At 45.7% G+C, this 57671-nt stretch carries 13 protein-coding genes and 1 pseudogene (2 of these 14 running past the window's edge); all 14 read left to right on the top strand.

Annotated elements, in window-relative coordinates; translation table 11 throughout:
* Nucleotides 1-296, top strand: partial view of an MBL fold metallo-hydrolase gene (locus AC0DBE_RS06090; RefSeq protein ID WP_242733250.1) — the 3' portion only. It extends 382 nt beyond the left edge of the window; 296 of the gene's 678 nt are visible here — the last part of the coding sequence; its start codon lies off the left edge, out of view; its stop codon occupies nucleotides 294-296.
* Between the two features lie 81 nt (nucleotides 297-377).
* A pseudogene (locus AC0DBE_RS06085) lies at nucleotides 378-678 on the top strand (hypothetical protein).
* Nucleotides 675-1541, top strand: a complete 867-nt coding sequence (gene fabD / locus AC0DBE_RS06080) for an ACP S-malonyltransferase (protein ID WP_072566295.1) — start codon at nucleotides 675-677, stop codon at nucleotides 1539-1541. Before AC0DBE_RS06085 ends, fabD (AC0DBE_RS06080) begins: the two are co-directional and overlap by 4 nt.
* A gap of 505 nt (nucleotides 1542-2046) precedes the next feature.
* Nucleotides 2047-3021, top strand: a complete 975-nt coding sequence (locus AC0DBE_RS06075) for an acyltransferase domain-containing protein (protein WP_472961464.1) — start codon at nucleotides 2047-2049, stop codon at nucleotides 3019-3021.
* On the top strand, nucleotides 3018-5300 hold the full coding sequence (gene fabD, locus AC0DBE_RS06070) for an ACP S-malonyltransferase (protein ID WP_087987073.1): 2283 nt from the start codon (nucleotides 3018-3020) through the stop codon (nucleotides 5298-5300). The genes AC0DBE_RS06075 and fabD (AC0DBE_RS06070) overlap by 4 nt, the downstream gene beginning before the upstream one ends.
* An 88-nt stretch (nucleotides 5301-5388) precedes the next feature.
* A complete protein-coding gene (locus tag AC0DBE_RS06065; protein WP_326198505.1) occupies nucleotides 5389-5637 on the top strand; it encodes an acyl carrier protein in 249 nt (82 codons plus the stop codon).
* Entirely contained in the window at nucleotides 5615-6862 is a 1248-nt protein-coding gene (locus AC0DBE_RS06060) for a beta-ketoacyl synthase N-terminal-like domain-containing protein (RefSeq protein ID WP_014113853.1), read from the top strand. The genes AC0DBE_RS06065 and AC0DBE_RS06060 overlap by 23 nt, the downstream gene beginning before the upstream one ends.
* On the top strand, nucleotides 6863-8125 hold the full coding sequence (pksG, locus tag AC0DBE_RS06055; RefSeq protein WP_014113854.1) for a polyketide biosynthesis 3-hydroxy-3-methylglutaryl-ACP synthase PksG: 1263 nt from the start codon (nucleotides 6863-6865) through the stop codon (nucleotides 8123-8125).
* A complete protein-coding gene (locus tag AC0DBE_RS06050) occupies nucleotides 8113-8892 on the top strand; it encodes an enoyl-CoA hydratase/isomerase (protein ID WP_114150534.1) in 780 nt (259 codons plus the stop codon). Before pksG ends, AC0DBE_RS06050 begins: the two co-directional genes overlap by 13 nt.
* A gap of 41 nt (nucleotides 8893-8933) precedes the next feature.
* On the top strand, nucleotides 8934-9683 hold the full coding sequence (locus AC0DBE_RS06045; RefSeq protein ID WP_014113856.1) for a polyketide synthase: 750 nt from the start codon (nucleotides 8934-8936) through the stop codon (nucleotides 9681-9683).
* A 45-nt stretch (nucleotides 9684-9728) separates the two neighbouring features.
* On the top strand, nucleotides 9729-24872 hold the full coding sequence (locus AC0DBE_RS06040) for an amino acid adenylation domain-containing protein (protein WP_472961459.1): 15144 nt from the start codon (nucleotides 9729-9731) through the stop codon (nucleotides 24870-24872).
* Complete coding sequence (locus AC0DBE_RS06035; protein ID WP_472961457.1) at nucleotides 24856-38565, top strand: type I polyketide synthase; 13710 nt, start codon at nucleotides 24856-24858, stop codon at nucleotides 38563-38565. Before AC0DBE_RS06040 ends, AC0DBE_RS06035 begins: the two co-directional genes overlap by 17 nt.
* A gap of 15 nt (nucleotides 38566-38580) precedes the next feature.
* Complete coding sequence (locus AC0DBE_RS06030) at nucleotides 38581-51363, top strand: SDR family NAD(P)-dependent oxidoreductase (RefSeq protein WP_472961455.1); 12783 nt, start codon at nucleotides 38581-38583, stop codon at nucleotides 51361-51363.
* 118 nt (nucleotides 51364-51481) lie between these two features.
* Nucleotides 51482-57671: the start of an amino acid adenylation domain-containing protein gene (locus AC0DBE_RS06025; protein WP_472961946.1), read on the top strand. The gene runs 10214 nt beyond the window's last position; 6190 of the gene's 16404 nt are visible here — the first part of the coding sequence; the start codon lies at nucleotides 51482-51484; the stop codon falls past the right edge of the window.

Raw genomic sequence — 57671 nt, 5'->3', positions numbered from 1 at the left:
TGTGTTATTTGTTTTCTGAAAGTATGTTTACCGGAGATACGGTATTTACAGAAGGGTGCGGCATATGTGAGGATGATGGAAGTTCTGCAGAAGAGATGTTCAGAAGCATTCAAAGGATTAAGTCGGAGGTTTCTCCCTATGTACGGGTTTATCCTGGTCACTCATTTGGCAAAACACCCGGCCATACGATAGAGGATCTTTTTCAGTATAATATTTACTTTCAAATTGATAAAAAAGAATATTTTGTGAAATTTCGCACTCGTAAAAACCAAAAAGGTATTTTTGATTTTAAATAAGCCTTCTGAATCTATTATCCTATTTTCCTTCGAATATCTAAATGATTGGTCATTTTTAAAATGATTATATAGAACGATTTTATTTATTTCGAACAAGGCTCAGGAGATAAGCAAAGCGTATTCTCATCATATCCGCGCCCTATACGTGATACAGGTCATTTTTCTTATGTTCTGCTATATCCCCTGATCCTTTATGCCTCAATTGAAAAAATCAGGAAAACAATCAAGTAAACTGTAGGAAAAATTAACTTGACGGATAATATTTACAGAGGTTACCATCAACATGAACATGCTACTATTTATCCGGTCATCACTATTTTTTATAAAATGATACAGAAGTGAAACACATCTACTAATTGGAAAGGTGGCTTTGAGAGAATGATCACATATGTTTTTCCGGGCCAGGGTTCACAGAAACAGGGAATGGGCAGCGATCTATTTGATGAATTTAAAGAACTGACGGCTCAGGCAGATGAGATCTTAGGATATTCAATCAAACGTCTTTGCATGGAAAATCCTTATTCCAATTTAAACAAAACGCAATTTACCCAGCCGGCATTATATGTGGTAAACGCATTAAGCTATCTGAAAAAAATCAGGGAAGAAGAAGCTAAGCCTGACTTTGTCGCCGGGCACAGCTTGGGTGAGTACAATGCGTTATTTGCAGCTGGAGCCTTTGATTTTGAGACAGGTTTAAAGCTTGTCAGAAAAAGAGGCGAGCTGATGAGTATGGTGAGCAACGGCGGTATGGCCGCTATTATGGGATTAAATGAAGAGCAGGTTGCAAAGGCTCTGAAAGAATATCATTTACACGATGTTGATATCGCCAATGTGAACGCCCCATATCAAATTGTGATTTCAGGAAAAAAAGATGAGATTGAAAAAGCCGCATCTCTTTTTGAAACGATGACTGAAGTTACAATGGTACTCCCCTTAAACGTAAGCGGCGCGTTTCATTCCAGATACATGAATAAAGCAAAAGAAGAATTCGAACAGTTCCTTCAAACCTTTCATTTTTCACCTCTGTCTATCCCGGTTATTTCGAATGTGTATGCCAAACCGTATACATACGAATTAATGAAGCAAACGCTGGCTGATCAAATCAATCATTCAGTGAAATGGACTGAGAGCATAAGCTACTTAATGAAAAAAGGCCAAATGGAGTTTGAGGAAATAGGACCTGGAAATGTTTTAACAGGGTTAATTCATCGCATAAAAAAAGATGCGGAGCCAATGCCCCGCTAAAACGAATTATTCCTGAGACCCATGCACCGTATGAACAGGCTAAGGACAGATTTTCTTTTATTAAGGTATAAAGTTTTGGAGATGTAATCGTTCTAAAGACACTGTTTCTGAATGAATAAGTTTATATACTGTTACATAAAGAGGCTGATAAAACATATCCGCACGATATTTGAACTATGTCCAGTCAGCCGGCATATCATGACAGACCATCGCTCTCACATCAAGATGGCCTTCTATTTAACCGCACCCAAATCATAGAGTCGATGTTCTTTGCTGATCCTGTCATTATGTTATATCAATTTTGAGATATCAACATACACCTAGACCACTTCATAATAGAGCCGCATCCAGAGCACCAAAAGCAATCCTCCTAAAAGTTGATTCTTCTTATTTTTTACATTATGTCTTTTCAATTAAATATTACATTTCACTCGCTGCTGTGTATTGTATACATTGAGAGAAATCTAAATAGCCGTCATAAATATAAAAAAAGTAGGTTATGCATATGAATGAACCGCTCGTTTTTATGTTTTCCGGACAAGGTTCCCAGTACTATCATATGGGGAAGGAATTATTTAAGGAAAATATCGTGTTTCGTCAATCTATGCTTGAAATGGATGCCATTGCAGCGCGGCGAATCGGAACGTCCATTGTTGAAGAAATTTATCATCCGGCTAAACGTGTGGCGGAACCGTTTGACAGCCTTCTTTTTTCCCACCCTGCAATCTTTATGGTTGAGTATTCTTTATACAAAGTTTTAGAAGATAGGGGAATCTATCCTGATTACGTATTGGGATCAAGTCTGGGAGAATTCACATCGGCCGCTGTTTCAGGTGTGTCAGACGCAGAGAATATACTGGATTGCATACTTGAACAGGCTATAGTTATCCAAAAATCTTGCGATAAAGGGAAAATGCTTGCCATTCTTGATAAACCGCAATTACTGAATGATTATCCGCAGCTGTTTGGAAATAGTGAACTCATTTCTATCAATTATGATTCGCACTTCGTCATTTCTGGTGAAGAAGAAAACATAAAGCAGATCATGGAGGCTTTAAAAGAGAAACAGATTCTTTGCCAGCTGTTGCCTGTGTCTTATGCCTTTCATTCTTCGCTTATTGATCCGGCAGAAAGCGCCTATGCAGAATTTTTGAGATCAATCTCTTTTAAAAACCCGTCAATACCGGTTATATCGAGTTTAACGGGAAGCTGCCTTTACGAAATGGACAAGCATTTCTTTTGGAATGCGGTCAGAGAGCCAATGAAATTTCGCGAAGCGATTCGATATTTGGAAAGCCAGCATACATGCCGGTTTATCGATTTAGGTCCGTCCGGCACCTTAACTGCTTTTGTGAAACAGCTGATCCCGGGAGATTCAACTAACCGCTGCTGCTCGATTATGACACCATTTCATCAGGAGCTGAAAAATCTGAATACGGTTGAGTGTTTCCGTAAACCAGAAAGGAAGTTTACAAGATGATTACATATGTTTTTCCAGGGCAAGGCTCCCAGCAAAAGGGGATGGGACAAGGGCTATTTGAACACTATCAGGATTTGACTGACCAAGCAGATCAAATATTGGGCTATTCAATAGAAAAGCTCTGTACCGAAAAATCCTATTTGGATTTAAACCATACCCAGTACACGCAGCCGGCTTTGTACGTCGTCAATGCACTCAATTATTTGAAGAGAGTAGAGGAGACCGGCAGAAAACCTGATTTTGCGGCCGGACATAGCTTAGGAGAATACAATGCGCTGTTTGCAGCGGGTGCATTTGATTTTGAAACAGGATTAAGACTTGTCAAAAAAAGAGGCGAACTGATGGGACGAATTACAGGAGGCGGAATGGCTGCTGTGATCGGCTTGAATAGGGAACAAGTTACAGCCGTTTTAGAAGAGCACCGTCTCCATGACATTGATGTGGCAAATGAAAATACGCTCCGGCAAATTGTGATTTCCGGCCAAAAAAAAGAGGTTGAAAAAGCCCGAACGGTTTTTGAAAACACCAAGGATGTAAAGCTGTTTCATCCTTTAAACGTAAGCGGAGCTTTTCATTCCAGATATATGAATGAAGCAAAACAGGAATTTAAGCAATTTATTGACTCATTCCATTTTGGGTCTTTGGCTATCCCGGTTATCTCGAATGTCTATGCAGAGCCGTATCGTCAGGACAGGTTAAAAGAGACGTTATCTGAACAAATGGACAGCACAGTGAAATGGACGGACAGCATACGTTTTCTGATGGGAAGAGGAGAAATGGAGTTTGAAGAGATCGGGCCTGGAACTGTTTTGACCGGCCTCATCCATCGGATTAAAAATGAAGCAGAACCGTTAACACATGCACCCGAAAAGAAACATGCTTCAAGTCATCCAGAAGCTGCTGACCATCGACCTAATGTTCAAGCTGGGATTACGGCAGAGTCATTAGGAAGTGATGAGTTTAAACGGGATTATCATCTTACATATGCTTATCTTGCAGGAGGAATGTACCGCGGCATTGCTTCGAAAGAAATGGTAGTAAAGCTGTCAAGAGCGGGAATGATGGGGTTCTTTGGCACAGGCGGCCTGAGCCTGAATGAGGTTGAAGATGCCATCCTCACCATTCAAGGGGAGTTAGGGGAAGGACAAGCCTATGGCATCAATCTCGTCCACAATATGAAACATACTGAATCAGAAGAAAAAATGATCGATCTATTATTAAAGCATCAAGTGAGAAATGTAGAAGCTTCAGCATTTTTAAGTGTCACTCCCGCATTGATAAGGTATCGCGCAAAAGGAGTGAAACGAAACCACAATGGTGAAATTATATGCTCAAATCGTATCATTGCGAAAATATCACGGCCGGAAGTTGCAGAATCATTTCTGAGTCCTGCGCCTGAGAATATGCTGCAAAAGCTTTTAGGAGAAAATAAAATCACAGTGAATGAAGCTGAATTATTGCGGTGCATTCCGATGGCTGACGATATTTGTGTGGAAGCTGATTCAGGCGGTCATACAGATGGCGGTGTAGCATACAGCCTGATGCCGGCGATGACATCATTAAGAGATGAAATGATGAAAAAATATCAATATCCGAAAAAAATAAGAGTTGGTGCAGCTGGAGGAATTGGAACGCCTGATGCAGCGGTGGCAGCTTTTATGCTTGGTGCGGATTTTATTGTTACAGGCTCAATCAATCAATGTACGGTTGAGGCGGCAACAAGTGATAAAGTAAAGGATTTGCTTCAGCAGATGAATGTACAAGATACAGCCTATGCGCCTGCAGGCGATATGTTTGAATCGGGCAGCAAAGTGCAAGTGCTGAAGAAAGGCGTGTTCTTTCCGGCGCGGGCAAGCAAATTATATGAACTGTACCAGCGATATGGGTCAATACGTGAGCTGGATGCAAAGACGTTGACTCAGCTTGAGGAGAAATACTTCAAACGCAGTATAGAAGATATATATGAAGATATTACATTACATTATCCCGCAGCAGAAATTGAGAAGGCTGAACGAAATCCGAAACATAAAATGGCTCTGATTTTCAGGTGGTACTTCAGATACAGCTCCAACTTGGCAATCAGCGGAAGCGAACATTCGAAGGTCGATTATCAAATTCACTGTGGTCCGGCTTTAGGAGCTTTTAATCAATGGGTCAAAGGATCGGAATTAGAAAACTGGCGCAATCGCCATGTGGATGAGATCGGAAAAACATTAATGACAGAAACGGCAGCATTGCTTCATGAACGGATGCAATCAATGTATCAACCTTCGTATTAATCAGATAGCAGAAGATTAATATTTAGAATATTGTGAAAATATACCCATGAAAAGGGCTAAAATGATCCCTTGAAGGAGAGAGTGCGTTATGGATAAACAGAGAATCTTTGAAGTGTTAGTCACCAATATTTGCGAGGTACTTCCTGAATTAGACGGACACAGTTTTGTGCCTGAAGATCAGTTAGTTCAGTTAGGAGCTGACTCTGTAGACAGAGCAGAGATTATCACAATGGTGCTCGAGGATCTATCATTAAAAATTCCCCGTATTGAGCTGTCCGGGGTGAAAAACATTGGCGAATTAGCTGAGGTGCTTTATGACAAAGTGCAATCTGTCTGAGGTGGTGGTGACCGGTGTAGGCGTCACTGCCGCCATTGGTCAAGGGAAAGAGGACTTTGCTTCCTCGCTGCTGTCTGGCAGGCATGCCTTTGATGTCATGAAGCGTCCAGGCAGACAAAAAGACAGCCAGTTTATCGGAGCTGAAATTGCGTCATTGTCCTATCCCGACCGACTCTCTAAAAAATTGTTGCGAAAAGCGTCATTTTCCAGCCGTGCTGCATTGGTAACTCTCTCAGAGGCTTGGGAGGAGGCTAAATTAGACGATACCGATTCTGCACGTATCGGACTTGTAGTCGGTGGATCAAATTTTCAGCAGAGAGAAACCTTACAGCTTTATGAAAGTTATCAAGATCGCCCTGGCTTTATTTCGCCGTCGTATGGCCTGTCTTTTATGGATAGCGACCTTTGCGGGCTATGCACAGATCAGTTTGGCATCACGGGCTTAGCTTATACGGTGGGAGGAGCCTCCGCCAGCGGCCAATTAGCAGTCATTCATGCGATTCAGCAAGTCTTATCAGGTGAGGTTGATGTTTGCATAGCACTGGGTGCATTAATGGATCTTTCTTACATGGAATGCGAAGCGCTCAGGGCTTTAGGCGCTATGGGAACGGACAAATATGCTGATGAGCCTGAAAAAGCGTGCCGCCCCTTCGATCAGAACAGAGACGGGTTTATTTATGGAGAATCATGCGGCGCATTGGTGATAGAACGAAAGGAGACGGCTGTACGCCGAGGTGTTAAACCTTATGCAGCATTGTCTGGATGGTCAATCAAACTAGACGGGAACCGGAATCCCGATCCTTCTTTAGAAGGAGAGATTCATGTCATCCAGGAGGCGCTGGAGCGTGCAGGTCTTTCACCAGAAGAGATTGATTATATTAATCCCCATGGAACAGGTTCTTTTATTGGAGATGAAATTGAATTAAAGGCACTGCATGCATGCCGGCTTTCCCATGCTTATATAAATGCAACTAAATCGATAACCGGGCACGGCCTTAGTGCTGCGGGCATTGTAGAGATTATTTCTGTTCTGCTGCAAATGAGAGAATTTGCCCTGCACCCGAGCCGGAATTTGGATCATCCGATCGATGATTCCTTTCATTGGGTAAATGAGAAATCGATTTCATACCGCATCAAAAATGCGCTGAGCTTAAGTATGGGGTTTGGCGGAATGAACACCGCGGTTTGTATACAAAACATTGAGAAATGTGGAGGCGAATCATAAATGGTTTCAGCCGGAATAGAAGCGATGAATGTCTTTGGCGGAACGGCATACCTTGATGTCATGGAACTGGCCAAATACAGACACTTAGATACTGCCAGATTTGAAAATTTATTAATGAAAGAAAAAGCGGTAGCACTGCCTTATGAAGATCCAGTAACCTTTGGAGTCAATGCAGCTAAGCCGATTATTGATGCTTTATCCGAAGCAGAAAAAGAACGGATTGAATTGCTGATCACTTGCTCTGAATCCGGGATCGACTTTGGGAAATCGTTAAGTACATATATCCATGAATATTTAGGACTTAACCGCAACTGCCGTTTGTTTGAGATTAAACAAGCATGTTATTCAGGAACCGCGGGATTTCAGATGGCGGTGAATTTTATATTATCCCAGACTTCTCCGGGTGCCAAAGCACTGGTTATCGCCAGTGATATTTCACGTTTTTTAATCGCTGAGGGCGGAGACGCTTTAAGTGAAGACTGGTCTTATGCCGAACCGAGCGCCGGAGCGGGAGCGGTGGCTGTTTTAGTAGGCGAAAATCCCGAGGTGTTTCAAATAGATCCAGGAGCAAATGGCTATTACGGCTATGAAGTGATGGATACCTGCCGTCCCATTCCCGACAGTGAAGCGGGAGATTCTGACCTGTCTTTAATGTCATATCTGGATTGCTGCGAACAAACCTTTCTGGAATACCAAAAACGTGTACCCGGTGCGAGTTATCAGGACACGTTTCAATACCTTGCTTACCATACACCATTTGGCGGGATGGTGAAAGGTGCGCACCGAACAATGATGCGCAAGGTGGCGAAGATGAAAACAGCTGAGATTGAAACGGATTTTTTAAATCGGGTTATGCCAGGTTTAAACTACTGCCAACGGGTTGGAAATATTATGGGAGCTGCCTTGTTTCTGGCATTGGCAAGCACGATAGACCAAGGGCGGTTTGATTCGCCTAAACGAATCGGCTGTTTTTCCTACGGATCAGGCTGCTGTTCTGAATTTTACAGCGGAATTACAACTCCGCAAGGCCAGGAGCGCCAGCGCTCATTTGGCATTGAGAATCATTTAGATCGCCGGTATCAGCTCTCTATGGATGAGTATGAGCTGCTGTTTAAGGGGAGCGGGATGGTGCGGTTCGGGACACGCAATGTAAAGCTGGATTTTGAGATGATACCGGGCATCATGCAGTTTACAAAAAAGAAGCCGCGCTTGTTTTTAGAAGAAATTTCTGAGTTTCATCGGAAATACAGGTGGATCTCGTGACCTATCAAACGATAAAGGTCCGCATTCAAGAGTCGGTTTGTTATATCACATTTCACCGTCCTGAAGCGAATAATACGATTAATGACACACTTATTGAAGAATGTTTACAAGTGTTAAACCAATGTGAAACATCATCAGTTACGGTTGTTGTTTTAGAAGGGCTTCCCGAGGTATTTTGCTTCGGCGCGGATTTTCAAGAAATCTATCAGGAAATGAAAAGTGGCAGAAAACAGGCAAGGTCCCAAGAGCCTCTCTATGATTTGTGGCTGAAATTACAGACCGGCCCTTATATCACGATTTCGCATGTCAGGGGAAAAGTGAATGCCGGCGGCCTTGGATTCGTATCGGCTACAGATATTGCCATTGCTGATGAAACGGCGTCATTCAGTCTCTCTGAGCTGTTGTTCGGTCTGTATCCGGCTTGTGTTTTACCGTTTCTGATCCGCCGGATCGGCAGACAGAAAGCACATTATATGACCCTGATGACAAAGCCGGTTTCCGTTCAGGAAGCCAGTGAATGGGGATTAATAGATGCCTTTGATACTCAAAGTGAGGTTCTGCTGAGAAAGCATTTATTGCGTTTGCGGAGGCTGAATAAAAAGGGAATCGCGCGTTATAAACAGTATATGAGCTCACTTGATCATCAGGTCAGCAATTCGAAACCCCTCGCTTTAACTGCAAATCAAGACATGTTTTCTGATCCTCAAAACCAAATGGGACTCATCAGGTATGTTGAAACAGGGCAATTTCCATGGGAGGATCAGTAATCATTTGAAACGTTGACAATCAGAACCGTTAGGAGGACATCATGACGCATTCTGTTGTAGAGCTCATCGAAATCGAGCCCGCCATTATTCAGGTAAAGATGCATGACCGCACTCATAAAAACGCGTTTTCACAAGAACTTACAGATGGTTTAATTCAAGCGTTTGAATTCATTCGTCAGCAACCCAATTATAAAGCGGTCATTTTGACAGGATATGATAATTATTTTGCTTCAGGAGGAACGCAAGAAGGTCTGCTTCGAATTCAGCAAGGATTAACCAAGTTCACGGATGACAATCTTTATTCTCTGGCGCTGGATTGCGAGATTCCGGTCATTGCGGCCATGCAGGGCCACGGAATTGGAGGCGGCTTTGTCATGGGGCTCTTTGCTGACATTGTCATTTTAAGCAGAGAGAGTGTGTATACGGCTAATTTTATGAAATACGGATTTACGCCTGGAATGGGCGCTACCTTTATCGTGCCTGAAAAACTGGGATTCAGCCTGGCCCAGGAAATATTAATGAATGCGGGCAGCTATCGCGGAGCTGATCTTGAAAAAAGAGGGGTTCCTTTTAAAGTTCTGCCCCGGGCGGAAGTAGTAGATTATGCGGTGGAGCTGGCGCATGAACTGGCGGAAAAGCCGAGAAATTCATTGATTACATTAAAAGATCATTTGGTGGCCCCGCTTCGTGAGCAGCTGCCGCGCGTCATAGAACAGGAAGTGATAATGCATGAGAAAACATTTCATCATGACGAAGTCAAAACGAGAATCAAAGGTTTGTATGGAAATTAACTGAGAATCTACATAAAAATTCGCAGGTGAAATGGAGGCAGCGCGATGAGAAATAATGATAATACCCGCAATTTAGCTAATCCTTCTGTCAGCTATGGTGAGACTTTACATATATCTGAAGAGCAGCCGGCAACAATACCTGAGGTTTTATACAGAACGGCTGCGGAGCTGGGGGATACAAAGGGAATCATTTATTTGCAGCCGGATGGAACTGAAGTGTACCAATCATATGGACGATTGTGGAATGATGCGTTGCGTATCGTGAAGGGTCTCCGCCAATCAGGCCTGAAAGCAAAACAAAATGTGATTTTGCAGCTTGGCGACAATTCACAGCTTCTCCCTGCATTCTGGGGGTGTGTTTTAGCAGGAATTGTTCCGGCTCCGTTAGCCGTTCCGCCAACATATGCTGAATCGAGCAGCGGGACTCAAAAGCTGAAAGACGCATGGACGCTTCTTGATAAGCCGGTGGTGCTTACGGATCGGGACATGCACCAGGAAATGCTCAATTGGGCAAAAGAGCAAGACCTTGAAGAATTCCGTGCAATTGCTGTAGAGGATCTGCTCAGTGCTGAAGCGGAGACGGATTGGCATCAATCCAGTCCTGAAGACTTAGCGCTTTTATTGCTGACTTCAGGCAGTACGGGAACGCCCAAAGCAGTTATGCTGAATCATCGAAACATTATGAGTATGGTGAAAGGGATTATTCAAATGCAAGGCTTCACCAGAGAAGATATCACGTTTAACTGGATGCCGTTTGATCATGTCGGAGGCATTGGGATGCTACATTTGCGGGATGTCTATCTCGGCTGCCAAGAAATTAACGTCTCAAGTGAAACGATCTTAATGGAGCCGCTGAAATGGCTGGATTGGATTGATCATTACCGTGCTTCTGTTACGTGGGCGCCGAATTTTGCGTTCGGTCTTGTCACTGATTTTGCAGAAGAAATGAAAGATCGGAAATGGGATCTGTCCTCAATGCGTTACATGCTCAATGGCGGTGAAGCAATGGTAGCCAAGGTAGGGCGCAGAATGCTTGAGCTTTTAGAACCTTATGGACTGCCTGCTGATGCCATCCGACCTGCATGGGGAATGTCCGAAACTTCATCGGGCGTTATTTTTTCTCATGAGTTTACCCGGGCTGCAACAAGTGATGATGATCATTTTGTCGAGATAGGTTCTCCAATTCCTGGATTCTCTATGAGAATAGTGAATGACCATAATGAAGTGGTTGAAGAAGGCGAGATTGGCCGTTTTCAAGTCTCTGGTCTTTCCGTTACAAGCGGTTATTATCGGCGCCCGGATTTAAATGAGAGTGTGTTTACAGAAGATGGATGGTTTGAAACCGGAGATCTTGGCTTTTTGCGAAACGGGCGCTTAACCATAACGGGGCGCACGAAAGATGCAATTATCATTAACGGCATTAATTATTACAGTCATGCGATTGAGTCTTCTGTTGAAGAATTACCGGACATCGAAACTTCTTATACTGCTGCCTGCGCAGTCCGCGTGGATCAGAATTTAACAGATCAGCTGGCTATCTTCTTTGTTGCTTCCGCAAAAATGAATGATGAGCAAATGTCTCAGCTTCTTAGAAACATACAATCCCATGTCTCACAGGTGATCGGAGTCACCCCAGAATATTTGCTGCCGGTCCAAAAAGAAGAGATTCCGAAAACGGCTATCGGAAAGATTCAGCGCACTCAGCTGAAAACTTCATTTGAAAATGGGGAGTTCGACTCCTTGCTTCATAAATCCAACCGGATGAACGGTGCGGTTCAGGACGGGGAGATGCAGCAAGCAGATCATGCGAAAAGAATAAGGGAAGAGGTACAGGAGCATCTGCTCAGCTGTTTGACTGAGGAGTTGCATGTTTCCCGTGATTGGGTAGAGCCAAATGCAACTATCCAGAGCCTTGGAGTGAATTCTATCAAGATGATGAATCTCATTCGGTCGATCGAGAAAAAATACAGTATCAAACTCACAGCCAGAGAGATACATAAGTATCCTACGATTGAACGCTTGGCTCATTATCTATCTGATCATGAAGACATTAGCAGCTTGTCTGCTGACAGGGAGGGTACTGACACATTTAAAACGGAACCGGAAAAGAGTCAGGCATCTTTTCAGCCCCTATCTGAGGTTCAAAAAGGATTATGGACATTGCAAAAAATGTCACCTGAAAAAAGTGCATATCACGTACCTCTCTGTTTTCGATTTTCGTCAGGGCTTCACCTTGAAACATTACAGCAGGCTTTCGGCCTTGTATTGAATCAGCACCCGATCTTAAAGCACATCATCCAAGAGAAAGATGGAGTACCATTTCTAAAAAATGAGCCAGCGATTTCGCTTGAAATCAAGACAGAAGACATTTCTGGTATGAAAGAGTCTGCCATTCCTTCTTTTCTTAGAAAGAAAGCAAAGGAACCGTATGTAAAGGAAAACAGCCCATTAGTGCGTGTCATGAGTTTTTCCAGATCTGAACAAGAGCATTTTTTGCTTATTGTCATTCACCATATGATTTTTGACGGGGTTTCATCTGTAACATTTATACGCTGTCTGTTTGACAGCTATAAGCTTCTTTTAGAAGGACGACAGCCGGAAGTGTCAGTTTCTCCTGCCATGAATCATGATTTTACGGCATGGGAGCAGAACATGCTAGCCGGAGAAGACGGCGCGAAGCATCGTTCATACTGGCAGAAACAGCTATCGGGAACTTTGCCGAATCTGCAGTTGCCTAAGGTCAGCACGAGTTCAGCTGATTCTGAGTTTGAAGAGGATACATACACCCGGCAGCTGCCCAGCGGCTTCATGAATCGGGTGAGGGCGTTTGCGAAAGAGCATTCTGTGAATGTTTCGACGGTATTCTTGAGCTGCTATATGATGCTGCTTGGCCGTTATACCGGCCAAAAGGAACAGATTGTCGGCATGCCGGCAATGGTGAGACCGGAAGAAAGATTTGATACTTCCATTGGACATTTTCTCAATATGCTCCCGATTCGCAGTGAGCTGAACCCGGCAGACACTTTTTCTGAATTTATTTCAAAATTGCAATTAACGATGCTGGATGGGCTTGATCATGCAGCTTATCCTTTTCCGAAAATGGTGAGGGATTTGAATGCTCCTCGCAGCCAAACGGGTTCACCAATATTTCAAACCGCTTTTTTCTATCAAAATTTTCTTCAATCCGGAAGCTATCAAAACTTGTTGAGCCGCTATGCTGACTTCTTTTCTGTCGATTTCATTGATCGTATTCATCAAGAGGGCGAATACGAACTAGTATTTGAACTGTGGGAAACAGAAGAAAAAATGGAGCTGAACATCAAGTACGTAACTACGCTGTTTGATGCGGCTTCTATATCCGCGATGTTCGATCATTTTGTTTATGTAACAGAACAGGCGATGTTGAATCCTTCTCAACCTTTAAAAGAGTATTCTTTATTACCTGAAGCAGAGGAGCAGATGATTCTCAAAACATGGAATGCCACTGACAAAACGTATCCATATACATGTTTTCATGAATTATTTGAGCAGCAGGCGAAAAAGACACCTGATAGAGCAGCTGTCAGCTATGAAGATCAAACATTGACGTATCGGGAGCTCGATGAAAGAAGTACACAGCTGGCCATTTATTTGCAGGCGCATGGAGTGGGACCTGACCGTCTGGCGGGAATCTATGTGGATCGATCGCTTGACATGCTGGTGGGATTATTGGCGATTGTTAAGGCTGGAGGAGCATATGTGCCGTTAGACCCGTCCTATCCGGCTGAGCGACTGGAATACATGCTGGAGGACAGTGAAGTATCCATGACGCTGACGACATCAGAATTAGTAAATACGTTGAATTGGAACGGCATCAAGACTGCTCTGTTAGATCAAGACTGGGATGAGATCGCACAAACAGCCTCTGATCGAAAAGTGCTTACACGCACTGTCACGCCGGAGCACTTGGCATATGTCATTTATACATCCGGCAGCACAGGAAAGCCAAAAGGCGTTATGATACCGCATAAAGCTTTGACAAATTTTCTCGTTTCAATGGGAGAAACACCAGGTCTTTCGCCAGAGGATAAATTGCTCGCTGTCACAACCTATTGTTTTGATATCGCAGCTCTGGAGTTATATTTGCCTTTGATAAAGGGCGCACACTGCCATATTTGTCAAACGGAGCATACAAAAGACGTTGAAAAACTGAAACAGGACATCCAAACGATCAAACCGACAGTGATGCAGGCAACCCCCGCTACATGGAAGATGCTCTTTTATTCAGGCTGGGAAAATGAAGAGAGAGTGAAAATTCTATGCGGAGGCGAAGCTTTGCCTGAGACGTTAAAAAGATATTTCTTACATACAGGCAGCGAAGCCTGGAATATGTTCGGGCCAACCGAAACAACAATCTGGTCAGCGGTTCAGCGCATTAACGAAGAATGCTCTCATGCCACGATAGGAAGGCCAATCGCCAATACACAAATGTATATTACGGATTCTCAGCTTGTTCCAGTACCGGCTGGAGTTCCGGGTGAGCTTTGCATTGCAGGGGACGGCGTGGCGAAGGGCTATTACAAAAAGCAAGAATTAACGAATTCGAAATTCATTGACAGCCCTTTTGAGCCTGGATCGAAGCTTTATAGAACAGGAGATATGGCGCGCTGGCTGCCGGGAGGACGAATTGAATATATAGGCCGTATCGATAATCAAGTGAAAATACGCGGGTTCCGTATTGAACTTGGCGATATTGAAAGCAAGCTCAGTGTGCATCCTGGCATTCAGGAATGCGTCGTGGTTGCAGCTGAAGAGAATGGAATGGATAAGCTTGCTGCCTATTATACAGCTCAACATGCAAATGCTTCTCTAGCGGCAAGGGAGCTGCGTCATTATGTAAAAGACGTTTTGCCTGCCTATATGGTGCCTTCTTATTTTATTCAGCTTGACCATCTGCCGTTAACACCGAACGGAAAAATAGACAGAAACAGTCTTAAAAATAACGAACTTACAGCGAAGCAGCCAAAGCAAAGGGAGATCTCTCCTAAGAACATTCAGGATGCGGTTTTCACCATTTGGCAGGATGTGCTGAAAATGACTGACATTGAATGGGAAGACGGATTTTTCGATGTGGGCGGGGATTCGCTTCTAGCGGTTACTGTCGCTGACCGCATCAAACATGAACTATCCTGTGAGTTTTCTGTCACAGACCTGTTTGAGTACTCAACGATCAAAAATATCAGCCAATACATTACTGAACAACGGATGGCCGATACAAGTGCCTCGATGCCGACAGAACCGGCAGTTCATATAGATCAGTCCACCCAGATGAGCGAACTCCCAGATTATTATGAGGATAGTGTGGCGGTTATTGGCATATCGTGTGAATTCCCAGGGGCGAAAAACCATGCTGAGTTTTGGGAGAACCTCAGAGACGGCAAGGAAAGCATTACGTTTTTTAGTAAAGAAGAGCTTCAGCGTTTTGGCATTTCAGAGGAGATAGCGGAGAATGCCAGCTATGTCCCGGCTAAATCTTCAATTGATGGGAAAGACAAATTTGACCCAGGCTTCTTTCAAATCTCTCCTAAAGACGCTGAATTTATGGACCCGCAGCTTCGAATGCTGCTGACTCACTCATGGAAAGCAATAGAAGATGCCGGTTATGCTGCGAAGCAGATTCCGCAAACCAGTGTTTTTATGTCGGCAAGCAATAATTCTTATCGCGCGCTGCTGCCGTCAGATACAACAGAGAGTCTGGAAACGCCGGATGGCTATGTCTCGTGGGTGCTTGCGCAGAGCGGGACGATTCCGACAATGATTTCCCATAAGCTCGGGCTGAAAGGGCCAAGCTATTTCGTCCATGCCAATTGCTCATCGTCCCTGATTGGATTGCATTCTGCCTATAAAAGCCTGCTGTCAGGTGAATCTGCTTATGCTTTAGTTGGCGGTGCAACGCTGCATACCGAGTCAAATATCGGATATATGCATCAGCCGGGTCTTAACTTTTCGAGCGACGGACATATTAAAGCTTTTGACGCTTCAGCTGACGGAATGATAGGCGGTGAGGGTGTTGCCGTAGTATTGCTGAAAAAAGCGGCTGATGCTGTAAAAGACGGGGATCATATCTATGCTTTGCTGAGAGGCATAGGTGTAAATAACGATGGCGCCGACAAAGTCGGTTTTTATGCTCCTAGTGTCAAAGGACAGGCTGACGTGGTGCAAAAGGTCATGAATCAAACGAAGATACAGCCTGAATCCATCTGCTATGTGGAAGCGCACGGAACTGGAACGAAGCTGGGAGATCCAATCGAGCTGGCGGCTTTAACGAACGTTTACAGGCAATATACAAATAAAACGCAATTTTGTGGCATTGGGTCGGTGAAAACCAATATCGGACATTTAGATACAGCTGCCGGTCTGGCGGGCTGCATTAAGGTCATGATGAGTCTTTATCATCAGGAGCTTGCACCGAGCATCAATTATAAGGAACCGAATCCAAATACAGACTTAGCCAGCTCTCCTTTTTACATCGTTGATCAAAAGAAAACGTTAAGCCGTGATATCAAAACGCACAGGGCTGCACTAAGCTCGTTCGGGCTTGGCGGGACAAACACTCATGCGATTTTCGAACAGTACAAAAGAGATTCTGACAAAAGAAAGATAGACGGGACCTGCATCATACCGATCTCGGCAAAAAATAAGGAGAGGCTGCAAGAGTATGTGCAGGATATTCTGGCCTATTTGGAAAGAAAAGGACTTGAGGACGGACAGTTGTCTGATTTTGCGTATACCCTACAGGTCGGGCGGGAAGAGATGGAGCATCGCGTTGCCTTTACTGCCGATCATGTGAATGAGTTAAAACAAAAGCTCACAGATTTTATCAATGGAAAAACAGCGATTGAAGGCTGTTTTCAAGGAAGTAAGCACAATGACAGGGAGATTTCATGGCTGACGGAGGATGAGGACAGCGCGGAACTGATCCGTAAGTGGATGGCCAAAGGAAAAGTGAACAAGCTCGCGGAAATTTGGAGCAAGGGAGCGCATATGGATTGGGTGCAGCTTTACAAAGGTGAGCGTCCATACAGAATGAGCCTGCCGACATATCCATTTGCAAAGGAACGATACTGGCCATCGCAGGATGACCGCAAGCCGTCGGGTCAAATATCATCCAATCAGACAGAGACCGGTTTCATTCATCCGCTGCTCCATCAGAATACATCTGATTTTTCTGAACAGAAATTCAGTTCGGTTTTCACTGGTGAGGAATTCTTTCTGAGAGACCATGTAGTAAGAGGAAAACCGGTGCTCCCTGGTGTTGCGTACCTTGAAATGGCGCACGCGGCTGTCAAGCAGGCGACTGGAAGCAATAATGTTCAAGGGGTCAGAATCAAATTGAATCATACAGTCTGGGTTCAGCCTGTTGTGGTTGACGAACATTCGGCTCAAGTCGATATCGGTCTCTTTCCTGAAGAAGATGGGAAAATCACTTTTGACATTTACAGTACACAGGAAGACGGGGCCGACCCGATTATTCATAGTCAAGGCAGTGCGGAGCTGGTATCTGCCGCCGAAACGCCGGTCGCAGATCTCACTGAAATTTCAAGCCGCTGCGGCAAAGGAAAGATGTCACCTGATCAATTTTACGAAGAAGGCAGAAGCAGAGGGATGTTCCATGGTTCGGCCTTCCAAGGAATTAATAATGTGGATATAGGAAACAGAGAGGTTTTGGCGCAGCTACAGCTTCCAGAAAACGTTTCTGAAACGAGAGAACAGTTTGTGCTGCACCCGAGTATCATGGACTCCGCCTTGCAGACGGCAACAATATGCATCATGCAGGAATTGACGGATCAAAAGCTGATTTTGCCATTTGCGCTTGAACAGCTTGAGGTGATTAAAGGATGTTCTTCTTCTATGTGGGCTTATGCCTGCTTAAGTGACGGTGATCACGCCGGAGATATGGTTCAGAAAGCGGATATCGATGTCATTGACGAGAGCGGAGACGTATGTGTCAGGATTAAAGGATTCTCCACGAGAGTATTGGAAGGAGAGGTTCATTCATCAAAGCCTTCATCACGGCATGAACGCTTAATGCTCGAGCCGGTATGGGGAGAACAGAAGGGCGGATTTGAGGACGAAGACCTTTCATTCGCAGAGCAAATTGTTGTTCTCTTTGAAACTGAACGAAGTGTCACAGACAGCCTTGCATCAAACTTGAAGGATGCCCATGTCATAACTCTGAATGAAGCTGAAGGGCATATTGCTGAACGTTATCAGTTTTACGCGCAGAACGTGTTTGAGCTAGTGCAAAGAAAGATCCGTGAGCATTCTGCCGGCCGTATTATGATTCAAGCCATCGTTCCACTAAAAAAAGAGAAACAATTGTTTGCCGGTGTTTCCGGTCTGCTTAAAACAGCTGAATTAGAGTTCAGCAAACTGACAGCTCAGGTCATCGAAATCGAGAAACCTGAAGAGATGAATGATCTTCATGTCAAGCTGAAAGACGACAGCCGGAGGCCTGCGGATAAACAGATTCGATATGAGGCTGGAAACCGTTTTGTGAAAGGTTGGCGGGAAATGGCGCTGCCTTCCGCTGAAGAGCTTCATATGCCGTGGAGAGACGAGGGTGTTTATCTAATTACAGGCGGAGCAGGAAGATTAGGCCTGCTGTTTGCAAAGGAAATTGCTAATCGAACCGTTCGATCCACTATTGTGCTGACGGGACGCTCTGTTTTGAGTGAGCGTAAGGAACATGAACTGGAGGCTCTGCGAAGCATGGGAGCAGAGGTCGTCTATCGAGAGGCTGATGTAAGTGATCAGAGGGCGGTTCGGCGTCTCATGGAGGAAATCAAAGAAAAGCATGGCACTCTTAACGGAATCATTCACGGTGCAGGCAGCATTAAAGATCACTTCATCGTTCATAAAACGAATGAAGAGTTTCTAGAAGTGTTACAGCCAAAAGTGAGCGGGTTGTTACATGTAGACGAATGCAGCAAGGATTTTCCATTGGACTTTTTCATTTTATTCTCATCTGTTTCCGGATGTTTAGGAAACGCTGGACAAGCCGATTATGCCGCAGCCAATACGTTTATGGATGCATTTGCTGCATACCGCAGTTCTCTTGTGTCATCCAAGAAGCGATTCGGCTCAACTATTTCCTTTAACTGGCCGTTATGGGAAGAAGGCGGCATGCAAGTCGGCGCTGAAGTTGAGCAGAGAATGCTGAAAACGATGGGAATGGTCCCGATGCCAACAGATAGCGCCTTGAAAGCATTTTATCAAGGAATAGCATCTGAAAAATCGCAAGTTTTTGTGATGGAAGGGCAGCTTCAGAAAATGAAGCAAAAACTGCTTTCTGCAGGAGAGAAAGCCAAACGGAACGATCAGAGAAACGCGAATCAGGATCACGGACAAACCCGAAAATTGGAGTCGTCTTTGATTCAAATGGTTGGCGAGATTTTAAAGGTAAACACTGGCGATATCGATGTCAATACAGAGCTGAGTGAGTACGGATTCGATTCGGTTACATTTACGGTCTTTACAAACAAGATCAACGAAGCATACCAATTGGAACTAACGCCGACCATTTTCTTTGAATATGGGAGCATCCAAAGCTTGGCTGAATATGTAATGGCGGCGCATCCGGGAGAATTGAATCAAGATGCTGCTGTTAATGACACAGATGAAAGGTCAAGCTCATTGCACAGTTTAAACAGCCTGAGTGCATCATTAGGCAACATGGTCAGTGCGATTTTAAAAGTGGATAGTGAAGATATTGATGTCAATACAGAGCTGAGTGAATACGGATTTGATTCGGTTACATTGACGGTCTTTACAAACAAGATCAACGAAGCATATCAATTGGAGCTTACGCCGACCATTTTCTTTGAATATGGAAGCATTCAAAGCTTGGCTGGATATTTGATAGATGAATTTGAGGAAACTTTTGTTCAGGAGAGCAAAAAATCAGAGGGGCAAGAAGAGTTACAGACTAATATATCATCTGAAGTTCCGAAAATGGCAGCGCGTAGAAAGCACCGCTTCCAACAGCCTGTTATTGCAAAAGAAGAAAGAAGCAAAAAGCAGACTGCCGATTTTGAGCCGGTTGCAATTGTGGGCATCAGCGGCCGATTCCCTGGCGCTATGGATATAGATGAATTTTGGAAAAACCTAGAGGAAGGCAAAGACAGCATCACAGAAGTTCCAAAAGATCGATGGGATTGGCGGGAGCATTATGGAAATCCTGACACTGAAGTCAATAAAACCGACATCAAATGGGGCGGGTTTATTGATGGTGTCGCAGAGTTTGATCCATTGTTTTTTGGTATTTCGCCGCGTGAAGCCAATTATGTAGACCCTCAGCAACGTCTGTTAATGACGTATGTGTGGAAGGCGCTGGAAGATGCGGGCTGCTCGCCGCAAAGCCTTTCGGGTACAGGGACGGGTATCTTTATCGGTACAGGAAACACAGGTTACAAAGACCTATTCCATAGAGCGAATCTTCCAATTGAAGGCCATGCCGCTACAGGTCATATGATCCCTTCGGTTGGCCCGAATAGAATGAGTTATTTTTTAAATATCCACGGTCCGAGCGAGCCAGTCGAAACAGCTTGTTCCAGCTCTCTTGTAGCCATACACCGTGCTGTGACCGCGATGCAAAGCGGCAATTGTGAAATGGCGATCGCAGGAGGCGTGAATACGATCCTAACCGAGGAGGCGCACATTAGCTACAGCAAAGCTGGCATGCTAAGCAAAGACGGCAGGTGTAAATCCTTCTCCGCCGATGCGAATGGTTATGTCAGAGGTGAAGGTGTCGGAATGGTCATGCTGAAAAAGCTGGCAGACGCCGAGCGCGACGGGAATCACATTTACGGTGTTATTCGGGGGACGGCGGAAAATCACGGCGGAAGAGCCAATACCCTGACATCACCTAATCCGAAAGCACAAGCTGATTTGTTAGTGCGTGCATATCGCCAGGCAGGCATAGATCCAAGCACGGTCACATATATCGAAGCGCATGGAACGGGGACGGAATTGGGCGATCCAATTGAAATAAACGGGCTGAAAGCCGCGTTTAAGGAATTATCCAATAAGAGAGACGGCAGACAGCCGGACATTCCGGATCACCGTTGCGGCATCGGCTCAGTTAAAAGCAATATCGGCCATTTGGAGCTTGCCGCAGGTATCTCAGGTCTGATCAAAGTATTGCTGCAAATGAAGCATAAAACGTTAGTGAAAAGCCTGCATTGCGAGACGCTTAATCCTTATCTTCAGATGGCTGACAGTCCGTTTTACATCGTTCAGGAAAAACAGGAATGGAAGGCTGTCACAGATCGTGACGGAAACGAGCTTCCGCGCCGCGCCGGAGTCAGTTCGTTTGGAATTGGCGGAGTAAACGCACATATTGTGATTGAAGAATATACGCCAAAAGCCAATTCAAAACAAACGGCACCAGAACAGCCAAACATGATTGTGCTGTCGGCTAAAAATAAAAACAGGCTAATGGATCGTGCTTCGCAATTACTGGAGGCGATTCGCAAGCAAAAATATACAGATAAAGATTTGCACCGCATCGCTTACACCCTGCAAGTTGGGCGAGAAGAAATGGATGAGCGTCTGGCGTGTATTGCGGGGACGGTGCAGGAACTTGAAGAGAAACTGCAGGCGTTTGTTGACGGTAAGGAAGAAACTGAAGCATTCTTCCGGGGACAGTCGAATCGAAATAAAGAAACCCAGGCCATTTTTACAGAAGATGAGGATATGGCGATAGCAATTGATGCTTGGATCAGAAAAAGAAAATACGCTAAACTTGCTGATTTATGGGTCAAAGGCGTAACGATCCAGTGGAATACATTATACGGCGAGACCAAACCGCGCCTGATCAGTCTCCCTTCATATCCATTTGCGAAGGATCGCTATTGGGTACCGGTAAAGGAACATTCAGAATCGGACAAGAAAGAACTAGTTGATGCTAGAGAAAAGCGCACCGCATGTATTTTGACAAAACAATGGAGTTTGAGCCCGGTTGGCTCAACAGTGCCAGTGACACGAACGGTTGCCATCCTGAGCAATCAAGAGACAGCAGATTTGGCAGCTGAAGTGTCTACGTATTTTCCGAACCATCTTATATTAGATGTGAGCCGGATAGACTGGCACCAGCCAGACATTGATTGGAAAGAGTTTGACGGCCTAGTGGATGTCATCGGCTGCGGAGAAGATGATGAAGACCAGCTGGATTGGATTGAATGGGTGCAGAGACTGGTTGAATTCGGACATAAAGAGGGGCTCAGGCTGCTTTGTGTGACGAAGGGGCTCGAATCGTTTCAAAACACATCCGTCCGAATGGCAGGCGCCTCACGAGCTGGTTTGTATCGGATGCTTCAAAGCGAGTACAGCCACCTTACATCAAGACATATGGATGCAGAGGAGGTTATTGATCATCATCGTCTCGCGAAGCAGATCGCTGATGAGTTTTATTCAGATTCTCATGATACGGAGGTTTGCTACAGAGACGGTTTGCGGTATCAGGCTTTTCTAAAAGCGTCTCCTGAAACAGGTGAGGGAGCCGAACAAAGGATGACCTTCCCTAAAGATCATGTGCTTATTATTACAGGCGGGACACGAGGCATCGGACTATTATGCGCCCGGCATTTTGCGGAGCACTATGGAGTGAAAAAGCTGGTGCTGACCGGGCGAGAGCAGCTTCCACCGCGAGAGGAGTGGGCTCGTTTTGAGACATCAAACACATCCGCGGCAGAGAAAATTCAGGCAGTGCGGGAGCTGGAAGCGCAGGGTGTGCAAGTGCAAATGCTGTCGCTTACGTTATCTGATGATGCTCATGTTGAGCAAACGCTGCAACATATCAAGCGAACATTAGGACCGATCGGCGGTGTCATTCATTGTGCAGGTCTGACGGATATGGACACTCTGGCGTTTATCCGAAAAACTTCTGATGATATTCAGCGGGTGCTGGAGCCTAAAGTTGCTGGGCTGACAACGCTATATCGCCACGTGTGTAACGAGCCATTACAGTTTTTTGTATTATTTTCTTCTGTTTCAGCCATTATTCCGCAGCTTTCGGCGGGACAAGCTGACTACGCTATGGCCAATAGCTATATGGATTATTTTGCGGAAGCACATCGGAAAAATGCGCCGATCATCAGTGTTCAGTGGCCGAATTGGAAAGAAACCGGTATGGGCGAAGTGACAAATGATGCATATCGAGAAAGCGGCTTGCTGAGCATTACGAATTCAGAGGGCTTACGTTTTCTAGATCAAATCATATCAAAAACGCTCGAACCGGTTGTTCTCCCTGCGCTGGCGAATCAAACAAATTGGGAGCCGGAGCTACTGATGAAGCGGAGGAAACGGCATGAGGACGGTTTGCGGGAATCGACTTTGCAGAGCCCGCTGGCCAAAGATAACGAAGGGATCGATGCAATTTCTAAAAGTGAGGGGCTATTATCTGAAACACAGTCCTGGCTTGTTGATTTGTTTTCCGAAGAGCTGAGAATTGATCGTGAAGACTTTGAGATTGACGGATTATTTCAAGATTATGGGGTGGATTCGATCATTTTGGCACAGGTGCTTCAGCGTATAAACCGCAAATTAGAAGCAGCGCTCGATCCATCTATTCTATATGAATACCCGACAATTCAAAGATTCGCAGATTGGCTGATCGGCTCTTATTCCGAAACGCTGTCTGCTCTATTCGGAGGCGGGATATCGGGTACATCAGCAACTTTGGAGAACAAAATGGAAGCAGGCGTATCTGCCCCTGCGAAGGAGCGTGCTCTTGCCGCCCAGATACAAGCGCCGACGACTCTTTCACCGGGTCCTCATGCAGAAGATATTGCTGTTGTCGGGCTGTCTTGCCGCTTTCCGGGAGCAGATACGCTGGAAACCTATTGGTCGTTATTATCTGAGGGACGTTCATCAATCGCTCCGGTTCCGGCAGAGCGCTGGGGCTGTAAAACGCCATATTATGCCGGCATGATTGATGACGTCATCCATTTTGACCCTGATTTCTTTCTGCTTCATGAAGAAGACGTAAGGGCGATGGACCCGCAAGCATTACTCGTATTGGAAGAGTGTCTGAAGCTCTTGTATCACGCCGGATATACACCTGAGGAAATAAAGGGGAAGCCAGTCGGCGTTTATATTGGAGGCAGAAGCCAGCACAAACCTGATGAAGAGAGTCTTCATCATGCTAAGAATCCGATCGTGACAGTCGGCCAAAATTATTTAGCGGCTAATATTTCACAGTTTTTTGATGTCCGCGGCCCGAGTGTTGTAGTAGATACAGCCTGTTCGTCAGCTTTGGTCGGCATGAATATGGCCATTCAAGCTCTGCGTAGCGGTGATATTCAATCTGCCTTAGTCGGCGGTGTCAGCTTGCTGAGCTCAGATGCCTCTCACAGACTATTCGACCGGCGCGGCATTTTAAGCAAACATTCATCCTTCCATGTGTTTGATGAGCGTGCCGATGGAGTTGTGTTGGGTGAAGGCGTCGGAATGGTCATGTTAAAAACAGTAAAACAGGCGCTGGAAGACGGAGATACCATATATGCTGTCGTGAAAGCAGCCTCGGTCAATAACGACGGAAGAACGGCAGGCCCGGCCACGCCTAATCTGGAAGCGCAAAAGGAAGTCATGAAAGACGCGCTTGTCAAAAGCGGAAAAAAACCAGAGGACATCAGCTATCTTGAAGCAAACGGGTCAGGTTCAATGGTAACCGATCTGCTTGAACTGAAAGCGATCCAATCGGTGTACCGTTCCGCTCACTCATCGCCTCTTTCTCTCGGCTCCATCAAGCCGAACATCGGGCATCCGCTATGTGCTGAAGGGATCGCCAGCTTTATTAAAGTTGTACTGATGCTGAAAGAGCGCCGCTTTGTCCCATTTTTATCAGGTGAAAAAGAGATGGCGCATTTCGATCAACGGAAAGCGAATATTACGTTTGCCCGAACGCTGGAAAAATGGACAGATTCGCGGCCTGCGGCGGCCATCAACTGTTTTGCCGATGGGGGGACGAATGCTCATGTCATCGTAGAGGCGTGGGAAGAAGATGAAAAACGCGCCAGCAAGCGCAGTCCAATATCGCCTCCGCCATTAAAGAAACGGGCGTTTTCGCCCGGCGAGTCAAAGCCGGTAGCGGAGACCTTAAAAGTGGATGCGGCAAACATATGGGATACTTATGAGGTGGAGGTCTAACGTGAAAAATATAACGAAACAACTCACATTATCGTTAAAAAATCCGTTTATTTATCACCATGTGGTTTACGGACAAAATGTCCTGCCGGGATTAGCCTATATTGATATGATCTACCAGATATTCAGAGAACACGGCTACGCCTGCTCAGAGCTTCAGCTGCGGAATTTATCCATCTATCAGCCGCTGACTGTGGAACAGAATGCGGTGATCATTCTCGATGTCCAATGTACGGAGAAAAAAGAAGGAAAGTGGCAAATCACAGCCAAAGGCTTTGAAAAACGTGGCGGGAATAAAGTTTCAGAAGAAAAGGTCTATATGAAGGCTGACATGCACGCCCACTCCCCGGCTGTATTTGAAGAAACACTGGATCTTAATCAGATTAAAGCAGCTGCGCAAAACGTTATTCAGCTTGATGATGTATATGAACAATGCAGACGTCAGGAGTTAGTGCACAGCGAATATATGAAAGCCAGCGGTCACATTTATGAAGACGAAAACGGCGTCCTTCTTGATCTTTCTCTCGGTTCTGAAGCCATGCATCACGCAGAAGGCTTTATGTTTCATCCGACTCTCATAGACGGGAGCGGGGTGGGTGCCAACAATTTGCTCACATCTTTGCTTAAAGGAGAACAGAGGCTGTATTTGCCTCTGTTCTATGAATCCTTTTCCGCTTCAGCACTTTTGCAGACACATTGCATGACGAGAATTAAGCGCTCCTCCGTCCGGCAGGAAAAAGAGCTGATTTATGTAACACTTGAATTTTTCAACGCTTCGGGAGAAAAAGTGGCTGAACTGAAAAACTTCACAAGCAAACTAGTGCGGGAAGCAGAGCTGATTAGCGGAAAGCAACAGGATGTAGAGGAGAAACAAGAGACGGGAAAGGGCACAGTCGAGCATACTCAAGCTGCTGACACCGTATCTTCATCCGGCAGTATGGGGTCCTATGGCGAGGCTGAACAGTTCGTAAGCCAATTAATTGCAGGCAAAATAAATAAGCCGATCGAACAGATTGAAAAGCAGGTCGGCTATTACCAAATGGGACTGAATTCATCAGGCTTGCTTGAAGTGGTAGAAACCATCAGTGACAAGATCGGTGAGAGCCTTTCGCCGACTCTCTTGTTTGAGCATACCACCATTGCCGAATTGTCAGCGTTTCTTGCCGAGGAATATGCTGAGCATTTTTGTGCCGCTGGTTCCCTTGATCAAAATGAAAGAGAGCACGTCTCCGATAGCATAATCGGCGATAAGGCTGCCGAAGGCCGAAAGACAAGCGGACCTGCTGACTTTTCTCATATTGCACCTTCTGAGACAGCAGGCGACATTGCGATTATCGGCTTGGCGGGCAGGTATCCGAAGGCAAACAATATTCATGAATTTTGGAACAATCTGAAAGAGGGCAAGGATTGCATTAGCGAGATTCCAGAGTCGCGCTGGGATTGGCGGCGCCTTGAAGGAATCACATCTCCTTCGGGTAAGGACATTTCCAAATGGGGCGGATTTATTGATGATCCAGACTGCTTCGATCCTCAATTTTTCAGAATCACGCCGAGAGAAGCAGAGACCATGGACCCTCAGGAGCGACTGTTTTTAGAAACCTGCTGGGAAACGATTGAGGATGCAGGCTACACGCCGAAGACTTTGGCCAAGCCTAAAGGACGGAACAAAAGGCAGCATGTAGGCGTTTTTGCAGGCGTCATGCATAAGGATTATACATTAGTCGGCGCTGAAGAAGCATCAGCGGAAAATGTGTTTCCTCTCTCGCTCAACTATGCGCAAATCGCCAACCGTGTATCTTACTTTTGTAATTTCCACGGCCCGAGCATGGCGGTCGATACGGTATGCTCCTCATCTCTGACTGCTGTACATCTGGCGTTGGAAAGCATTCGCCACGGTGAGTGTGATGTCGCGTTAGCAGGCGGAGTGAACCTGTCCCTGCATCCTAATAAATATATGACATACGGGGTCTGGGATATGTTTTCCACTGACGGGCACTGCCGTACATTCGGCAAGGATGGAGACGGTTATGTGCCGGCAGAAGGAATCGGTGCGGTTTTATTAAAGCCATTGCACCAGGCAGAGAAAGATGGAGATCGCATTTATGCAGTGATTAAAGGAAGTACTGTGAATCATGTGGGCACTGTAAGCGGCATTTCAGTGCCGAGTCCAGTTTCTCAAGCTGATCTGATTGAGGCATGCTTAGAGAAAACGGGAATTGACCCGCGGACGATCAGTTATGTAGAAGCACACGGAACCGGTACGTCCTTAGGAGATCCGATCGAATTACAGGGGTTGATGAAAGCATTCCGCCAATATACACAGGATCGGCAGTTCTGTTCAATCGGTTCTGTTAAATCGAACATCGGGCATGCTGAATCCGCTGCGGGTATCAGCGGTTTAAGCAAGGTTGCCCTTCAGCTTCACCATCAAACACTCGTGCCTTCTTTACATTCAAAAGAACTGAATCCGTACGTGGATTTTGAAAAGTCTCCATTTTATGTACAGCATGAAACAGAAACGTGGAAACAGCCTGTTATCAAGGAGAAAGAGGAAGACATTCTTTATCCGCGCCGGGCGGGTATTAGTTCCTTCGGGGCAACCGGTTCAAACGCACATATTATCCTTGAGGAATACATTCCTCAAACAGCGGAGCAGGACGTTTCATTGCCGTCAGATTCTGACATGCCGGCGGTTATCCCGCTTTCTGCCCGTAATCAAGAACGTCTTCGTGTATATGCAAAACGTCTCTTGGAGTTTCTTCACGACGGGATTCAGATTAGAGATTTGGCTTATACATTGCAGATAGGTCGTGAACCTATGGAAGAGCGGGTTGCTTTTGTAGCAGCCGGAATTCAAGAATTATCAGGTCAATTGAAGGCTTTTGCAGAAGGGCACGAATCCATTCAGCATTGCTGGATGGGCCGAATATCAAGAGGAAGCGATTTATCGCTTTCTGCCGAAACGGTACATAAATTGCTGGAGCAAAGAAAACTCGATCAGATTGCGGAGCAGTGGGCGAACGGATCTGCGGTTGACTGGAAGCTTCTATATGAGGAAAAGAAACCAAAACGGATCAGCTTACCGACATACCCTTTTGAGAAAGTGCGTTATTGGGTACCAAAAGCTGAGGCGGCGACTAATCGTTCTAAGCAGGAAGGACACATCCTACATCCTCTTCTGCATCAAAATGTGTCCGACATGTCGGGAGTCCGCTTTCGGTCAGCGTTCACCGGACATGAATTTTTCTTAAAGGACCATGTCATTAATGGCGAGCGGGTTTTACCCGGTGCAGCTTTATTGGAAATGGTACGGGCGGCTGTGGAAAAGGCAGCTGCAGATCAGTTCCCGACAGGATTCCGACTCCGGAATATCGTCTGGGTTCGGCCGTTTGCCGTCACAGAACAGCAAGCAGACATACACATACGTTTATATCCTGAGGACAATGGTGAGATTGCATTCGAAATCTGCCAAGAGCCTGAAAGCGCAGAGAAGGCGCCGGTTGTATATGGACAAGGGGTCGCAGTGCTTTGTGAGGCTGATGAACCTCGGGTAATCAACATTGAAGAACTGAAGGCAAATGATAATGAGCGGATTCTGTCACCTTCTGATTGCTACGAGGCTTATGCAGAAATGGGCATTCATTATGGTGACAGCCACAGAGCGATTGACAGCATATATATCGGCAAAAACGGAGTTCTCGCGAAATTGACGATGCCTCCTGTGATCTCCGACACGGAAGACCATTATGTCCTGCATCCAAGCATGATAGATTCGGCATTTCAAGCATCTATCGGTTTGAGGCTGGGAAGCGATACGCGTTTAGCAGACAGAAAGGCCATGCTGCCTTTTGCATTGCAGGATGTCCAAATCTTCAAAGGCTGTGAGGCGTCTATGTGGGCGCGGATCACATACAGCGAGGGCAGTGGAGCTGGGGATCGCATGCAGAAGCTTGATATCGATTTGTGCAATGAAGAGGGGCAGGTTTGCGTGCAGATGAAGGGCTATTCTGCAAGAGTGCTAGAAACAGATACAGAAAATCCTTCTGAGACAATTGACACGCTGCTGTTTGAACACGTTTGGGAAGAAAATGCTCCTGACGAGAAGAAAGAGTTTATAGCGTACGAGACACATAAAGTCGTTATCTGTGATTTTGGAGAACAAATGGAAAACATCCGAAACGATCTTGACTGTATAGTCCTGCATCATCATACAGCGGCAATTGATGAACGGTTTGAAGCATACGCCGTACAGTTATTTGAAGAAATCAAACAGCTGCTGCACTCGAAAACCGGGGGACATACATTCATTCAAGTGGCGGTGCCTGCGTTGAACGAGCCGCAGCTATTAAGCGGCTTAACCGGACTGCTCAAAACGGCTGAACTGGAAAATCCCAAACTGAAGGGACAGCTGATTGAATTAGATACCGGGATATCTGCTAGTGGCCTATACGAAATATTGGAAGAAAACAGACGCTGTCCTCTTGACACACATATCCGCTACTGGCAAGGAAAACGTATTGTAAGCAAATGGAAAGAAACGTCTGGTGAGCACCTAAGTGCTGACATGCCATGGAAAGATAAAGGGGTTTATCTGATGACAGGCGGTGCAGGCGGCCTTGGCTTCATCTTTGCAAATGAAATCGCAAACCAAACGAATGATGCTGTTATGATCCTGACTGGTCGCTCTCCTCTCGATGAAAGGAAGCAGGTGATGCTTCAAGAGCTGCAGAAACTTGGCGTCCGAGCGGTTTACAGACAAGCGGATCTGACAGAGAAACAAGCTGTTGATGCCTTAATAATAGAGATCCAAAACACTTACGGCGGCCTGGACGGCATCATTCATAGCGCCGGTATGATAAAAGATAATTTCATTATTAAGAAAAAGAAAGAAGAAGTTCAAACCGTGCTCGCTCCAAAAGTAGCCGGTCTGATTCATCTTGATGAAGCAACGAAAGATATTCCGCTTGATTTCTTTATCCTTTTTTCTTCAGGTGCAGGAGCAGTGGGAAGTGCGGGACAGGCTGATTATGCAATGGCGAATGCATTTATGAATGCATTCAGCGAATATCGAAATGGTCAAGCAGCGCTGGACAAACGTTACGGAAAAACACTTTCGGTATGCTGGCCGCTGTGGAAAGACGGGGGCATGCGTATTGATGCTGAAACTGCGAGGATGCTGACAAAAGAAACAGGCATGGTAGCCATGGAAACAAGGCGAGGGATTCAGGCGCTATATCATAGCTGGGTGTTAGGAAAGCCGCAAGTATTAGTGGCTTCCGGTGTTGCCAATCGGATACGTGCATTTTTATATGAAACGGGACATGGTCAAGACCCATCTCACAATATGAAGAATAGAAATGTCAATCAGAATACGGAAAGAGCGGACATTGTCCTGGGAGTCGAGGAAGAGACATTGAGAGAAAAAGCTGAGAATTATGTGAAACAAGTGCTTTCTTCGGTTATCAAGCTGCCGGCCGGCCAGATTGATGCTGAAGCTCCTCTCGAGGATTACGGGATCGATTCTATTATGATCATGCATGTAACGGGTCAATTAGAAAAAGTATTTGGATCTTTGTCTAAGACATTGTTCTTTGAGTACCAGGATATTCGGTCATTAACCCGGTATTTTACTGATTCCCACCGAGAAAAGCTGCTGGACATCTTGAAAATTGAAACAGACAAACCTTCTGCTGCGGAGAATAGAAAAACAGATTCAGAGCCTGAAAGGAGAGAAATCTCTGTTGCCCCAAGAAAGTCCGGATTCTTTCCTTTGCAAGAAAAAGGGCAGAAGCAGCCGAGAAAAAAGGAAACAGAGAAAATTGCAATCATTGGTATCTCAGGGCGCTATCCTCAGGCAGACAACATCTATGAATTGTGGGAAAACCTGAGGGACGGACGAGACTGTATTACGGAAATTCCTGAAGATCGCTGGGATCATAGTCTCTATTATGATGAGGATAAGGACAAGCCTGGAAAAACCTACAGCAAGTGGGGCGGCTTCATGAAGGATGTAGACAAGTTTGATCCGCAGTTTTTCCATATTTCGCCCCGTGAAGCAAAATTAATGGACCCTCAAGAGCGTTTATTTTTGCAGTGTGTGTATGAAACGATGGAAGACGCAGGATATACAAGGGAGCATCTTGGCCGTAAGCGTAATTCGGAGCTTGGCGGAAGCGTCGGGGTGTACGTCGGGGTCATGTACGAAGAATACCAGCTGTACGGAGCGCAAGAGCAGGTGCGCGGTAGGTCTCTGGCGTTAACAGGGAATCCATCATCCATCGCGAACCGGGTATCTTATTATTTTGATTTTCATGGGCCGAGTATTGCTTTGGATACCATGTGTTCTTCTTCCTTAACTGCTATTCATTTGGCCTGCCAAAGCTTGCAGCGCGGAGAGTGTGAGGCGGCATTCGCGGGCGGCGTGAATGTTTCAATCCACCCCAATAAGTATTTGATGCTTGGGCAGAACAAATTTATGTCCAGCAAAGGCCGATGTGAAAGCTTCGGAGAGGGTGGAGACGGCTATGTGCCGGGTGAAGGCGTTGGAGCAGTTCTTCTTAAGCCATTGTCTAAAGCCGTTGAAGATGGCGATCACATATATGGAATCATTAAGGGGACAGCCATTAACCACGGAGGAAAAACAAACGGTTACTCAGTTCCCAACCCGAACGCCCAAGCAGATGTGATCAAAAAGGCATTTGTGGAAGCAAAGGTTGACCCGCGGGCAGTCAGTTATATCGAAGCGCACGGCACGGGAACGTCTCTCGGAGATCCTATTGAAATGACAGGGCTGTCCAAAGTGTTTACGCAACAAACGAATGACAAACAATTTTGTGCAATAGGCTCAGCCAAATCAAATATCGGGCACTGTGAGAGTGCAGCAGGTATCGCAGGATTAACGAAGGTATTGCTCCAAATGAAAAACAGGCAGCTCGCGCCTTCCATACATTCAAACGTGTTGAACCCGAATATTGATTTCCATAACTCAGCGTTTAAAGTACAGCAAGAGCTAGAAGAATGGAAGAGGCCAATCATTTCTGTCAATGGTAAAGACATCGAATATCCGAGAATCGCAGGCATCTCTTCATTTGGCGCTGGGGGAGTTAACGCCCATATTTTAATAGAAGAGTATGTTCCGGAATCTGGGCAGGAACGTTCCCTAGCAGGGAAACAGCCAGCTGTCATTGTGCTCTCAGCAAAAAATGAGGAAAAACTTCAGAAACGGGCGGAACGATTGCTGCATGCCATTCGTGAACAACGATATGATGAAGCTGATTTGCACCGAATCGCCTATACGCTGCAAGTCGGGCGTGAAGCGATGAATGATCGCCTGGCGTTCGTTGTGGAAACGATGCAGGAGCTTGAAGAAAAGTTGAATGAATGTGTCTCAGGAACAGAAGATCGTGAATCTGTCTATCGAGGACAAGTGAAACGCAACAAAGAATCCATTGCCGCTTTTGCCGCTGATGAAGATATGTCAAAAACAATCGAGGCATGGATGAAAAAAGGAAAGTACGCGAAGGTTTTAGACCTTTGGGTAAGAGGCTTGCGTATCGACTGGGACACGCTTTATCAGGATCAGAAACCGCGGCGCATCAGTCTACCTGCCTATCCTTTTGCAAGAGATCGCTATTGGATAGAAGTTAATGCAACAAAGGCTGAGGAAAAAAGAACGGTGGACCCAGCTGCTGAGGTACAGCCGGTCATACAAAAGCCGTCTATAGTGAGAGAAGCCAGCGGCAAGCCTGCCAATATCACGTTACAGCCTTTAATGGCCAATCAGGATCGTTTGCAGCGTACAGCATCTCTGGTTCCATCAGATACAGAATCAGAGACGATCTCGGCGGAAGAATTGTGCGATGCACTAACGGCGAGCTTAGCGGAAGTGCTGTACATGGAACAAAACGAGGTTGACCCAGACGACGCATTCATAGACATCGGAATGGATTCGATTACAGGACTCGAATGGATAAAAGCAATAAATAAACAGTATGGGACATCACTAAATGTCACCAAGGTTTATGATTATCCGACAACACGTGATTTCGCTGTTTACTTAGCACATGAGTTAAGCGCACAAGCCAGAGAGAAAACAGAAGAAAGCGAAGCCCCGAAGCAAACGGGGACGTACGCACCGATGAAACAGAAAACAGCAGCACCTGCTGCTAAACCGGACAATATCTCCCTGCAGCCGTTAGAGCATCATCAGCCGTTGCAGGAAGAACCTGCAGCAACTATTCAATATGCAGCAGCCCAAATATCCGCAACAAGCCAAAATACTGGGGCAATTGAAACGCTGTATGAAGAATTGAGGGAAAGCATAGCAGACGTGTTATTCATGGAGCCGCATGAGGTGGATATTGACGAAGCATTCATTGATATCGGAATGGACTCGATTACCGGGCTCGAATGGATAAAAGCTGTGAATAAGCAGTATGGCACGTCCTTTTCAGTCACCAAAGTGTATGATTATCCAACGATACACGATTTTGCCGAGATGCTAAAGTCTGAGCTTGGAACTCATCTCGATAGAAAACAAGAATTGACAGAACAGAATGATCCCTCTGAAGCTGTTAAACAGCCGGCGGCACTGCCTAAGGCAGAGCCGTCAGAGCGTCCGCTTCAGTCTGTTCAATATCCAATAAAGAAAGAACATGAGAAGAAACCTGCCCCTATTCATCAAGATCACCGGGAGGATGCGATAGCCATTGTCGGGATGTCGGGAAGGTACCCGGGCGCAAGTAATGTAAGAGAGTATTGGGATAACCTGGTTCATGCGAGAAATGCCATTCGGGACATTCCAACATCACGGTGGGATGTTGATCAGTACTATGATCCTGCCTTGAACAAAAAAGGGAAAGTCTATTGCAAATCAATGGGGATGCTTGATGATATTGAACATTTTGATCCGTTGTTTTTTAATATCCCGCCGTCAGAAGCTGAACTGATGGATCCGCAGCACCGAATATTTTTGCAGGAAGGCTATAAAGCCTTTGAGGACGCTGGATATAACGCCCGAACATTAAATGAGAAAAGATGCGGCGTTTATCTCGGCATTATGAGCAATGAGTATGGGGTCATGCTGAATCGGCAGGCAAGAGCAAACGCCACCGGGAACAGCTTTGCGATCGCCGCGGCGCGTATTCCGTATTTTCTTAATTTAAAAGGGCCTGCTATTCCTATTGACACCGCATGCTCATCTTCTTTGGTCGGCACACATTTAGCTCGACAGGCACTCATAAACAAAGAAATTGATATGGCGCTGGTTGGCGGTGTCAGCTTATACCTGACGCCGGAATCTTACATCAGTATGTGTGAGGCTGGCATGCTTTCACCTGATGGACAATGTAAAGCATTTGATAATGGTGCGAATGGTTTTGTGCCCGGCGAGGGTGCGGGTGCGCTGGTTCTGAAAAGGCTGAAAGATGCAGAAGCAGACCGTGACCATATTTATGGCATCATCATTGGCTCAGGTATTAATCAGGACGGGAAAACAAACGGAATCACGGCACCGAGTGTGAAAAGCCAAATGGATCTGGAAAGAGATATATATGAAACATATGGCATAGATCCTGAGAGTATCAGTTATGTAGAAATGCATGGTACCGGAACGAAACAAGGAGATCCAATTGAATTAGAGGCTTTATCCACCGTATTTCAAGAAAAAACAGACAAAAAACAGTTTTGTGCAATCGGCTCAGTCAAAAGTAACATTGGCCATACATCCGCGGCGGCCGGAGTAGCTAGTGTTCAAAAAGTGTTATTGTGTATGAACCACAAAACCCTGGTGCCAACATTGAACTTCACGACACCGAATGAGCATTTTCAATTTGAGCATTCTCCTTTATATGTAAACACGGAGCTTAAGCCTTGGGAATCGGCCGATGGAAAACCGAGGAGAGCCTGTGTCAGCTCTTTCGGATATAGCGGGACGAATGCCCACATCGTTATAGAAGAATATCAGCCTGAACAGAGGAATGATCAATTAACAAAGCAGCATCATTCAACATTATTTGTACTCTCAGCGAAAAAAGAGCAGCAATTGAAGGCCTATGCAAAAGTAATGAAAGATTACGCAAATTCAATAGAAGAAATTGATTTGGAGGATATGGCATATACGCTACAAACCGGCCGGGAAGCGATGGATTATCGGATGGCGTTTTTGGCGGATTCGAAAGAAGCGGTTATCAAAGCTTTAGGTGATTATTTAGCGGATGTGCCAAACAACAGCATATTTGCCGCTCACGTGAAAGCGAAGAAAAGCGAAATCAAGCTATTTGAAACAGATCATGATGCCAAAGCATTGCTGCAAACATGGATAGAGAAGAAAAGGCTGGAGAAAGTAGCGGAATTATGGGTGAAAGGGCTGCAGATCGATTGGAACGGACTTTATGGAGCTCACATGCCTCGCCGAATCAGTCTGCCTGCTTATCCGTTTGCAAAAGAGTATTACTGGCTGCCACATCAAGAAGACAAGCCCGAAAACAGTGGTTCAGCACAGCCTTACTCCGAACCGATTACTAAGCACTGCTTTCTGCGCAAACAGTGGCAGCATTGTCCGATTGAATCAGTAGAACGTACGAATCAAACCGTTGCCATTTTAGCAAACGAGGAGACAACGGCATTAGCGGCAGAGCTTTCGAAGTATTTCTCGAATTACCGTATATTTGACAGTCAAGAGCTCGGTCATGTATCTGCTGCAGGCTTTGAACATATCTCTGGAGCAATCGATCTGATCGGGTGCGGTACGAGCCATGAGCAGTCGATAAGCTGGATAAACTGGCTCCAAAAGCTGATCGAGCAAGGACGTACAAGTAAGTATCGTTTGACGATCTTGGGTGTAACGAAAGGGCTGGAGTCTTTCGAAAATAAAGCTGTTCATTTGTCTGGTGCTTCACGGGCCGGTTTATATCGCATGCTTCAAAGCGAGTACAGCCACCTTACATCAAGACACGCAGATATGGATTGCGCAGCCTCTCATGAGGAGCTGGCCAAACAGATTGCAGACGAGTTTTATGCCAATAGCACAGAATCAGAAGTCTGTTATCGAGACGGCAAGCGTTATCGCGCATATTTGGCAGAGCAGCCAGCAGACGCTGCCGGCCTTTATCAGAAGCAAGTATCCTTTTCAGCAGAAAAAGTCCTGCTCATTACAGGCGGGACAAGAGGTCTCGGTTCGTTGTGTGCGCGGCATTTTGTGAAAACATACGGTGTTAAGCACCTGGTGCTCATCGGCCGTGAAGAGCTGCCGCCGCGTGACCAGTGGAATTCAGTAAAAAGTGCCTCGATTGCTGAGAAAATAAATGCGATTCAAGAGCTAGAAGCCATGGGTGCGGATGTTCAAGTGCTGTCTCTGGACCTGGCCGATTCATTTGCTGTCGCACAGAGCCTGAAGACCATACACGAAACAATGGGGCCGATTGGCGGAGTCATCCATTGTGCCGGGAAGGTGAACAAACATAATCCGGCATTTATCAGAAAATCACTAGAAGAGATCGAACAGGTGCTTGAACCGAAAGTCGAAGGCCTGCAAACGTTGTTTGATCTGCTCAAAGGTGAACCGTTGGCGTTTGTTGCCTTGTTTTCATCAGTATCAGCGGCCATTCCTATTCTTGCAGCCGGACAAGCTGATTACGCGATGGCGAATGCATTTATGGATTATTTTGCAGAGGCGCATAGAGATGAATGTCCAATTGTCAGCATTCAGTGGCCTAACTGGAAGGAAACCGGTTTAGGTGAGGTTCGCAGCAAAGCTTTAGAACAAACGGGATTGGTAAGCTTGAGAAACGATGAGGGATTACAGCTGCTGGATCAGATTCTATCCGATACACAGCATGCTGTCGTGCTGCCGGTAATCCAAGATACAAATGTATGTAAGCCGGACAAGCTTATACAGCCGTCACGGCCTGTTGAAGCTCTCTCACATCCTGAGACGAAAAAGCAAGCTGACACTCAAAACCTGTTCCTTGAAACAGTCGACTGGCTTGTAACTCTATTTTCAGATGAATTGAAGATAGCAGCTGAAGATTTTGAAACGGATGAGCCTTTCCAAGAATACGGAATCGACTCGATTATATTGGCTCAGCTGGTACAGCAGATGAATCAAACATTAAATGGAGATATTGATCCGTCGATTTTGTTTGAATATCCGACAATAGAATCCTTTGCAAACTGGCTCATATCGAAATATGATGTATTAGCTATTTTGCATCGATCTGTTCCTGAGAAACAGACACCTGTCAAGGCACAACCAGCAATGAAACAGACGCCACTGCCAGAACAGCAGCCGCAACAGATAAGTCATGTAAAAACAGCGAGTCTTACAGAAGATATCGCCATCATCGGTCTTACTTGCAGGTTCCCTGAAGCGGAAACGCTTGAGGCATACTGGGATTTAATACGTGATGGACGGTCTGCGATTAAACCTGTACCGCCTGAACGATTCGGGCATTCCAGCTCGAATTACGCGGGTCTCATTGATGAAATGAACCGATTTGATCATGATTTCTTCATGATGTCCGAGAATGATGTCAGAGCGATGGATCCTCAAGCTTTGGCTGTATTGGAGGAAAGCCTGAAACTGTGGTATCACGCCGGTTATACAGAGAAAGAAGTGAAAGGCATGAGGACTGGTGTTTATATAGGAGGCCGCAGCCAGCACAAGCCTGATCCGTCCAGTCTTTCAAAAGCAAGAAATCCGATTGTGGCTGGCGGACAAAACTATTTAGCAGCTAACATTTCACAATTTTTTGACTTAAGGGGCCCAAGTATTGTCTTGGATACCGCTTGTTCCTCTGCGCTGGTCGGGCTGAATATGGCCATTCAGGCTCTCCGAAGCGGAGATATTGAGGCAGCGGTTGTGGGCGGCGTCAGTTTGCTTGATGCTGATGCGCATCAAATGTTTCAGGAGCGCGGACTTTTATGTGACAAACCGTCATTCCATATTTTTGATAAGCGGGCAGACGGTGTCATTTTAGGAGAAGGCGTGGGTATGGTTCTCGTCAAAACCGTCAGCCAAGCACTCGAAGACGGAGATTCCATATACGCAGTCATTAAAGCCGCTGCTATTAACAATGACGGAAGAACGGCAGGCCCATCTTCACCGAATCTCGAGGCGCAAAAGGATGTCATGCAGACAGCGCTTGAAAAAAGCGGCAAAAAGCCTGAAGAGATCAGTTATCTCGAAGCGAATGGTTCGGGATCAGCAGTAACAGACTTACTTGAACTGAAGGCGATTCAAGCCATTTACCGCTCTGGGTCAAAGGCGCCATTAGGGCTTGGATCAGTGAAACCTAACATCGGCCACCCTTTATGTGCTGAAGGAATAGCGAGCCTGATTAAAGTTGCTTTAATGCTGAAACATAGACAATTGGTTCCATTCCTGTCAGGTGACGAAAACATGCCGTATTTTGATATAGAAGAGACAGATTTGTATTTTTGTAAATCGCAAACCGAGTGGAGCGAAACAACGCCAGCTGCGGCAATCAATTGCTTTGCCGATGGCGGAACAAATGTCCATCTGATTGTAGAAGCTTGGAAAGACTCGGCTGGGCGTCCAATCAGAAGAAAACCTTTGCCTCTGCCGGAATTGCATCGTCAGCCCGTTTTAACAGAACCATCAGCTCAAACCGTGCAGAAAAAAGTGCTTTCAGACACGGGGGCTCCTAAAGATATGTTTTGGAAAACTTTCAAATAAGAGAGGAGTGGGAAAATGATAACTGAACAACTGACCATTTCAATAAATAATCCTATTATGTCCAACCACAAGGTATATGGACAAGCGTTATTACCCGGCCTTGCTTATATAGATTTGATCTACCAAGTATTCCAAGAACATGGTTATGCATATCAAGAGCTTGAATTGAAAAACCTGACCATTTTTTACCCTTTGATCGCAGACGAATGGTATGACATTGCTTTGACCATTCACGTGTCTGAAAGCAAGAAAGGGAAATGGTCCATCATCATCGACGGACAAAAACAGCGTGGTGAGTCGCTATCGGACAAAAGACAATATGTGACGGCTGACATGCATCGTAAAGAGCGAACTGCTTTTGCCGAATCAATAGACCTTAATCAGTGGAAACGTACAGCTGACAGGATTCTGAATTTGGATGAAATATATGAACAATGCTGCTCTCAACAATTAGTGCATACTGGCATGATGAAAGCGAAAGGGCAGATTTTTGAAACCAAAGAGGGTGCTTTGATAGATTTATCAGTCGGACAGGAAGCGTTGCTTCATTCTGAAGCGTTTCTGTTTCATCCGACTCTCATTGACGGCAGCGGCATAGGTTCAAGCTGCCTGCTCTCAGATCAAACGATGTATCTGCCATTGTGTTATGAATCGTTTTCAGCTTCGGAACGATTGCAAAAAGGATGTACAGCCCGGATACTTTCTTCATCTGTGCGCCAGAAGAAAGAACTCACATATATGACGATTGAATATTTTAATTCATCAGGACAAAAAGTGGCCGAGCTGAAACAGTTTGCAGGCAAGTCTGTACGGGATGCGGCAGTCTTTCCTTCTGCAAAAGAAAGTCAAGAAGAAAGACAAGCTGTCTCTCAAAACCCTGGTCAGGACTATACCGCAATTGAAACGTATTTGCGTCAATTGCTTGCTGAACAGCTTGAAAGGCCGGCAGAACAAATGGATATCCATGCCGGATACTATGAGCTTGGGCTGGATTCACCATCCCTCCTTAATGTGGTTCAGGAGATAGGGGCTAAGATTGGAGCGGACCTCTCTCCAACACTGCTGTTTGAATATACAACGATTGCAGAACTAGCTGCGCATCTTGCTGATTACTATTCAATTGGAGAGGTGGACGATACAGTCCGCCAGTCTCCTGTACCAATGCAGAATTCTTCAGCAGCCGCTATCTCTTCACGAGAAATCGGGGAGGATATTGCGATTATCGGAATGGCAGGCCGTTATCCTAAGGCAAAAAACATACAGGAATTTTGGGAACATCTTAAGGCAGGTACCGACTGCATCACAGAGATCCCCAACTCGCGGTGGGAATGGAAGGAAAACAATGGGCTGGAGTCACCTTCAGGCAAGCCATTCTCGAAATGGGGCGGGTTTATCGAGGATGCTGATTGCTTTGATCCTCAATTTTTCAGGATCTCACCCCGTGAAGCGGAAACCATGGACCCTCAGGAACGCTTATTTTTAGAGACGTGCTGGGAAGCTATTGAAGATGCGGGGTATACACCAGAAACAATTGCTTCACAGCAGGGAGAAAATAAAAGGCAGCATGTCGGCGTATTTGCCGGTGTTATGCATAAGGACTACTCCCTTATAGGAGCGGAGGCTCTATCAGAGCACAATCTATTTCCTTTATCGCTGAATTATGCGCAAATTGCCAACAGGGTCTCTTACTATTGTAATTTCCACGGCCCAAGCATGGCGGTGGACACGGTCTGCTCTTCTTCATTAACTGCGGTTCATCTGGCTATAGAGAGCATCCGGAATGGAGAATGCGAGGCCGCGCTTGCAGGAGGCGTCAATTTATCACTGCATCCGGCCAAATATATCAGCTACGGCAGTGTGGGGATGCATTCGAGTGACGGCTATTGCCATACATTCGGCAAAGGCGGGGACGGCTACGTATCTGGAGAAGGTGTCGGAACAGTATTGTTAAAGCCGCTCCGAAAAGCTGAACAGGACGGTGACCGGATTTATGCTGTCATCAAAGGCAGTGTCATTAATCACGTAGGAAAAGTAAGCGGAATTACAGTTCCGAGCCCTGTCGCTCAAGCTGATGTTATCGAAGCGTGTTTAGAGAAAACGGGAATTGATCCACGCACCATCAGCTATGTTGAAGCCCATGGCACTGGAACCTCATTAGGGGATCCGATTGAAATACAAGGATTGGTGAAGGCTTTCAGCCGCAATACACAAGACAAGCAATTCTGCTCAATCGGTTCTGTGAAATCAAACATTGGCCATGCCGAATCTGCAGCCGGCATCAGCGGCTTAACAAAGACTGTCCTGCAGCTGCATCATAAAACATTGGTGCCATCATTACACTCAGAAGAGCTGAATCCATATTTGCAGCTCGATCAAACCCCATTTTTTGTCCAGCATGAAACGAAAAAATGGGAGCAGCCTTCAATGGCAGAAAACGGGATGGACGTCACATATCCCCGCCGCGCCGGTTTAAGTTCGTTTGGGGCCTCAGGGTCCAATGCGCATCTTATTTTGGAAGAATATATTCCGGCAGAGAGCTTTTCAGAGCCGGTTTTATCGAAAAATGAAGAAGTAATGATTCCATTGTCCGCGAGAAACAAAGACCGTCTGCAGGCTTACGCTGTTAAACTCCTTGCTTTTCTGAGCGAGGACGTCAATCTTGTAGCGTTAGCTTATACATTACAGACGGGCCGGGTGGAAATGGAGGAGCGGGCAGCCTTCATCGTAAAGGACATAAAGGATTTAACTGCTAAGCTTCGGGCGTTTACAAATGGTGAAGAAGAGATCGATGGTTGCTGGACTGGGCAAGCCATGGAGGATCAGGAGGCTGCAGAACCAACATCAACAAACAGCGAGTTGAAGAAAATGGCGGAATCATGGGTTCAAGGAAAGCGGGTCATCTGGGACGGCTTATACGGCGATCGCAAGCCGCTTAAAATCAGCGTTCCGACCTACCCGTTTGCTAAGGAGCGCTACTGGATACCGGCTCCTGAAACGAAAACCAGCACTGTGAATCATACCTTACATCCGCTTGTGCACCGCAATACGTCAGACTTTACTGAGCAGCGCTTTAGCTCTGTTTTTACAGGTAAGGAATTTTTCCTTTCTGATCATGTTGTGCAGGGACAGAAAATCTTGCCGGGTGTTGCCTATTTAGAAATAGCAAGAGAAGCAGCGGAAAAAGCTGCGGGCGATCTGGAAGATGAACAAAGAGTTGTGTCGCTTAAAGACATCGTCTGGGTCCGTCCTATCACGATAGGAAGTGAACCAAAAGAAATACATATTGGCCTTTATCCTGAAGATAACGGGGACATTTCCTTTGACATTTACAGCATTTCTGAAACTAAAGAAGAAACCCCAATGGTACACAGTCAAGGCCGTGCAGTCATTTCAGCTGAAGCGGACACCCCAGTTTTAGACCTTGCATCAATCCAGACAGAATGCAGTCTGGACACAGTAACGTCAGAACAATGCTATACGGCGTTTCGAAAGATTGGGCTTGACTATGGCGAGGGCTATCAAGGGATAGAAAAAGTACTCGTCGGACAAGATCAATTGCTTGCCAAAATCTCATTGCCCGATTCTCTAAAAGACGGTAAGCAGCAATTTACGCTTCACCCGAGTTTGATGGATTCCGCCTTCCACTCCACAGTCGGTTTTATCGTTAGCTCAGTCAATGCTGACAGACAAGCTCATCAGCTTTCTCTCCCGTTTGCATTGCAGGAGCTTGACATTTTCAGCCCGTGTCCAGAAGAGATATGGTCTTATATTCGATACAGTTCAGATAGCAAAGCGGAGGACAAAGTCAGAAAATATGATATTGATTTATGCGATGAGAACGGGAACGTTTGTGTGCGAATGAAGGGTGCTTCGATGCGAGCACTTGATGGAGAGCAGGCCAAGCCTCAAACAGTAGCTGATTCCCCGCTGACAGGGCATACGATGATGATCCCTGCCTGGGAACCGGTTTCTCCAGATAAGGAGGGCGATGCTTCGTTTATCGGTACGCGTGCTGTTTTATGCGGCGGTACTGAAGGTGAACGGGCATTAATAAAGCAGCATTATCCTCAGGTTTCCTTTATCGATTTTCGGCCTGCAGATGACATTGATGCAATAGCAGACAAACTGCAACTGTACGGCAGCATTGACCATGTATTGTGGATTGCCCCGTCATACTCGGAGAATATGTTTAGTGAGGGACAAGAAGAGGCTGTTCTTCAGGCGTTTAAGCTTGTGAAGGCATGTCTTCAATTAGGTTATGGTGAGAAACAGCTAGAATGGTCTCTTGTGACCGTCCAAGCGCAGCCGGTTACGCAACATGAAACTGTACAGCCAGCTCATGCAAGCATTCACGGACTCGCCGGCACAATCGCTAAGGAATATCCGCATTGGAAAATCCGTCTTCTTGATCTTGAAGAAGGCTGCACATGGCCGGTAAAACAAATGTTTACCCTTCCTGCTGATCGTCTCGGCCACGCTTGGGCCTATCGGAATCAGCAATGGCATCAGCAGCAATTGATCCCATATCGGCACTCACCGTCAAATGACACGCTATATCGAAAAGGCGGAGTCTATGTGGTCATCGGAGGCGCCGGGTACATCGGGACGGCATGGAGTGAGTACATGATCCGCCGCTATCAGGCGCAAATCGTTTGGATTGGACGCAGTCAAATCAATGATGCCATCAAGGCAAAAGCAGACCGTCTTTCCGCTCTTGGCCCTGAGCCTTACTATATTGCTGCCGATGCAGCGGATATGCATTCATTGCAGCAGGCTTATGATCAAGTGAAAAAGCGTTATCCTCACATTCACGGAATCGTTCACTCTGCCATGGTTTTATCTGAACAAAGCCTGGAAAAAATGACGCTGGAAGAATGTAGAGCCGGACTGGCGGCCAAGGTGGATGTCAGTGTTCAAACGGCCCAAGTGTTCCGTCAGGAGAATTTGGATTTTGTTTTATTTTTCTCTTCGCTTGTAGCCCATATCAAAAATGTGAAACAAAGCCATTATGCCTCTGGCTGCGCATTTGCAGATGCTTTTGCTCACCGTCTTTCCCAAAGCTGGGCTTGCCCTGTAAAAGTCATGAACTGGGGATATTGGGGGAACAGTGAAGCCGCCGAGGATGAACAATATGTACAGCTCATGAATCAAATTGGCTTAGGCTTAATTAAGCCTGCGGAAGGCATGAAGGCGCTGGAAGCACTGCTTTCTGGGCCAGTCAGCCAAACGGCTTTCATTCATACGACAAAACCTGTCGCAGTCGAAGGCGTGAATCAGAATGAATTCATCACCCTTTATCCCGAGCACCCTTCAGTTGACGCTGAAAGCCTGAAGGAGCGCCTGCCGAAAACAGGACAATTAAATAGAGTCACACATGAAGAGCTGGACGATCTTCTTTACAGGTTGTTGTTAGGGCAGCTGCAAACGGCCGGACTGTTTGATGGTCATAGATTATCAGTTGAACGCCTTCAACAATACAAGACTCGTGAATTTTATGAAAAATGGCTTCAGCAAAGCAGTGAATTCCTTCTGCAGCATGATTATCTTAAGAAAGATGGAGATTCATTGGTGAGGAAGGATCAAGCAGAGGATATCGGGCTGCTTTGGCAAGAATGGAATGCGAAAAAAGAAAAGTGGCTCAATGACAGCAATACAAAGGCGATGGTTGTATTAGCAGAGACCATGTTGAAGGCATTACCGGATATTTTGACAGGGGAAGTCCCTGCCACAGATATCATGTTCCCGCATTCCTCAATGGAATTGGTGGAAGGCATTTATAAGCATAACCAAGTGGCAGACTATTTTAATAAAGTGCTTGCCGATACGTTAATCGCTTACGTGGATGAACGGCTGAAGCACGATCCTGAGGCATCGATTCGCATTATGGAAATAGGCGCAGGCACAGGCGGCACGAGTGCCGGAATCTTTCAAAAACTGAAAGCCTATCAAAACCATATCAAAGAATACTGTTATACAGATCTGTCGAAAGCATTTTTGCTGCATGCTGAAAAGGAATATGGGGCGGAAAATCCGTACCTGACGTATCAGCTTTTTGACGTGGAAAAACCAATTGACCAGCAGGAAATCGAGGCTGGCGGCTATGATGTCGTCATTGCCGCTAATGTCCTTCACGCGACAAAAAATATCCGTCAAACCCTGCGGCATACAAAAGCAGTGATGAAAAACAACGGAATGCTGCTGCTGAATGAAATGGCGGGAAACAGCCTGTTCCCCCACATCACCTTTGGTCTCTTGGAAGGCTGGTGGCTGTATGAAGATCCTGCAGTGCGGATTCCCGGCTGTCCAGGCTTATATCCTAACAGCTGGAAAGAGGCACTAGAAAGCGAAGGCTTTGAATCTGTCTTCTTCCCGGCCGAAGCTGTCCATGATCTCAGTCACCAGATTGTCGTAGCCTCAAGCAATGGGCTGGTTCGCCGTATGATGATGGAAAGTGTGATCGTGCCAGAGAAAGATATGTCTCAGACATCATTTAACGAGCCAGCCAATACACAAAACATAGCTTCGGAGAAAGCGGGACAATCCAATACTGATGCTCTTAGAGAAAAAAGCACAGAATATATGAAAAAACTAATCGGAGAAACATTGAAAATTCCTGCAAGCAAAATTGAGTCATCTGAACCGCTTGAAAAATACGGTATCGATTCTATCGTCGTCGTCCAGCTGACGAATACATTGCGTAAAGAATTAGACCATGTAAGCAGCACTTTATTTTTCGAGTACCAGACCATCGACGCGTTAGTAGAACATTTAATCAAAACAAAAACAGAAGCACTCATGAAACTGACAGGTCTTGACCGTCAAGTTCACCAACAGCCACCGGCCGCAAGCAAGAATGAATCTTCACAGAAGTCTGGACACGCCGTTAAAAGATCGCAGCGCTATCGCAAGCTTGGCTTCAGCAAGGAGAAAGAAACGCCAACACACGCTCTTGCCAGCCGTGACGTTGCCATTATTGGCATATCCGGACGTTATCCTCAGGCGGAGACAGCAGAAGACTTTTGGAATAACCTAAAAGAAGGGAGAAACTGTATTGAGGAAATTCCGAAAGAACGCTGGGATTGGAGAGCCTATTACGATAAAGAAAAAAGAAAAGAAGGGTCGATTTATACGAAATGGGGCGGATTTATCAAGGATATGGACAAGTTTGATCCATTATTCTTTCAGATTTCTCCGCTCGAAGCAGAAAGAATGGACCCTCAGGAGCGATTATTTCTGCAAACCGCTTATGCAAGTATTGAAGATGCGGGATACACGCCTGACACGCTCTGTACAAGCAGAAAAATCGGCGTCTTTGCCGGAGTCATGAACAAAAATTATCCGACCGGCTACGGCTATTGGTCTATCGCCAACAGAATATCCTATTTGCTGAATTTCCAAGGTCCGAGCCTTGCAGTCGATACAGCCTGCTCCTCTTCTCTGACAGCGATTCATTTAGCGCTGGAAAGTATTTATAGCGGATCAAGTGATTGCGCCATTGCCGGCGGTGTCAATGTAGTTGTCGACCCGGTCCATTATCAGAACTTATCTGTCATGAATATGCTCTCTGCAAGTGATACATGTAAATCATTCGGCGATGACGCAGATGGATTTGTCGACGGTGAAGGCGTAGGAGCCATTGTGTTAAAGCCGCTGCAGCAAGCAATAGCAGACGGCGACCATGTTTACGGTGTGATAAAGGCCAGTGCGATTAACAGCGGAGGAAAAACAAATGGATATACGGTTCCAAATCCTCATGCACAGGCACAGCTGATTAAAGAAGCGATTGAGAGCGCCAACATTCCTGCCCGGACCATCAGTTATCTGGAGGCGCATGGAACAGGCACCGCATTAGGAGATCCGATTGAGATAGCGGGATTAGCAAAAGCATTTGAGGAAGATACGCAAGAGAAACAGTTTTGCGCGATTGGCTCCAGCAAATCAAATATCGGCCATTGTGAAAGTGCAGCCGGCATCGCCGGGCTGACAAAAATTCTTTTTCAGTTTAAATACGGCCAAATTGCGCCATCTTTGCATTCTCAGCGATTGAATCCAAACATTGAATTCAGCCATACTCCGTTTGTCGTTCAGCAGCATCTTGGTGAATGGAAACGCCCGGTGATTGACGGGCAAGAGGTGCCGAGACGTGCCGGATTGAGCAGTTTTGGCGCAGGAGGGTCCAATGCACATATGATTCTGGAAGAATATATTCCGAGAACAGAAGCGCAGACTCCTGAAGCTCATTCTCCTGCGTTGATTGTGCTGTCAGCGAAAAACAGGGAACGGCTGCAAGAAAAAGCGGAACAGCTGCTCACAGCCATTCAAGAAAAAAGGTACAGCGAAACAGATCTAATCAGGATCGCCTATACTTTGCAAACGGGCCGTGAAGCAATGGAGGAACGGCTGGGCTTTATAGCGGAATCATTAGAGGATCTTGAGAGAAAGCTGAACGATTTTATCGAAAACAAAGCAGACAGCCTGTACCTGGATCGCATCGATGACAACAAAAAAGCATTAGCCGTCTTATCAGCTGATGAAGATACGGAAAAAATCATAGAGGCATGGATGAGCAAAGGAAAATACACGAAACTGCTGGATCTTTGGGTGAAAGGCTTGTCTTTTGACTGGGGCAAGCTGTACGGAAGCCAAACGCCTGTCCGGATCAGTCTTCCGGCATATCCATTTGCAAAAGAACGTTACTGGGTACCAAGCCCGGCAAAGGATCCGGCGCGTATAGAACAGAATCATGAACTGCAACCAGAAGAGCATTTCGAGGTTATGACTTTTCAAGAAGTGTGGAAAGAAGAGCCGGCAACTCTCACATCGAAACGTTTCAAAACGCTCATCTGTTTTCTGACGGATAGAGAAAAGCAAAACGCATTCGCTGCATCTGTGAAAAATGTTGATCAGGACACCAAGATCATTTTTATTTCACAGGGCGAGGTGTACAGCAAACAATCTCAAAACAGCTATCAGATTGTGCGGCAAGAACCCGTCACTTTTGAAAAAGCCTTCCAGAGCATTCAGGCGGAACATGGAGAGCCAGATGCAATCCTCTATTTGTGGCCTGCGGAAGACGCGAGCTGTATAAAGGACCATTCCTGTATTGTCTATCTATTACAAGGTATGACTGCAGCAAAGCTTCACCCTTCACGGCTGCTGCTGGCAGGACGTTTTGAAAATGGTCTTGACCGGAGCTATCTGGAATCATGGATTGGCTTCGAACGTTCACTCGTGCTTGTCCTTCCACACACAAAAGTGACTGGGATCTTTCAGCCGGCAGATCAAGAATCGATGGAGGATTGGGCGCGAAAAATCTGGACGGAATTACAGGCTTCAACTGAACAAACCGTTTTGTATCAAAATGGGAAACGATGTGTATGTCACATTGAACAGACCACGATACAACCGAACAACAGCAAATTGAAATTTGGCGGTACTTACCTAATGACAGGCGGTTTAGGAGGGCTCGGTTATTTATTCGCCAAGCATTTGGCTAAACACTATGCCGCAAACCTGATTTTGACAGGGAGGTCGCCTTTCAATGACGAAAAGCAAAAGAAATTAAAAGAATTAAAGGATCTAGGCGGCGAAGCCATGTATGCAGAAGCAGATGTTTCAGATCCTATCGCGATGGGAGACTGCGTAAAAAGAGGGAAAGATCGATTTGGTACCATCAATGGTGTTATTCATGCAGCCGGGATCGAAAGCGATTCTACTATTTTTGACAAAGAGATCGAAAGCTTCCGGCGCATCATTGAACCGAAAGTCAACGGCACGATAGCGCTTGATGAATGGCTTAAAAATGAAGCCCTTGATTTTATTTGTTATTTTTCTTCGTCTTCTGCTATTTTAGGAGATTTTGGCTGTTGTGATTATGCAATCGGGAATCGGTTCCAAATGGCTTATGCACAATACAGAAATGAGCTTCATAGCGGAAAAACGTTTGTCATCAACTGGCCTGTATGGAAGGATGGCGGAATGAAGATCGGTGATGAAGGAACAACCGATATGTACCTGAAATCAAGCGGTCAGCGCTTCTTAGAAGCCGATGAAGGCATCCGTCTATTTGAACACATCCTGTCTCAGCAGGATGCTCAGCATCTCGTGATCGCTGGCCAGTCCAGCCGGGTCAGCCGCTTTTTAGGAATGACTGAACCAGCCGTTCCGGAACCGGCCATTCAAGCACCTGCAGCACAAGAAAAAAGGGAAGAGATCAAAACGCTAAGCATTGAAAAGCGTTTAGAACACGATCTGAAAGAACATATTCACGCATTGCTTAAAATCTCAAAGGACAAGCTGAATTTGAACAAAAATTGGGCCGACTTCGGATTTGATTCGATCTATTTGGCTAAATTCTCGAATGTGCTATCAAAGCATTTCAACATCGAAGTGACACCGGCTTTATTTTTTGGCTATTCGACTTTACAAGAATTGATCGGCTTCTTCTTAACGGATCACAAAGAGCTGATCGAAGCACTTTACCGGGATGATGCATCTGAGGCACAAAAGCCCCCTGAAGCTGAAGTGGAAATTCCTGCAGCTCCCGTACCAGAAAGCAATCATAAGAGCGACAGGCAGTCTCACGCCGAGCTTATCGCCATTATCGGAATGAGTGGCAGGTTTCCTCAAGCTGATTCGATCCATGAGCTATGGGACAATCTGAAAAACGGCAAACATTGTATCTCTGACATCCCGAAAGAACGCCGCGACTGGGGTGGTGCTGACGGAGATCCAGAAAAAGCAGTCCCAAAATGGGGCGCATTTTTGAAGAACATAGACCGATTTGATCCACTGTTTTTTCAAATATCGCCTAAAGAAGCCGAAAGCATGGACCCGCGCCAGCGCATTTTTCTAGAGGAAGCATGGCACACGTTTGAAGACGCTGGCTATATGGGACATCGGATAAAAGGAAAATCCTGCGGTGTTTACGTAGGTGTGGAAGAAGGTGAATATGCGCATTTAATCGGAGATACGGATTACATTAACGGAACGCAAAACGCCACATTATCTGCGCGAATCGCATACGCATTAGATTTAAAAGGGCCTAATATGGCGTTGACAGCGGCATGTTCATCTGGACTTGTGGCGATTCATCAGGCATGTTCAGCCCTGCGTCAGGGAGATTGTGAAATGGCTTTAGCCGGCGGCGTCAGCCTGAATATTTCTCAAATGTCTTTTGAAGCGCTGACAAGAGCCGAAATGCTTTCTCCAAATGGACAATGTAAAGTGTTTGACCAGGATGCCAATGGTCTGGTGCCAGGTGAAGCGGTAGCTGCTGTTCTCCTGAAACCATTATCAAAGGCCATTGAAGATAAAGATCACATTTATGGCTGCATAAAGGCCAGCGGTGTGAATTACGATGGCAAAACCAATGGCATTACTGCACCAAATCCTTTTAGCCAGGCAGAATTGATCGAAAACATTTATGAAAAAAATGAAATCAACCCACTCGATATTCAATATGTGATGGCGCACAGTACCGGCTCAAATCTTGGAGATCCGCTTGAGGTCCAAGCGTTAACGAGCGTGTTCAGCAAATATACGAAGCAGAAGCAATTCTGCATGATCAGCTCGATTAAACCGTTAATCGGACACACATTTGCAGCGTCAGGGGTGGTTGCTTTAATCAGTATGCTGATGGCAATGAAAAACAAGACCATTCCGGCTACTCATCATTGTGAATCGGACAACCCGTATATTCAGTTTAAAGAAAGCCCGTTTGTGCTATGCAAAGAGAACCGTCCATGGATCAGGAAAAATCAGAAGCCGAGGATGGGAACAATCAGCACGACAGGAATCAGCGGCACCAATGCGCATGCAGTCATTGAAGAATACATCACGGATGAGCAGCCGATCACACAACGGCATAAAGAGTCAGCTGAACCCCCGCAGGTCATCGTGCTTTCAGCCCAAAATGACGATCGGCTTCAGGATGCTGTCAGCCGCATGATTGCGTATCTTGAGCAGAATCAAAACCTTTCTTTACCTGATGTTGCATATACACTTCAGGCGGGGAGAAAAGCCATGGAAGCAAGGCTCGCGATTGTTGTGAACAATCAGGAGCAATTGGTGCGAATATTGAAGGAATATGCGGAAGCAATGAAGAATGGTGGGGTATCAGGCCAACAGGCATCTCTTTATACAGGACATACGGAAGGGATGATAGAAGAACAGGATGAAGCAGTCCTGCAAATTCTCGCAAAAGAAAGAAATTTGGAAAACATTGCGGAATGTTGGGTGAAAGGATATCAGATTCCTTGGGAGCTCCTTCATGAAGGTGATGACGTTCGGATGCTCCCTTTACCTGGCTATCCATTTGCAAGGGAGCGGTATTGGGTTTCGTCAGGCAATCATCAATCAGAGGCCGCTAAACCGCATACACAAGACATGAAAAAAGAGGTTGACGAGCCTAATGGGGAAACGCACATGCAAAAGATCATTGTTCAATTTTTAGCACGAGAGTTGGGCATATCTGAGGATCGCATCAATTTCAAAAGAAACTTTCTGGATTATGGGATGGATTCAATTCTTGGCCGAAAATTGATGCGTCATATCGAAAAAACCACGCAGATGAAGATGACCGGCCGGGAAATCCTTGAATGTCAGACAGTTCAAACTCTATCCGCTCATTTGGCATTAAAAGCAGAAAGACAGAATCAAAGCGCGGCAGCACATCAAACAAAGGGCACGTATACAGACGAGCAAATCATCGGATTGATGCAAGGGGTGGCGCAAGGAAAATTGGATTTTAAGAGTGTGCAAAACATCATAGAAGGGAGTAAATCGTATGAATCATAAAGAAATTCTCGATGCCTTCAGATCAGGAGAATTAACCATTTCTGAGGTAGAAGAACATCTTCAAGGCAAGAAGCGGCAGTTGAAAAGCCCGCTTTCAGAAGGACAAAAAGGACTGTGGATGCTTCAGAAAATGTCTCCTGATATGAGTGCATATAATATTCCTTTATGCTTTCGCATCAGCAAACGAATACATGCAGAGACGTTCAAGAAAGCCCTTCTGTTTGTGCAGAGACAATATCCTGTTTTAACCAGTGTGATTCAAGAGGAGAATGGCATTCCATTTCAAACGGTTCAGTCGTCAGAAGCTCTTTGTTTTGAGGAAGAGGATATTTCAGCGATCAAATCAGCAGAGATATTGCCTTTTCTAAAAGAAAAAGCAAAAGAACCTTTTCATTTGGAAGCTGGTCCGTTATTGCGCACACATCTTTTTCATCGATCAAAAGAAGAATGCATTGTGCTCATAACGATTCACCATATCATATTTGACGGTGTGTCGATGCTGACATTGATATCGGAACTTTTTAAGGCGTATCAAGAATTAGTGAATGGGATTGAGCCCGTGCCGCAGCCGCTAACAGCTGATTATTACGATTTTGTCGATTGGGAAACCCGGATGCTGAATAGCAGAGAAGGGGAAGAGCATCTCGCTTACTGGAAAGAACAGTTGTCTGGGAATCTGCCAGTTCTTGATCTTCAAGCTGACCGCCCGCGGTCTTCAGCACGAAAATTCAAGGGGCAAGCATATAAAAGCTTGCTCCCTCATCACCTGAGAAATCAAATCAAATCGTTTGCCCGCACCAATCATGTGAATGAATCGGTTGTGTTTCTCTCCATTTACAAGGTCCTGCTGCATCACTATACAAAACAAAAAGATATCATTGTCGGCGTTCCGACAATGGGGCGGCATGAAGATAGCTTTGAAACCCTTATCGGTTACTTTATCAACATGATGGCTGTTCGAAGCAAGAATATCGGATCTCAGCCATTTACAGCATTTATTCGGGAACTGCAGCTGACAATGGCTGACGGTCTGGACCATGCGGCATATCCGTTCCCAGCATTGGTAAGAGAGCTGAATGTAGACCGCTCGGCCGCGGATTCGCCGGTTTTTCAAACAGCCTTTCTGTACCAAAACTTCTTTCAGACAACAGGCTTGCAAAAAGCGCTTGAACCATATCAAACGCTTGGCATTGAATATATTGAGGATATTCGGCAAGAGGGAGAATTTGAGCTGGCACTCGAGATATATGAGCAAGAAAATGAAACAGTGCTTCACCTTTTGTACAACCCTGATCTATATGAATTGTCCTTCATTGAAAGCATGATGGAGAACTATATGAAGCTCGCGCAACACATGATGGAGGATCCGTCTTTGCCGCTTGAAACCTACTCTTTACAGTTACATCAAGAACAAAACAGTTTACTGGAACAATGGAATGCGACAAGCACAAACACGCCAAATGACAAGTGTATACATGAAGTGTTTGAGGAAAAAGCGAAACAAACCCCGGATGCGGTTGCTGTGATTTTCGAAGACAGGTCTCTTACATATAAAGAAGTAGATGAAAAAAGCACATCTTTGGCAATCTATCTTCAACATCAGGGGGTTGGACCTGAACACCCTGTTGGAATTTGTGCAGAGCGTTCGTTTGATATGATCATCGGGATTTTAGGAATACTGAAAGCCGGCGGAGCGTATGTGCCGTTAGATCCAAGCTTCCCGCAAGAACGGTTGGAGTACATGCTCAAAGACAGTCAGGCATCCATTGTCCTGACCCAACCTAACGTTCATCATACGATCAGCGGATTAATTGGCAGCCATGTAAAAGCTATCAATATCGAGTTGGCTTGCCGGAATGATTATACAGATCAGCAAAGCAGCGGTTTAAAACGGGAAGTAAAACCGGAGCATCTCGCTTATATCATTTACACATCGGGAAGCACTGGACAGCCTAAAGGGGTTATGGTCGAGCATAGGAGCATTATGAATACCCTAAATTTTCTTGAATCTCACTATCCCGTGACTGCTGAGGATGCATATTTACTGAAGACGAACTATGCGTTCGATGTATCGATCTCGGAATTATTTGGATGGTTTATCGGAAACGGCCGCCTTGTGATTCTTCCGCCTAATGGAGAGAAATCACCGCAGCAGTGCATGGATTATATTGAAAAATACAAAGTGAGCCATATTAATTTTGTACCGGCTATGCTCCATGTTTTTTTAGAAACGGCGAAAGACAACAAGCAGTTCACAGAGGATGGACCGCTCAAGTATATGATGGTTGCGGGTGAAGCTTTCCCTAAAGAATTAGTGAAAAAGGCGGTATCAATCTTTAAAAACTGCCGTGTTGAAAATATTTACGGACCTACGGAAGCCTCCATTTATGCTGCGTATTTCGGATGTGGAAACGGGGATATTGCAAGTCACCATACGCCGATTGGAAAACCTGTCTCCAACGTGAAACTTTATATTGTGGACCAGCATTTGATGCCTGTGTCGATTGGAAAGCCTGGTGAGCTTTGCATCGCGGGAGCCGGCTTGGCAAGAGGCTACTATAATAAGCCTGGCCTCACGGCTGAAAAATTTATTGACAATCCATTTGAACCAGGGACCAAGCTTTATAAATCAGGTGATTCAGCAAGATGGCTTCCTGACGGCAACATAGAATATTTAGGTCGGATTGACAGCCAGGTCAAAATACGCGGTTTTCGCGTCGAACTGGGCGCAATAGAAACAAAGCTGAGTGAATATCCGGGCATTTTAGATCAGGCGGTCGTGGTGAAGCAGCTGGAAGGCCATCAACAGCTCGCTGCTTATTATACAGAGGAAAGCGGCCATTCCTCTGCAGATCCAAAAGAGTTGCGCCGTCATCTAAAATCCAGTCTGCCGGAATATATGATACCTTCACACTTTATCCGCTTAGATGAGCTGCCGTTATCGCCCAGCGGGAAAGTGAACCGTAAAGAACTGGAAAAACGCGAGATTGTTTTCAATAAAAAGAAACCAAATCGCTTGCAGTTAACGGAAATAGAGGATCAGGTGCTTCGCATTTGGGAGGAAACGCTCAAGGTCAGCGGATTTGGACCGGAAGACGGATTTTTCGATGCGGGCGGTGATTCGCTTCTGGCTGTAGCTGTGGCTGAACGAATCAAAAAAGAATTGGATTGTGAATTTAGTGTTACCGAGCTATTCGAATATTCCACGATCCGTGCAGTAAGCCAATACATTTTGGAGATGAAAAACTCAGAAAAAGCCATAACTCGAAATGAAGACGAAGATGATCTCAAAAGAGATGGAAAATACCAGCAGCAGACGATCCCTCCTTATTTTGACGATAGTGTTGCGATTGTGGGGATATCCTGCCAATTTCCGGGTGCGAAAAATCATCATGATTTTTGGAATCACATCAAGGAAGGCAAAGAAAGCATTCAGTTCTTCTCTGAAGAAGAGCTTCGCGAAAACGGAGTTCCGGAAGAATTGATTCAACATCCTGACTATGTGCCTGTGCAATCTGCGATCGAGGGGAAAGACTTATTCGACCCTGGTTTCTTTCAAATTTCTCCGAAAGATGCTGAGTATATGGACCCTCAGCTCCGCCTCTTATTGCTGCATTCCTGGAAAGCGATTGAGGATGCAGGATATGTGGCAAAGGAGATTCCGGGCACAAGTGTATATATGTCTGCGAGCAACAATTCATACAGAACGTTATTGCCGAAGGAGGCAACAGAAGGGCATGAATCACCGGATGGCTATGTCTCATGGGTTTTAGCCCAAAGCGGAACCATCCCGACGATGATCTCACATAAGCTCGGATTAAAAGGGCCAAGCTACTTTGTTCATTCTAATTGTTCTTCATCACTAGTCGGCTTGTATCAGGCATACAAAAGCCTGACATCAGGCGAATCTCAATATGCGCTTGTCGGAGGCGCGACATTGCACGCTCAATCAGCGATCGGCTACGTACACCAAAACGGATTGAATTTTTCAAGCGACGGTCATGTTAAGGCGTTTGATGCTTCAGCGGATGGAATGGCCGGAGGTGAAGGCGTAGCGGTTATCCTGCTGAAAAAAGCTGTGGATGCCATAAAAGACGGAGACCATATTTATGCCATTATGCGCGGAATAGGCATTAATAATGATGGGGCAGATAAGGCAGGCTTCTACGCGCCAAGTGTAAAAGGCCAAACAGAAGTGATACAGCATGTATTGGATCAAACCAACATCCATCCCGAAACGGTCAGTTATATTGAAGCGCACGGAACGGGAACGAAATTAGGCGATCCTATTGAATTGTCTGCTTTAAATAAAGTGTACAAGCAATACACCGACAAAACACAATTTTGCGGAATTGGTTCAGTGAAAACGAATATTGGCCATTTAGATACGGCTGCTGGGTTAGCCGGATGCATTAAAGTTGCGATGAGCTTATACCATAATGAACTTGCACCGACTATCAACTGTACGGAGCCGAATCCGAATATAAACTTTGAAAGCTCTCCCTTTTATGTTGTCCGCGAACGAGAGCCGTTAAAGAAAAGTGAAGGTGTCCACCGGGCGGCTCTGAGTTCATTCGGTCTTGGCGGCACTAACGCCCATGCTATATTTGAGCAATATGAAACCCTTTCTGCATGGGCAGGGAACGAAGGCGATCAGCCCTATATCATTCCTGTATCAGCAAAAAATAGTGAACGGCTCCAAGCATACGTAAAGGAGCTGCTGACCTATATCAGTCAAAACAAGCAAACGCATATCTCTCTAAGAGATTTTGCATACACCTTCCAGGTCGGCCGGGAAGCAATGGACAGCAGGGTCGTTTTTATAGCGAACGATCTGGAAGAATGGAAACAGCAGCTGGAAGCTTTTGTGAATGGAAAGCCGCTCGCAGAAGGCTGTATTCAAGTAGAAAAAACGAGAATGACATCCGCTGAACAGTTGCTTGGAAACGCTGAAGCGGAAGAACTGGCTGCATCACGGATATCAAAAGAAGAATTGAAAAAGCTTGCCGAGATGTGGGCAAAAGGCTTTCACGTTGAATGGCGGAGGCTTTACCAAAATACGACGCCGCGCCGCATCAGCTTGCCGACATACCCTTTTGCTGAAGAACGGTACTGGCCTGAAAGCGGCACCAGCGCTATCACAACAATTGAACCATCGCGTTTGCATCCTTTGGTGCACCATAATACATCGATTCTGTCAGAGCAGCGGTTCAGCTCCACCTTCACAGGACAAGAGTATTTTATTGCCGAGCATATCATTAAAGGCATGGCGATTTTGCCGGCGGCGGTCACGCTTGAAATGGCAAGAGCCGCTATAGAACAAGGAATTGGCGAATTGGAGGATCATGAAACTGGAATCAGGCTGAAAAATGTCGTGTGGGTTCGTCCGGTTGTAGCAGGAGATGAGCCGGTTCACGTAAACATCGGACTTTATGATGAAGACGGCGGACACATTCTTTATCGGATGTATGGTGAGCCGGAATCTGTTGATGCAGAACCAGTTGTATATAACCAGGGTATAGCGGAATTGATGCAGGTAAAGCAAGAAAAAGCGCTGGATCTTGCTGAGATCAAGACCCGATGTGATCAAAGCAGAATGGACGCTGCCTTGTTTTATGAAGGAATGATCGGCGCCGATTACGGCCCCGGTTACAAGAGTGTAGAGGCCGTATATAAAGGCGAGGGTCAGCTGCTTGCGAAATTATCACTGCCAGAATCTGTCATGCATACGTTGGCCGATTATGTTCTTCATCCAAGTGTAATGGACGGGGCGTTACAGGCGGCTGAATATTTACAAAACGTCGTCAGAGCGGAGCTGTCAGACAGTAAAGACTTTAAGGCAGCACTGCCGTTTGCCCTGGAGGAGCTTGAGGTCTTTCATCAATGTGTCACTGACATGTGGGTTTATGTTCAATTCAACGTGAAAAATAAACCAGGGGATCTGATACAGAAAGTCGATATTGATCTATGCGATGAGCATGGCACGATTTACGTGCGGATGAAAGGATTTTCGACGAGAGTGATGGAGGCTGATATACAAACCGAATCATCAAAAATAAACGCTGAAACTTTATTGCTTCAGCCCGTTTGGCAAGAACAAAAGGCAGCTGAAGGCGCGGCGGCAAAAAAATATGCAGAGCATCTCGTGTTCCTATGTGAATATGACAATGAGACGAGAAAACAGATTGAAGCAGCGATCGAGGATGTCCATGTATATAGCTTGGAAGCAAGGCCTTCTTCAGTGGATGGGCGTTTCCATTCTTATACGGAACAAGTGTTTAAGAAGGTACAAGAGATCACTCGCACGA

The organism is Bacillus sp. VA15 (genome assembly GCF_055721145.1).
This window is presented reverse-complemented; position numbering and strand designations above follow the sequence as displayed.

Bases quoted from the DNA above. Each gene is read 5' to 3' on its own strand.
- fabD (WP_087987073.1), top strand. From the start codon at position 3,018: ATGATTACATATGTTTTTCCAGGGCAAGGCTCCCAGCAAAAGGGGATG.
- AC0DBE_RS06065 (WP_326198505.1), top strand. From the start codon at position 5,389: ATGGATAAACAGAGAATCTTTGAAGTGTTAGTCACCAATATTTGCGAG.
- AC0DBE_RS06045 (WP_014113856.1), top strand. From the start codon at position 8,934: ATGACGCATTCTGTTGTAGAGCTCATCGAAATCGAGCCCGCCATTATT.
- pksG (WP_014113854.1), top strand. From the start codon at position 6,863: ATGGTTTCAGCCGGAATAGAAGCGATGAATGTCTTTGGCGGAACGGCA.
- AC0DBE_RS06075 (WP_472961464.1), top strand. From the start codon at position 2,047: ATGAATGAACCGCTCGTTTTTATGTTTTCCGGACAAGGTTCCCAGTAC.
- AC0DBE_RS06060 (WP_014113853.1), top strand. From the start codon at position 5,615: ATGACAAAGTGCAATCTGTCTGAGGTGGTGGTGACCGGTGTAGGCGTC.
- AC0DBE_RS06030 (WP_472961455.1), top strand. From the start codon at position 38,581: ATGATAACTGAACAACTGACCATTTCAATAAATAATCCTATTATGTCC.
- AC0DBE_RS06035 (WP_472961457.1), top strand. From the start codon at position 24,856: ATGAGGTGGAGGTCTAACGTGAAAAATATAACGAAACAACTCACATTA.
- fabD (WP_072566295.1), top strand. From the start codon at position 675: ATGATCACATATGTTTTTCCGGGCCAGGGTTCACAGAAACAGGGAATG.
- AC0DBE_RS06040 (WP_472961459.1), top strand. From the start codon at position 9,729: ATGAGAAATAATGATAATACCCGCAATTTAGCTAATCCTTCTGTCAGC.